At 67.2% G+C, this 46,130-nt stretch carries 33 protein-coding genes and 2 pseudogenes; 22 read left to right on the top strand and 13 right to left on the bottom strand.

Annotation, left to right across the window (positions count from 1 at the left end; all coding sequences use genetic code 11):
- From bcpA to ACTJLD_RS39040, 3 genes and pseudogenes are all read right to left on the bottom strand, one after another.
- Window positions 1-3,590: pseudogene (gene bcpA / locus ACTJLD_RS39050) on the bottom strand (contact-dependent inhibition toxin BcpA); the annotation flags it as partial.
- A 302-nt stretch (window positions 3,591-3,892) separates the two neighbouring features.
- Window positions 3,893-4,165: pseudogene (locus tag ACTJLD_RS39045) on the bottom strand (glutathione S-transferase N-terminal domain-containing protein); the annotation flags it as partial.
- A gap of 28 nt (window positions 4,166-4,193) precedes the next feature.
- On the bottom strand, window positions 4,194-4,670 hold the full coding sequence (locus ACTJLD_RS39040; protein ID WP_027790236.1) for an OsmC family protein: 477 nt from the start codon (window positions 4,668-4,670) through the stop codon (window positions 4,194-4,196).
- 131 nt (window positions 4,671-4,801) lie between these two features.
- Here ACTJLD_RS39040 and ACTJLD_RS39035 point away from each other — a divergent pair, with 131 nt between their 5' ends.
- Window positions 4,802-5,443: a GntR family transcriptional regulator gene (locus ACTJLD_RS39035; RefSeq protein ID WP_059693209.1), complete on the top strand. Its 642-nt coding sequence runs from the start codon at window positions 4,802-4,804 to the stop codon at window positions 5,441-5,443.
- 121 nt (window positions 5,444-5,564) lie between these two features.
- On the opposite strand, the gene ACTJLD_RS39030 is transcribed toward ACTJLD_RS39035, so the two are convergent.
- Window positions 5,565-6,605 (bottom strand): LacI family DNA-binding transcriptional regulator, encoded by a 1,041-nt coding sequence (locus ACTJLD_RS39030; RefSeq protein ID WP_322076183.1) that lies wholly within the window; start codon window positions 6,603-6,605, stop codon window positions 5,565-5,567.
- 189 nt (window positions 6,606-6,794) lie between these two features.
- On the opposite strand from ACTJLD_RS39030, the gene ACTJLD_RS39025 reads away from it, so the two are divergent.
- The 5 genes from ACTJLD_RS39025 to ACTJLD_RS39005 all read left to right on the top strand — a co-directional run bounded on the left by ACTJLD_RS39025 (window position 6,795) and on the right by ACTJLD_RS39005 (window position 13,187).
- Entirely contained in the window at window positions 6,795-7,943 is a 1,149-nt protein-coding gene (locus ACTJLD_RS39025; RefSeq protein WP_440661450.1) for an ABC transporter ATP-binding protein, read from the top strand.
- A gap of 9 nt (window positions 7,944-7,952) precedes the next feature.
- Entirely contained in the window at window positions 7,953-9,944 is a 1,992-nt protein-coding gene (locus ACTJLD_RS39020; RefSeq protein WP_440661449.1) for a beta-galactosidase, read from the top strand.
- A gap of 66 nt (window positions 9,945-10,010) precedes the next feature.
- Window positions 10,011-11,270, top strand: a complete 1,260-nt coding sequence (locus ACTJLD_RS39015; RefSeq protein ID WP_091920844.1) for an ABC transporter substrate-binding protein — start codon at window positions 10,011-10,013, stop codon at window positions 11,268-11,270.
- A gap of 70 nt (window positions 11,271-11,340) precedes the next feature.
- On the top strand, window positions 11,341-12,309 hold the full coding sequence (locus ACTJLD_RS39010) for a carbohydrate ABC transporter permease (RefSeq protein WP_136470104.1): 969 nt from the start codon (window positions 11,341-11,343) through the stop codon (window positions 12,307-12,309).
- A 26-nt stretch (window positions 12,310-12,335) separates the two neighbouring features.
- Complete coding sequence (locus tag ACTJLD_RS39005; protein WP_027790229.1) at window positions 12,336-13,187, top strand: carbohydrate ABC transporter permease; 852 nt, start codon at window positions 12,336-12,338, stop codon at window positions 13,185-13,187.
- A gap of 212 nt (window positions 13,188-13,399) precedes the next feature.
- Here ACTJLD_RS39005 and ACTJLD_RS39000 read toward each other — a convergent pair whose 3' ends face one another.
- Both ACTJLD_RS39000 and glcC read right to left on the bottom strand, forming a co-directional pair.
- Window positions 13,400-14,674: a tetratricopeptide repeat protein gene (locus tag ACTJLD_RS39000; protein ID WP_222212989.1), complete on the bottom strand. Its 1,275-nt coding sequence runs from the start codon at window positions 14,672-14,674 to the stop codon at window positions 13,400-13,402.
- 414 nt (window positions 14,675-15,088) lie between these two features.
- The gene (gene glcC / locus ACTJLD_RS38995) at window positions 15,089-15,859 is read right to left on the bottom strand and encodes a transcriptional regulator GlcC (protein WP_027790226.1); all 771 of its coding nucleotides are present in this window, start codon (window positions 15,857-15,859) and stop codon (window positions 15,089-15,091) included.
- 232 nt (window positions 15,860-16,091) lie between these two features.
- Between glcC and glcD the strand changes: the two genes are divergently transcribed.
- The 8 genes from glcD (at window position 16,092) to ACTJLD_RS38955 (ending at window position 26,904) form a co-directional block, all read left to right on the top strand.
- Entirely contained in the window at window positions 16,092-17,591 is a 1,500-nt protein-coding gene (gene glcD / locus ACTJLD_RS38990; RefSeq protein ID WP_440661445.1) for a glycolate oxidase subunit GlcD, read from the top strand.
- Window positions 17,591-18,667, top strand: coding sequence for a glycolate oxidase subunit GlcE (glcE, locus tag ACTJLD_RS38985; protein WP_321916311.1), 1,077 nt, complete (start codon window positions 17,591-17,593; stop codon window positions 18,665-18,667). Before glcD ends, glcE begins: the two co-directional genes overlap by 1 nt.
- Window positions 18,668-18,691: 24 nt before the next feature.
- Complete coding sequence (glcF, locus tag ACTJLD_RS38980) at window positions 18,692-19,912, top strand: glycolate oxidase subunit GlcF (protein WP_060194163.1); 1,221 nt, start codon at window positions 18,692-18,694, stop codon at window positions 19,910-19,912.
- A gap of 20 nt (window positions 19,913-19,932) precedes the next feature.
- The gene (locus tag ACTJLD_RS38975; protein ID WP_027790222.1) at window positions 19,933-20,337 is read left to right on the top strand and encodes a GlcG/HbpS family heme-binding protein; all 405 of its coding nucleotides are present in this window, start codon (window positions 19,933-19,935) and stop codon (window positions 20,335-20,337) included.
- 41 nt (window positions 20,338-20,378) lie between these two features.
- Window positions 20,379-22,553: a malate synthase G gene (locus ACTJLD_RS38970; RefSeq protein WP_440661444.1), complete on the top strand. Its 2,175-nt coding sequence runs from the start codon at window positions 20,379-20,381 to the stop codon at window positions 22,551-22,553.
- Window positions 22,554-23,133: 580 nt separating this feature from the next.
- Entirely contained in the window at window positions 23,134-24,696 is a 1,563-nt protein-coding gene (locus ACTJLD_RS38965; RefSeq protein WP_059693233.1) for a sensor domain-containing diguanylate cyclase, read from the top strand.
- 148 nt (window positions 24,697-24,844) lie between these two features.
- On the top strand, window positions 24,845-26,230 hold the full coding sequence (locus tag ACTJLD_RS38960; RefSeq protein WP_027790219.1) for a cache domain-containing protein: 1,386 nt from the start codon (window positions 24,845-24,847) through the stop codon (window positions 26,228-26,230).
- A 29-nt stretch (window positions 26,231-26,259) separates the two neighbouring features.
- A complete protein-coding gene (locus tag ACTJLD_RS38955; RefSeq protein WP_027790218.1) occupies window positions 26,260-26,904 on the top strand; it encodes a response regulator in 645 nt (214 codons plus the stop codon).
- A 49-nt stretch (window positions 26,905-26,953) separates the two neighbouring features.
- On the opposite strand, the gene ACTJLD_RS38950 is transcribed toward ACTJLD_RS38955, so the two are convergent.
- Window positions 26,954-28,477 carry an MFS transporter gene (locus tag ACTJLD_RS38950; protein WP_440661441.1) on the bottom strand — a complete coding sequence of 508 codons (1,524 nt, stop codon included), beginning with the start codon at window positions 28,475-28,477 and terminating at the stop codon, window positions 26,954-26,956.
- 144 nt (window positions 28,478-28,621) lie between these two features.
- Between ACTJLD_RS38950 and ACTJLD_RS38945 the strand changes: the two genes are divergently transcribed.
- The 5 genes from ACTJLD_RS38945 (at window position 28,622) to ACTJLD_RS38925 (ending at window position 34,818) form a co-directional block, all read left to right on the top strand.
- Window positions 28,622-29,263 carry a TetR/AcrR family transcriptional regulator gene (locus tag ACTJLD_RS38945; RefSeq protein WP_060083896.1) on the top strand — a complete coding sequence of 214 codons (642 nt, stop codon included), beginning with the start codon at window positions 28,622-28,624 and terminating at the stop codon, window positions 29,261-29,263.
- A 274-nt stretch (window positions 29,264-29,537) separates the two neighbouring features.
- Window positions 29,538-30,086: a fimbrial protein gene (locus tag ACTJLD_RS38940; protein ID WP_027790215.1), complete on the top strand. Its 549-nt coding sequence runs from the start codon at window positions 29,538-29,540 to the stop codon at window positions 30,084-30,086.
- Window positions 30,087-30,175: 89 nt separating this feature from the next.
- On the top strand, window positions 30,176-30,949 hold the full coding sequence (locus ACTJLD_RS38935; RefSeq protein WP_060174092.1) for a fimbria/pilus periplasmic chaperone: 774 nt from the start codon (window positions 30,176-30,178) through the stop codon (window positions 30,947-30,949).
- 72 nt (window positions 30,950-31,021) lie between these two features.
- Window positions 31,022-33,649, top strand: a complete 2,628-nt coding sequence (locus ACTJLD_RS38930) for a fimbria/pilus outer membrane usher protein (RefSeq protein WP_440661439.1) — start codon at window positions 31,022-31,024, stop codon at window positions 33,647-33,649.
- 32 nt (window positions 33,650-33,681) lie between these two features.
- Window positions 33,682-34,818, top strand: coding sequence for a fimbrial protein (locus tag ACTJLD_RS38925; protein WP_230952120.1), 1,137 nt, complete (start codon window positions 33,682-33,684; stop codon window positions 34,816-34,818).
- A gap of 170 nt (window positions 34,819-34,988) precedes the next feature.
- Here the strand turns inward: ACTJLD_RS38925 and ACTJLD_RS38920 are convergent, their stop codons facing one another.
- A complete protein-coding gene (locus ACTJLD_RS38920; RefSeq protein ID WP_027790211.1) occupies window positions 34,989-35,585 on the bottom strand; it encodes an MlaC/ttg2D family ABC transporter substrate-binding protein in 597 nt (198 codons plus the stop codon).
- A 323-nt stretch (window positions 35,586-35,908) separates the two neighbouring features.
- Between ACTJLD_RS38920 and ACTJLD_RS38915 the strand changes: the two genes are divergently transcribed.
- Both ACTJLD_RS38915 and ACTJLD_RS38910 read left to right on the top strand, forming a co-directional pair.
- Window positions 35,909-38,542 carry an MMPL family transporter gene (locus ACTJLD_RS38915; RefSeq protein WP_027790210.1) on the top strand — a complete coding sequence of 878 codons (2,634 nt, stop codon included), beginning with the start codon at window positions 35,909-35,911 and terminating at the stop codon, window positions 38,540-38,542.
- Window positions 38,535-39,494 (top strand): MlaA family lipoprotein, encoded by a 960-nt coding sequence (locus tag ACTJLD_RS38910; RefSeq protein WP_059693247.1) that lies wholly within the window; start codon window positions 38,535-38,537, stop codon window positions 39,492-39,494. Before ACTJLD_RS38915 ends, ACTJLD_RS38910 begins: the two co-directional genes overlap by 8 nt.
- 137 nt (window positions 39,495-39,631) lie before the next feature.
- Here ACTJLD_RS38910 and ACTJLD_RS38905 read toward each other — a convergent pair whose 3' ends face one another.
- The 5 genes from ACTJLD_RS38905 to ACTJLD_RS38885 all read right to left on the bottom strand — a co-directional run bounded on the left by ACTJLD_RS38905 (window position 39,632) and on the right by ACTJLD_RS38885 (window position 45,036).
- On the bottom strand, window positions 39,632-40,315 hold the full coding sequence (locus tag ACTJLD_RS38905; RefSeq protein ID WP_119337568.1) for a phosphorylase: 684 nt from the start codon (window positions 40,313-40,315) through the stop codon (window positions 39,632-39,634).
- Window positions 40,316-40,339: 24 nt separating this feature from the next.
- Window positions 40,340-42,313, bottom strand: a complete 1,974-nt coding sequence (gene shc / locus ACTJLD_RS38900) for a squalene--hopene cyclase (protein WP_021161397.1) — start codon at window positions 42,311-42,313, stop codon at window positions 40,340-40,342.
- Window positions 42,314-42,328: 15 nt separating this feature from the next.
- Window positions 42,329-43,582, bottom strand: coding sequence for a hydroxysqualene dehydroxylase HpnE (gene hpnE, locus ACTJLD_RS38895; RefSeq protein ID WP_060083902.1), 1,254 nt, complete (start codon window positions 43,580-43,582; stop codon window positions 42,329-42,331).
- 13 nt (window positions 43,583-43,595) lie between these two features.
- The gene (gene hpnD, locus ACTJLD_RS38890; protein WP_027790206.1) at window positions 43,596-44,444 is read right to left on the bottom strand and encodes a presqualene diphosphate synthase HpnD; all 849 of its coding nucleotides are present in this window, start codon (window positions 44,442-44,444) and stop codon (window positions 43,596-43,598) included.
- 259 nt (window positions 44,445-44,703) lie between these two features.
- Window positions 44,704-45,036, bottom strand: a complete 333-nt coding sequence (locus ACTJLD_RS38885; protein WP_027790205.1) for a hypothetical protein — start codon at window positions 45,034-45,036, stop codon at window positions 44,704-44,706.
- 175 nt (window positions 45,037-45,211) lie between these two features.
- Here ACTJLD_RS38885 and ACTJLD_RS38880 point away from each other — a divergent pair, with 175 nt between their 5' ends.
- Complete coding sequence (locus ACTJLD_RS38880; protein WP_440661436.1) at window positions 45,212-46,096, top strand: alpha/beta fold hydrolase; 885 nt, start codon at window positions 45,212-45,214, stop codon at window positions 46,094-46,096.
- Window positions 46,097-46,130 lie beyond the last annotated feature (34 nt).

The raw sequence follows: 46,130 nt of genomic DNA, 5'->3' as shown, positions 1-46,130 counted from the left end.
AGGTTCGCGTTGTTCGTGAAGGTGCCGGGCAACGTGAACGCGAGATCGTGACCGACGTTGAACTGCGTATCGGATGCCGCCGTGTAGTCGCCCTGCAGGTTCACGTTGGCGTCGTGCGCTGCGCTGTATGTGCCGCCACCTTGCAACGTGGCCGCTGCGACCGACAGGTCGTGCGTCGAGCCGATCTGGCCGTTCGTGTTCGTGACCGCGCCGGCCGTCGTAACGTTCACGTTGCCGTTCGAATTCGTGACGTTACCGATAAAGCCGCCGCTGTTGTCGAGCGAGTTCCCCTGGACATGCAGCGATGCACCACTGAGCTGACCGCCCTGCGTATTGCTGATCGATGCCGCGCTGACCGTCACGTCGCCGTTACCGGTAATCGCACCCATGCCCGACACACCACCGGCATGACTGTTCGCGATCTGGTTGTCGCCTTGCACCGTCATCTTGCCAGCACCGAGGTCGACAATGGCGCCGTCCGCGTTGTCGATCGAAGCCGATTGAATGTCGAGTGTGCTGGTGTCACCAGCAGTAGATTGTCCGGCCTGGACGTGGCCACCTTGGTTCGACAAGGCACCGCCGCTCTTCAACGACAGCGACGCGTCCGATCGCAGCAGGCCCTGCGCGTTGTTCACATCGCCTGCGATGGTCGCATTGATGCCGCGTTGCGCGGCGAGGAAACCGCTCGCGTTGTTCCAGGCGGCCGCGTTGACGATGGCTTGTCCCTTCGTCACGATGGTGCCCGACGCGTTGTTCAGCGCGCTCGAGCCATTGCCCGGCGCGATCGTCAGCGTGCCCGTGCCGGCATGTGTGATGGTGCCACCTGCGTTGTTCAGCTCGGCGGGCTTGAGCGTCAGATCCGTGCTGTTGGTCTGGATCACGCCAGCGGCCGAGTTGTCGAGCGTGCCGCTGACATTCATGCCCATCGTTGACGACCCATACTGCGTAATCGTGCCGCCGTGGTTGACGAGGTTTTCTGCCGTGAGCGCAATCTGATTGGCCTCGAGCTTGCCGCCGCTGTTGTCGAGCGTCGAGTCGGCCGTGATCGACAGGTTCGGCGCGACGATCGAACCGTTCTGGTTCGTCATCGAGCCTGAGTGGATTGCCGCGTTCGTGCCCGCACCGATCTGGCCGCCATCGTTCGTCAGCATGCCACTGGTGACGCTCAGATCCGTATTCGACAACAGCTTGCCGCTCGCATTGTTCAGCGTGCCGGCAACGGTTGCCGTCAGTCCGCTCTGCGCGTTGATCGAGCCCGCCGCGTTGTTTAGCGCGCCGGTTTGGGCGGCGACGCGTCCGTTGCTCGCGATCGAACCGCCTACGTTCGATATCGAGCCCGAGCCGCCTCCGAGCGTCAGTGTGCCGTTGCCGGCATGCGTGATCGTGCCGCCGTCATTCACGAGTGCGGTGGGGGTAAGCGCCAGGTCAGTGCTGTTGGTTTGCAGCGTGCCGGCATTCGAGTTGTCGAACGTGCCCGACACGTTCACGGCCATCGCGCCGGCGCCCGTCTGCGTGATCGTGCCGCCATGGTTCACGAGGTCGGTCGCGTTCAACGACACCTGGTTAGCCTGTACGGCACCCACGCTATTGTCGAGGGTCGTGCCCGTCAGCGCGGCCGTCAGACCGACGATCGAGCCGCCGTTGTTGACCAGGCGCACGCCTGCGTCGACAACCACCTTTTGCGCGGCCTGCAGCGTGCCGCTGCCGTTGTCGACCGACTGGCCCGATACCCGCAGATTCGTATTGGAGGTAATCACGCCGCGATTGACAACGTTTGCGCCTTGGACCGACACATCGCCGTTGCCGCCGATAACGCCGCCGTGCGCGCCGTTCGCGGTCGTGCCCGCCGCATTGGTCAGTTGACCGGTGGTCATCACCGACAGGCCGTCGCCGTTAAGCGACGTGATCCGGCCAGCCGTGTTGTCCAGCGACGCGCCGGCCACCGTCATGCCGGCCGCGCTTTGAACGGTGCCCTGGTTGTTTGCGATGGCACCACCACGCACGTCCGCCGTACTTTCGGATACCAGTCCACCGGACTGGTTGGCGATCTGGCCGGCGACATTCACCGACAACGGGCCTTGCGACGAGACCTTGCCGCCTTGGTTCGACAGGTTGCCGCCGGTCAGCGTCGTGCTGCCGCCGCTCGACAGGTTGCCGTGGTCGTTGATCACGGTGCCCGATGCGTTCGCCTGAATGGCGCCTTGCGCGCTCGTCGTCGCGTTCGAGAGGTTCACGTCGCCGGCCGTCGCGCTCAGCGACAGATTGCCGTTCGTCGCCGTCTGGCTACCGGTGAGATTCACGCTGCCGCCCGTCAGCGATGCGTTACCGCCCGCCACATTCTGGCCGGTCGCGGTCAACTGGCCCGACGCCGTCAGGTTCAGGTCGCCGCTGTGCGTGACGGAACCGTCGTTGTTCACGCCGGCGCCGAGCGTGCCGGCCGAGTTGACGCTGCCAGCGTTGACCGTTGTATTTTGCTGCGCTGCGAGCGTGCCGCTGTTCGTGAGATCGGCACTTGTGCTGGCCGACAACGACTGCTGCGCATACGTCGTGCCGCTGTTCTGGATGCCGTCCGCGGCCGACAGCGCCATATTGCCGCTTGCCGTAGTCTTGCCCGTGAGCACGAGCCGGCCGTTCGACTGCAGCGTCAGGTCGCCTGCCTGCGCGGCGATCGTACCGGCGCTGGCCACCCCCACGCCGAATTCGTTCGATGCGAGGACGATCCGATCGCTATACATGCCCCCCAATTGGCTTACGTCGATAGCGACCGACGGAGCAGGACCATCACCGGCGATCGCCGTCGCGGCAAGCGTGTCGTGATTGACCTGGGCCGCGCCGGCGATCACGTTCAGGTTCTTCGCATAGATGGCGGAATTGACCTGTACAGCGCGGGCGATAAGGTCCACCTGATCGGTACCGGTTGCGTTCAGGCCAGCGCCCGAGACGGTCACGAGCCCGCGGTTGACGTTGTATCCGGCGATTGAACCATCGGCGCCGTAGTACGGCACGCCGGTCGTCAAGGTCGCGCGACTGGTATTCAGGAAGGTGCCGCCGTCCACGAAAATCCCGGACGGGTTAGCCAGGACGAGTTCCGCGCGGGCGCCTGCGATCTCCACGGCGCCGCGAATTTGAGAGGGATTCGGGCTGTTGACCTGGTTGACGATGATCCGCGCGGCTTGTCCGGCGCCGTAATTCGGGTTGCCGTTGATCCAGCCCGCCTGCTGGGTCTGAACCATCGTGGCCGAGTTGTTCAGGATCGCGCCGGCCTTCTGTACGTCGAACTGGTTGTAGGTGTTGACCGATACGCCCGCGCTCGAGGGACGCGCCACGTTGACTTGCGGCAAGCCGTTCGGCGTCTGGATCACCTGCGTGCTGGTGCCGGGCGTCGGGACGATCTGCGCACCGGAGAGGGTGGGCAGCATGCCGAGCGCGGCGACGCCCGCCACCAGGACGCGAGCGCCGGACGTCGACGACCGCCGCCGCGCGCGAGCTTCGCCTGTTGCGGATTTCCCTTCAGCTGTCGCTGTCTCCGCGACGGCCACCACCATACCCCGAAGCCTGGAAAACACCAGGCGGTGCGCATTCTTATTCATTCTGGTCGACGCGGCCCGCGTCCGTTCGTTTGGTTATTGAACGCGAGCTTACTGAAACATCGAAGAATGACTGTCAAATATTGCCAAGTTGTTGACGGAGAAACACAAATTTCGAATTTCAGTCTCGTCTGATTGACGTGGAATCGGACATCCCCAATCGGTTTCTCAAGGAATCCGTCGGCCAGACCAGATCGATTTCAAGCGGACCTTTCGTTTATCCGCCTGTACGCACTCCGGAACAACGGTGAATCGAATTTCATCGCGAGCTGGATCGCCGGGCGCACGAGTCGCTGCGGTAACTACTGAGCCCGTTCTAGCGTGCAGAGGTCGGGCGCAAGACGCTGCTCCGGATGCGTATCGGCGAGAGGCAGGCAGATCGCGGAGGTTTCATACAGCACCAGGTCGCCGTCGATCAGTACCGGAATGAGCCCGTTCGGATTGAGCGCGAGGTAGTCCGGCGACTTGTGTCGATCGTGCGTGCGGTCGACGTATTCAAGCTCGAACGGCTGGCCGACTTCCTCGAGCACGAAGTGCGGCGCCATGCTGGCGTTGCCGGGGTAGTAGAAAAGCTTCATCGTCGATTTCGTCCGGCGGGTGTCGGCGTCACGCTGCGGCAAATTCGATCGTGGGTTCGCAGCGGATCGGAAAATTGACCGAGTTCGCGATATAGCACTTCGCGTGCGCATCATGATGCAGATGTTCCGCCCGCTCGCGATCGTCGCCGGCCTGGATCGTCACGTGCGGGCGCAGCACGATTTCCGTGAAGCGGCCCGGCTCGTCACGGTCGACCATCGTGCCTTCCGCATCGTCGACATAAGCGAGCACGCGAATGCCCGCTTCGGAGCACAGGTGCAGGTACCAGAGCTTGTGGCACGCCGATGCCGACGCCAGCAACAGGTCCTCGGGGTTCCAGCGCGACGCGTCGCCCCGAAACGCCGGGTCCGATGAACCGGGAATATCCGGCTTGGAACCGGCCCGGATCACGTGATCGCGGCCGTACTCGCGATACCCCGACGTGCCGGTGCCGCGATTGCCCGTCCACGCGACTGCGACGCGATACTTGTGTTCACCAGATGCCATCTCGCTCTCCATTGATGTGGGTTGCTTCGACCGGGCAGGATTTCGTCGTACGGAGCCCGCCTGCGTTCGTCATTTTGGCACCGGATTTTCGTTTGGTATACCATTATTCCAAATTGACGGAACACACAGGCATGGAAGCCAAACTCGATTCCACGGCGGACGCGGTCGCCGCCTCGTTGCGCGACATGATCATCAACGGCGAGTTCGAAGCGGGCGAACGGCTCGTCGAGCGCGACCTCGCCGACCGGTTCGGCATCAGCCGGATTCCGATGCGCGAGGCGATCCAGCGCCTGGAGCGCGAAGGGTTGCTGGACATCTTCAGGAATCGCGGCGCCGTCGTGCGCATGCTGGGCGCATCGGACGTGCAGGAAATCTACGACCTGCGCGTGCTGCTCGAAGGCGACGCGATCTACCGAAGCGTGAAGCGGCTCGACGACGAGACGCTCGCGCGTGCCGAACTCGTCCATCGCCTGCTCGGCGATACGGCCGTGCCGCGCCGGCAGGGCGAACTGAACCGCGAATTCCATGCGTTGCTGTATTCGTGCTGCGGCAACGCACGGCAATTGCAGACGATCGCGGAGCTGCGCAGCCAGGTCGAACGATACGAGCGCCTGCAGGCCACGCTGCTCGCCGATACGCCGTCGTTCCAGGTCGAGCACGAGGAGATCCTGCAGGCGTGCCGCGAGCGCAATGCGCGTGCCGCTCGGTCGATGACGGTCGCGCATCTCGAATCGGCCAGGCGCATCGTGATGGGGCTCGTCGAAGGCGACTGAAACCGGCGCTGCGTGTGCCGCCTGCTGCGCCGCGCGCGGGCCGGGCCGGTCTTGTCGGGCCTTGTCGGGTCGCGCCGATCGCGGCGGCTACCTCCGTCGCGACATTCAATACATCGATACATCAAATCGACCGCGTCGCGCCCCCGCCGGGCGCGCAGCCGGTCGTCCCGCGCACCACCAGTTTCGGCAGCGACGCGATCCGCACGCGCGACGCAGCGCTGCTGCGCTCGCCCGCGTCGCGTAGCGCATTGAGCAATTCGACCGCGAGCCCGGCGGCCTCGGCAGTCGGGATCGCAACGGTCGTCAGCGTGGGGCGCGTGTCGCTGGCCAGGTGAATGTCGGTGATCCCGACGATCGACAGATCGTCCGGCACACGCCGGCCGCGATCGGCCGCCGCATGCATCGCCCCGATCGCCGGCAGGTCGTTGGTCGCGACCAGCGCGGTCAGCCGCGGATGCGCGTCGAGCAGCCGACCCGCCGCGCGCACGCCGCCTTCGATCGAATCGGGTTCCGCCGCGACGATCGACGCATCGAGCCCGGCTTCACGCATCACGTCGACGAAGCCGTCGTAGCGCGCCGCCTGCACGCCGCTCGCCGACCCGCCGACGATCACGCCGATCCGCTCGTGGCCCAGCTCGAGCAAGTGCCGCGTCGCGATCCGCCCCGCCTCCCGAAAATCGATCGCCACGCACGGCAATCCGTCGGGCGGCGCCTCCGGCCGCTCCCACAGGCACAGCACGACCGGCACACCGCGCGCCGCCACGTCGAGCAGATCGGGCAGATGCAGGTTCGCGTTGGTCACGAGAATCCCTTCGGAGATCGTGCCGGCAATCTGGTCGAGATACGCACGCCCCTGCAGCGGATCTTCATTCGTATTGCAGACGATCAGGAACTGTCCGTTGCGGCGCACCGCGCGCTCGACCGCCAGCGCGAACTCCGGGTAGAACGGGTTCGCGATGCTCGACACCATCAGCGCGACCGTCGGCGCGCGCCCTTCCGCCAGCGCACGCGCCGCGAGATGCGGCCGATACCCGAGCGCCTCCACGGCTTCCAGCACCCGAGCACGCGTCGCCTCGCCGACCCGGCCGCGCTCGCGCAGCACGTTCGACACGGTCGCGGCCGTCACGCCGGCGCGGCGGGCCACTTCATCCAGGGTTGCCATCGCTTGCTCACTATATGAGACGTCTATCCAGTATTTGCTTCGCTCACCGAAGCGGCGCACTATCGCCGCACACCCTGCCGCCCGACCGACGGGCGCGACTCGGCCGCGATCGCATCGCCTCTTTTTTTGATCGCGATGATTAAGCGCTTAATCAACGACGATGGCGCATTAAAACATGGAGCGGAGACAATGGCGAGCATCTCGATGCGGCGCGTGCAGAAAGCCTACGGCGATCACGCACCGGTCATTCGCGACGTCGATCTGGAGATCGGCGCGCACGAGTTCTGCGTGTTCCTCGGGCCGTCCGGATGCGGCAAGTCGACGTTGCTGCGGATGATCGCCGGGCTCGAGGACTTGAGCGCGGGCGAGCTGTCGATCGACGGCCGCCGCGTCGACGACGTGCCGGCCGCCGAGCGCGGCGTCGCGATGGTGTTCCAGAGCTACGCGCTGTTTCCGCACATGACGGTCTACGAGAACATGGCGTTCGGGCTGAAGCTCGCGCGCGTGCCGAAAGCCGAGATCGACCGGAAAGTGCGCGATGCCGCGCGCATCCTGCAGCTCGACACGCTGCTCGAGCGCAAGCCGAAGGCGCTGTCGGGCGGCCAGCGGCAGCGCGTCGCGATCGGCCGCGCGATCGTGCGCGAGCCCGGCGTGTTCCTGTTCGACGAGCCGCTGTCGAATCTCGACGCCGCGCTGCGCGGCCAGACCCGCATCGAGATAGCGCGGCTGCACCGCCAGTTCGAACGCGCGAGCGTCGTCTACGTGACGCACGACCAGACCGAAGCGATGACGCTCGCCGACAAGATCGTGCTGCTGCACGCCGGCGCCGACACCGCGCAGCACGGCAGCATCGCGCAGGTCGGGGCGCCGCTCGACCTCTACCACCACCCGGCCAGCCGCTTCGTCGCGGGTTTCATCGGCTCGCCGCGGATGAACTTCCTGCCGGCCGTCGTCACGGCGTGCGATGCCCGTCGCACGGCCGTCACGCTCACGCCGTCCGGCGAAACCTTCACGCTGCCGCGCGACGGCTCGGCGCTCGGCGCCGGCGCCACCGTGACGCTCGGCATTCGCCCCGAACACCTGACGCTCGGCGCCGCGCACGACGCCACGACACTCGCACGCGACGTCGCGCTCGTCGAACGCCTGGGCGAACAGACCTACGTGCACCTCGACCAGCCCGGCGGCCACTCGCTGATCGCGAAGGTGCCCGGCGATGCGCAGGTACGCAGCGGCGAACGCGTACTCGTGCATGCGCCGGCCGCGGCCTGCCATCTCTTCACCGAAGACGGCCGCGCGGTGCCCGCGTGCGCCGACGTCCACGTTCACCACTACGCATAAGGATCGGGCATGCGCCTCGGAGTCTGTTACTACCCGGAACACTGGCCGGAATCGATGTGGGCCGACGATGCCCGCAGGATGAAAGCGCTCGGCATCGAGCAGGTGCGGATCGCCGAATTCGCGTGGAGCCGTATCGAGCCGTCGCCGGGCGAATACGACTGGGGCTGGCTCGATCGGGCGGTCGACGTGCTCGGCGCGGCCGGTCTCGAGATCGTGATGTGCACGCCGACCGCGACGCCACCGAAATGGCTGGTCGACCGCCATCCGGACATCCTCGCGATCGGCGCCGACGGCCGGCCGCGCGCGTTCGGCTCGCGCCGCCACTACGACTTCTCGTCGCCGACCTATCTCGAGGCGTCGCGCCAGATCTGCACGGCGGTCGCCGAGCGCTACGGCCGGCACCCGGCCGTGCGCTACTGGCAGACCGACAACGAGCTGGGCTGCCACCAGACCGTCGTCAGCTATTCGCCGGCCGCGCTCGTGCGATTCCGTGCGTGGCTGAAGGCGCGCTACGGCACGATCGACGCGCTGAACCGCGCGTGGGGAACCGTGTTCTGGAGCATGGAGTATCGCCATTTCGACGAGGTCGATGCCCCCGTCGGCACCGTGACCGAAGCGCACCCGTCGCATCGCCTCGACTACCGGCGCTTCGCGTCGGACGAAGTCGCGCGCTATCACCGGATGCAGGTCGACGTGATCCGCGCGCACTCGCCGGGCCGGCCCGTCGCGCACAACTTCATGCAGCTGTTCACCGAGTTCGACCATTACGAAGTGGCGCGCGACCTCGACGTCGCGACGTGGGACAGCTATCCGCTCGGCGCGCTCGAGGAGCAATGGTTCACGCCCGACGTGAAGGCGCGCTGGCTACGCACCGGCCATCCCGATTTCGCGTCGTTCAATCACGACCTCTATCGCGGCATGTCGAAGCTGCCGTTCTGGGTGATGGAGCAGCAGCCGGGCCCCGTGAACTGGGCGCAGTGGAACCCCGCGCCGCTGCCGGGCATGGTGCGCCTGTGGAGCTGGGAGGCGTTCGCGCACGGCGCCGGTTGCGTGTCGTACTTCCGCTGGCGTCAGGCGCCGTTCGCGCAGGAGCAGATGCATGCGGGTCTCAATACGCCGGACAACCGGCTCGACGAAGGCGGCCGCGAGGCGCAGCGCGTCGCGCGCGAGATCGCGGCCGTACGCGACGCAGGTGCCGATGCCGACCCGAACGGCGCGGTGCGTGCCCCCGTCGCGCTCGTGTTCGACTACGAAGCGAAGTGGCTGTTCGAAGTGCAGCCGCAAGGCGCCGATTTCCACTACCCGCGCTTCGCGTTCGAGTACTACGCGGCGCTGCGTTCGCTCGGCCTCGACGTCGACATCGTTTCCGCGCATGCGCCGCTCGACGGCTACCGGCTCGTCGTCGTGCCGCCGCTGCCGGTCGTCCCGGACGATTTCGCCGCACGCGTCGCGGCCTCGGGCGCGCACGCCGTGTTCGGGCCGCGCACCGGCTCGAAGACCGTCGACCTGCAGATTCCGCCGACGCTGCCGCCCGGCCCGCTCGCATCGATCCTGCCGGTGCGCGTATGGCGCGTCGAATCGCTGCGGCCGAACGTGACCGAGCCGATCGACGGCACGCTGTGCGACAGTGCGCCGCTCGCGGGCCATGCGCGCCACTGGCGCGACTTCGTCGAGCTTCACGACGACACGCTCGGCGTCGTGCGCGCGCGCTTCGCCGACGGTCACCCGGCCTGCGTGTCACACGGCACGCTGCACTACTGGGCCGCGCTGTTCGACGACGCGACCACCGCCCGGCTGTTCGCCGATGTCGCGGCCGAAGCCGGCCTCACGCCGACGCCGCTCGGCGACGGCGTGCGCGTGAGCCGGCGCGGCGGCCTGACCTACGTTTTCAACTATGGCGACACGCCGCACACGATCGACGCGGTACCGCCGTCGGCGTTCGTGCTCGGCACCGCGCAAGTCGGGCCGCAAGACGTGGCCGTGTATCGAAGCCGTTCGTAGCACCCCGACACCGGCGCCGCGATGCGCCGGTCACGCACAAGACGACACACAGGAATGGAGACACGCATGACACATCGCCCCCTTCGCCTCGCCGCCCGGCTCGCCACGGCCGCCGCCGTCGCACTGGCATCGCTCGGCACGACGGCGCCCGCCGATGCCGGCACGCTGACGATCAACATCGCGTTCAAGGGCGCCAGCCAGCGCGCGGTCTGGCAGTCGACGCTCGACGCGTTCCACAAGGCGCATCCCGACATCGACGTGAAGGCCACCTTCGTCGACGAGGAAGCGTACAAGGTGCAGCTCCCCGCCTGGCTCACGACCGTCGCGCCGGACGTCGTGAACTGGCACGCCGGCGAGCGGATGGCGTACTACGCGAAGCGCGGGCTGTTCGAGGACCTGAGCGGCGACTGGGCGAAGAACGGCTGGGGCGCGATGTATGCATCGACGCGCGACGCATCGTCGTACAACGGCAAGCAGTACGCGGCACCGACCGTCTACTACTCGTGGGGGCTGTTCTACCGCAAGGACCTGTTCCGCAAGGTCGGCATCGCCGACGAGCCGAAGACGTGGGACCAGTTTCTCGACGCATGCAAGAAGCTGAAGGCGGCCGGCATCACGCCGGTCGCGCTCGGCGGCCGCGACGCGTGGACGCTCGCCGGCTGGTTCGACTATCTCGACCTGCGCCTGAACGGCAACGCGTTCCACCAGCAACTGATGGCGGGCGACGTGCCGTACACCGACCCGCGCGTGAAGAAGGTCTACACGACGTGGAAGTCGCTGATCGACGCGGGCTACTTCATCGACAACGCGCTGTCCTACGATCTCGACGGCGCCCAGCCGTTCCTGTTCCAGGGCAAGGCCGCGATGATGCTGATGGGCACCTTCATCGCGGCGGGTTTTCCGCCGAACGTGAAACAGGAAATGGGCTACTACCGCTTCCCGATCATCGACCCGAAGGTGCCGACCGCCGAGGATGGCCCGGTCGAATCGCTGCATATCCCGACGAAGGCGAAGAACAAGGCCGACGCGCACACGTTCCTCGCGTTCGTCGAAACACCCGAGATGGGCGCGAAGCTCGCGGAAGGCCTCGGTTCGCTGTCGGCCAACAGCAAGTCGCCCGAGCCGGCCGACCCGGTCTCGCGCATCGGCTTCCGGATCCTTGCCGACACGAAGGGCGGCGTCGCGCAGTTCTACGACCGCGACATGACGAAGGAAATGGCCGACGAGGGGATGAAGGGCATGCAGCAGTTCCTCGCGAATCCGGCGCAGCTCGATACGGTGCTCGCGCAGCTCGAACAGACCCGCAAGCGGATCTACAAGAAGTAACGCCGTGACCCGCGCGGCGGTGCTCCGCCGCTGCGGCTGTCCCATCGTTCGCTCGTTCAGGAGCCCTGCCGTGTCCAGTCCGATTTCGTCCCGACACCTCGAGCCGCCCGCCGCGCCGCCGGAACCGTCGAACCCTCGCGCGCCCGCCGCGGTTGCCGCGGTTGCATCACCCGCGCGCCGCCCGTCGCCCGCCGTGCGGCGGCAACGGCGTGCCGCGTGGCTGTTTCTCGCGCCGGCCTGCGCGATGGTTGCCGTCTATGTGATCTGGCCGATCCTGTCGACGCTGTGGCTGAGCCTGTACAACTGGGACGGGATGACCGAGCGTACGTTCGTCGGTCTCGCGAACTATGCGGAGCTGCTGCAGGCGCCGACGTTCTACACGGCGCTGCGCAACAACGTGATCTGGCTCGCGCTCTTCATGCTCGCGCCGCCGCTCGGCCTCGCGCTCGCGCTGTACCTGAACCAGGCGGTCGCCGGCATCCGGCTCGTGAAGTCGCTGTTCTTCGCGCCGTTCGTGCTGTCGGGTGTGGTCGTCGGCCTGATCTTCTCGTGGTTCTACGATCCGACGTTCGGGCTGCTCGCGCTGATCGCCGGACACGGCATCCCGGTGCTCGGCGACGCGCGCTACGCGACGTTCGGCATCGTGTTCGCCGCGCTGTGGCCGCAAACCGCGTACTGCATGATCCTGTACCTCACCGGCCTCACGTCGCTCAATCCGGAACAGATCGAAGCCGCTCGCATGGAAGGCGCGCGCGGCTTCGCGCTGCTGTGGCACGTGGTGCTGCCGCAACTGCGGCCGACCACCTTCATGGCGATCGTCGTCACGGTGATCGGTGCGCTGCGCAGCTTCGACCTGATCTCGGTGATGACGAGCGGCGGCCCGTTCGAGAGTTCGACCGTGCTTGCGTATTACATGTACGACCAGGCGATCAAGTACTACCGGCTCGGCTATTCCGCGTCGATCGCGGTCGTGCTGTTCGCGATCATGCTCGTCTACATCGTGTTCCAGTTGCGCCGCCTGCTGCGCAACGAGCAGTGACCTGACCTTCCGGGGATGCCTTCATCATGTTTCCGACACCCGTTGCCCAATGGAAGCCGGTATCGCGCCGGCTGTACAAGCTGTCGCTGCCCGTCGCGCTCGTGATCTGGCTGCTGCCGATGATCGCGGTGTTCGTCACGTCGGTGCGCTCGACCGAGGAACTCGTCGAAGGCCACTACTGGGGCTGGCCGCGGCACTTCTCGATGATCGAGAACTATCGCGATGCGCTGACCACGTCGCCGATGCTGCATTACTTCTGGAACAGCGTGCAGATCACGGTGCCGTCCGTGCTTGGCTCGATCGCGCTCGCGGCGATGGCGGGCTTTGCGCTTGCGACCTACAAGTTTCGCGGGAGCACGGCGCTGTTCGGCACGTTCGTCGCGGGTAATTTCGTGCCGGTGCAGGTGCTGATGATTCCGGTGCGGGATTTGTCGCTGCGGCTCGGTGTGTTCAATACGGTCGAGGCGCTGATTCTGTTTCATGTCGCGTTCCAGACGGGGTTCTGCACGCTGTTCCTGCGCAACTTCATCAAGCAGCTGCCGTTCGAGCTGATCGAGGCGGCGCGGATCGAAGGGGCGGGGGAATGGACGGTGTTCTGGCGGATCGTGTTGCCGTTGATCCGGCCGGCGCTGGCTGCGCTGGCGATTCTCGTGTTTACGTTCGTGTGGAATGACTACTTCTGGGCGCTGTGTCTCACGCAAGGGGATGAGGCTGCGCCGATCACGGCAGGGGTTGCCGCGTTGAAGGGGCAATGGACGACGTCGTGGAACCTCGTGTCGGCCGGGTCGATCCTGGCGGCGTTGCCGTCCGTCGCGATGTTCTTCGCGATGCAGAAGCATTTTGTGGCGGGGCTGACGTTCGGGGCGACCAAAGGCTGAACGCGCGCAGCCCTGCGTATTCGTATCTCCCCCCTCCGCATCGAGAGGTTGCCCGCTTCGGCGGGCTTTTTTTTATCTTCGCGGATCGGGATGGATGTCGCCAAACGATCTGCAAGCGACCGCCAGATTTCACGACGACGGTCACCTGGTGACTGCGCAAGCGCCCAACAGCAAATGCGGCCTTCGGTGACTCACCCCCATCCCGGCTTTAATTACGGCGACGCGATGAAATTCTTTATCGATTGTATTTCGAATTTCGCCAAATCATATTCAGCCCACGAAACCGGACATAGCGAAACAGCCGTTTCGAAATTTCTCGTTGCATCCTCCATCTTGCCGGCCATCATATTCGCTTCCCCGATATAAGTCTCGGCTTCACATTGACGCGTCCCAGGAGGCCCGTCATCACCCTTGGCCGCTGCCACCCTGAGTTGGTCGGCATCTATTTTCGACAGGAAGTAATCGATGATCGGGCGAGGCCAGGATTCCTGATTCCGCAAGCTCGAAGATTCGCCGTCCAGGCTCACCCGATCATCCACGCCGTGCCGTTGCGATGCCAGATGCTTCCAGATCAGCATGTATGCAACATCTTCGGAACTGCTGTTTTCCCTGTTGTTGTCCAGCCATGCATTGGCTTCACGCAATGCGGCCGCATAATTCTTTGTATAGAAATTCAGCTTCACGTCTTTCAAGACAGCATCCCAATCTCGCGGATCGAGTTGCAGCGCCTTGTTCAAATTTCGGCGGGAGTCGTCATACCTTCCCATCGACATATACACCTGGCCGAGATTCACGTAGGTCGTCGACACATTTTTATCCGCGGCCAGCGACTCGTTCAATTTGTCGATGGCGACCTGATACAACCCCATATCCGCGAAAGCCATTGCATAACTGTCTTTTGCGTCGATTCTGCCAGGGTCGAGCTCCAACGCCTTTTTCAGGTCCAGGAGAGCATGATCGAAATCCAGCATTAATTTATAAGAACCCGCCCTGTGTACATAGGCGCCCGGATCCGATGGATCAATATTAATTGCCCCCGTAAAGGCGACTACGGATTTTTCATACTTGTTCGACAAGGAGTATCCAAGACCCGCGAACCTGTAAAGATAGGACGCAAGCCTATAATTTTTTCCCTCGTCGCTTATTATTTTCGCCGCAGCCAAGGCATCATCCGCGGAATTTTCCCGCTCGTGGATCTTGTCGTATGCAAGACTTCTCCCTACCAGCGCGTCAAGAAGAAGCGGATGCAAGTTGAGTGCTGCGGTGTAATAGCTGATGGCTAGCGGGTAATTTCGGGCCTTTTCTGCTGCCTGCCCACGTTGAGCGAGCGTGACAGCTGTCTGTTGCGCGCTTGTTGAATCGACCGTCGCCGATACGAGCGAGGGGTCGGTGGTTGCCGTTTTGCCGGGCTCGCTAGCCAATACCTCGGTCATCGGGACCGAAATCAACAACATTGCCGAGACAACGGATAGAAGCGATCGATTCATGGGTCGGTTGTAATTATTCAGCGCGTGGGTCAAGCAGCGTACGTGGCATCCGGCGGCGGCGATGATCGACAGAGAATGCCGCTACCCGCCGGATAGTATCGATTATTACGCGATGGCCGCGAATGGGCGGGCCCAGCCCGTCTCGGTACAAGCACCGTTGCCGCGCAATCGCAGTCGGAGCCCGCTTCTTCGAGGCCCTTGCCGTACTCATGCGTCGGCATCGACATGCAGCATCCTCCTGTCAGGATCGATGGCGTAATACGTGCGACGGTACACGGCGCGTGTTGCACGAACGTGCAAATCAGGGCGTGCCTCGTGCCAGATACGTCGCATCATGATGCAATAACCATTCAAACCGCATCGTCGACGCACTTCGCTTGATGGACGTCATGGCACGAACACACCGGCGCCTGCTCACGTCCACCCTTCAAGCCGCAACGTCGACCGCACGAGCCGCTGTTCCTCCTGCTCGATCTCCCTCAGATATTCGACGCACTGGCGGATATGCTCGCTCGCCGCCTTGCGCGCCTGCTCGGGCAGCCGCCCGGTCACCGCGTTATAGAGCCGCGCATGCTGGCGATCGATCTGCTTCTTCAACGGCTCGCGGTGATAGAGGTTGTTCACCGACGCAAACACCGAGCTCAGCAGCAGATCCGTCAGCGACTGCAACGTATTCACGAGCACCGGGTTATGCGACGCCTCGCAAATCGCGAGATGAAACGCGTGATCGAGCTTCGCGCGCGCGGCCGGGTCGAGATCCTGCGCATCGGCCGCGGTCATCTCGTCGTAGCGACGCTTGATCAGGATGAAATCGGCAGACGTTCCGCGCAGCGCCGCCAGTCGCGCGGCCTCCGTCTCGAGCATCCCGCGCACTTCGAACAGGTCGTACAGCGTGCGCGGCTGCGAGCCGAGCAGGTGCATCATGGGCGAGACTTCGCGCTGCGGGGTCAGGCTCGCGACGAACGAGCCCTTGCCGTGCGTCGTCTCGATGATTCCGCGCGCACGCAGCAACTTCATCCCTTCGCGCACGGCCGTGCGCGACACGCCGAGCTTCTCGGTCAGCCGCCGTTCGGACGGCAACGCCTGCCCGGCCTTCAGCACGCCGTCGACGATCAATTGCTCGATCCGCTCGGCGACGACATCGGCGACATTGCGCGCCGGCGCTTGTCGATCCTGCATTTCCATACTGGTATGACCACTTTGGACGGATGTCGCCGATTTTCTCATAAACCCTTGTCATGATTGGCTTTTACGTCAAGACCCACCCCGGCTTCACGGCGCGCCTCGAAAAACTGGTATGACCACGCCCGCGACGTATGGACACGCACCGGCCGGCCGCCAAGAATGCCGTCCATCCGGCGCGTCGCGCATCCCGCGGCCGCCCGCACGGTGAAGAGAGTGGAGACGGAGACACACGATGAGTTTCACCTACGACGAACGGATCGACGGCCCGCTGGCGACCGTCGGCCGCGACACACTCGTCGCCGCGCTGCACGCGGCGGCGCCCGGCCTCGACGTGCTGCACGAGCGCGAAGCGCTCAAGCCGTTCGAATGCGACGGCCTCGCCGCCTATCGCACGGTACCGCTCGCGGTCGTGCTGCCCGACACGGTCGAGCAGGTGCGCGCGGTGCTGCGCGTCGCCGCCGCGCTCGGCGTGCCGGTGGTCGCGCGCGGCGCGGGAACCGGGCTGTCGGGCGGCGCGATGCCGCTCGAAAAGGGCCTCCTGCTCGTGATGGCGAAGTTCAACCGGATTCTCGACATCGACCCCGATGCCGGCGTCGCGCGCGTGCAGCCCGGCGTGCGCAACCTCGCGATCTCGCAGGCAACCGCGCCGCACGGCCTCTACTACGCGCCCGATCCGTCGTCGCAGATCGCGTGCTCGATCGGCGGCAACGTCGCCGAAAACGCGGGCGGCGTGCACTGCCTGAAATACGGGCTCACGGTGCACAACATCCTGAAGGTCGAGATCCTGACGATCGACGGCGATACGCTCACGCTCGGCACCGACGCGCTCGACGCACCCGGCTTCGACCTGCTCGCATTGTTCACCGGCTCGGAAGGGATGCTCGGCATCGTCACCGAAGTGACCGTGAAGCTGCTGCCGAAGCCGCCGAGCGTGAAGGTGCTGATGGCGAGCTTCGACGACGTCGCCGAAGCCGGTGCCGCCGTCGCGCGGATCATCGGCGCGGGCGTGATCCCCGGCGGCCTTGAGATGATGGACAACCTCGCGATCCGCGCGGCCGAGGATTTCATCCACGCGGGCTATCCGGTCGACGCGCAGGCGATCCTGCTGTGCGAACTCGACGGCTCGCCCACCGACGTCGACGAAGATGCCGAACGCGTCGCCACGCTGCTGCGCGATGCCGGCGCATCGGAGATCCGTGTCGCGCGCGACGAGGCGGAGCGCCAACGCTTCTGGGCCGGTCGCAAGAACGCGTTCCCCGCGGTCGGCCGCATGTCGCCCGACTACTACTGCATGGACGGCACGATCCCGCGCCGCGAGCTGCCGCGCGTTCTCGAAGGAATCGCCGCGCTGTCCGCCGAATACGGGCTGCCGGTCGCGAACGTGTTCCACGCGGGCGACGGCAACATGCACCCGCTGATCCTGTTCGACGCGAACCGCCCCGGCGAACTCGACCGCGCGGAAGCGCTGGGTGGAAAGATCCTCGAGCTGTGCGTCGCGGCGGGCGGCAGCATCACCGGCGAGCACGGCGTCGGGCGCGAGAAGATCAACCAGATGTGCGTGCAGTTCAACGCCGACGAAATCACGTTCTTCCACGCGGTGAAGGCCGCGTTCGATCCGCAGGGCCTGCTCAATCCCGGCAAGAACATCCCGACGCTGCACCGCTGCGCCGAATTCGGCGCGATGCACGTCCATCACGGCAAGCTGCCGTTTCCCGAACTGGAGCGTTTCTGATGCGACGCGAAATCGAATCGATCGACGACAGCGCGGCACTCGTCGCCCAGGTCGACGCGGCGATCCACGACCGTCAGCCGCTGCACATTCGCGGCGCCGGCACCAAGGCGTTCCTCGGGCGCCCAGTCGAAGGCCGCACGCTCGACGTGCGCACGCATCGCGGCGTCGTGTCCTATGACCCGACCGAACTCGTCGTCACCGCGCGCGCGGGCACGCCGCTCGCCGACCTCGAAGCGATGCTCGATTCGGCCGGCCAGATGCTGCCGTGCGAGCCGCCGTCGTTCGGCGGCGCGGCCACGGTCGGCGGCATGGTCGCGGCGGCGCTGTCGGGCCCGCGCCGCCCGTGGGCCGGCGCGGTACGCGACTTCGTGCTCGGCTGCCGCGTGATCACCGGCCACGCGAAACACCTGCGCTTCGGCGGCGAGGTGATGAAGAACGTCGCGGGTTACGACGTGTCGCGGTTGCTCGCGGGCAGCTTCGGCTGTCTCGGCGTCGTGACCGAGGTGTCGCTGAAGGTGCTGCCGAAGCCCCGTGCGACGTGCGATCTCGCGTTGCCGCTCGCGGTGGACGAAGCCGTGCAGCGCGTCGCCGCGTGGCGGCGCGCGGGGCTGCCGCTCGCGGGCGCCTGCCACGCGGACGGCGTGCTGCGCGTGCGGATCGAAGGCGGCGAGGGCTCGGTGAAGGCCGCGCGCGACACGATCGGCGGCGACTGCATGGACGACCATGACGATGCGTTCTGGGCACGGCTGCGCGACCTTGCGCTGCCGTTCTTCGACGACCCGCGCCCGCTGTGGCGCGTGTCGGTGCCGGCCGCCGCGCCGCTCGACGCCCTGCCCGGCGCGCTGCTGGCCGACTGGGGCGGCGCACAGCGCTGGCTGAAGAGCGACGCCGCACCGGCCGACGTGCAGCGGCTCGCCGCGCAATGGGGCGGGCACGCGACCTGCTTCACGCCGGGCGCGACGTGCGAGCCGTTCCAGCCGCTGCCGCCCGCGCTGCTGCGCGTGCACCGCCAGCTCAAGGCACAGCTCGACCCGCATGCGATTTTCAATCCCGGCCGCCTGTACGCCGATTTCTGACGCGAACCCGATCCCGACCCGCCGATGCAAACCAATCTCAGCGAAGCAAGCAAGGCCCTCGCCCGGGCCGACGAAGCGGAAGCGATCCTGCGCGCGTGCGTGCACTGCGGCTTCTGCAATGCGACCTGCCCGACCTACCAGGTGCTCGGCAACGAGCTCGACGGGCCGCGCGGGCGCATCTACCTGATCAAGCAGCTGCTCGAAGGCGAGCCGTGCGGCGAACGCACGCAGCGGCATCTCGACCGCTGCCTGACGTGCCGCAACTGCGAGACGACCTGCCCGTCCGGCGTGCGCTATCACACGCTGCTCGACATCGGCCGCGCGGAAGCCGAAAAGCGTGCGCAGCGGCCCGCGCGCGAGCGCCTGCTGCGCGCGGGGCTGCGGCACGTCGTGCCGCGCCCGGCGACGTTCGCCGCGTTGCTGAAGGCCGGCCGCGCGCTGCGCCCGCTGCTGCCCGGCACGCTGCGGGACAAGATCCCGGCCGCCGTGCCCGCGGCCGCGCCGCGCCCGCCCGTGCGCCACGCGCGGCGCGTGCTGATGCTCGAGGGCTGCGTGCAGCCGTCGCTGTCGCCGAACACCAATGCGGCCGCCGCGCGCGTGCTCGACCGGCTCGGCATCAGCGTGAGCCCGGCGCGCGAGGCCGGCTGCTGCGGCGCGACCGAATATCACCTGAACGCGCAGGATGCCGGCCTCGCCCGCGCACGCCGCAACATCGACGCATGGTGGCCCGCGATCGAAGCGGGCGCGGAAGCGATCGTGCTGACGGCAAGCGGCTGCGGCGCGTTCGTGAAGGAATACGGCGACCTGCTGCGCTCCGACCCCGTCTACGCGGAGAAAGCGCGGCGCGTCAGCGCGCTCGCGCGCGACCTCGCGGAAGTGATCGCGGCCGAGCCGCTCGACGCGCTGGCCGAGTCGACGCCGCGCCGCGTCGCGGTTCACTGCCCGTGCACGCTGCAGCACGCGCAGCGGCTCGGCGGCGCGGTGGAAAGCATCCTGACGCGGCTCGGCTTCGATCTGACGAATGTCGCCGACGGCCATCTGTGCTGCGGCTCGGCCGGCACGTATTCGCTGACGCAGCCCGAACTCGCGACGACGCTGCGCGACAACAAGCTCGATGCGCTCGAAGCCGCGCGCCCGGACCTGATTGTCACGGCCAACGTAGGCTGCCAGACTCACCTGAACGGCGCGGGCCGCACGCCCGTGCGCCACTGGATCGAGCTCGTCGACAACCGACTCGTCAACTGACCTGATTCCGGAGGATCTCCATGCAGACGAAACCCGAACTCGAACTGGCCGATGCCGACCGCATGCTCGCCGCCGCCCGCGCGGAAGCGGAACGCCACGGCTGGGCCGTGTCGATCGCCGTCGTCGACGACGGCGGCCACCTGCTCGCGTTTGCACGCCTGGACGGCGCATCGCCGGCCAGCGCCTGTATCGCGCAGGACAAGGCGCGCGCGGCGGCGCTCGGCCGGCGCGAGACGAAGGCGTATGAGGATATGATCAACGGCGGCCGCACCGCGTTTCTCAGCGCGCCGCTGACGGGGTTGCTCGAAGGCGGCGTGCCGGTCACGGTCGGCGGCCGGATCGCGGGCGCGATCGGCGTGTCTGGCGTAAAGTCCGAACAGGACGCGCAGATTGCCCGCGCCGGCACACAAAGCGTCGCGGTGTGACCAGCCAAGCCGCGCGCGATTTTTCCCCGGGAGGATTAACGATGATCGACCAAGCAGGACTGCAAGTCGCGCCAGCGCTGAGCCAGTTCATTGAAAACGAAGCGTTGCCGGGCACCGGCATCGACAAGGCTGCGTTCTGGAGCGGTTTCTCGGCCCTGGTGCACGACCTGGCGCCGCGCAACCGCGAGCTGCTCGCGGAACGCGACCGCCTGCAGCAGGAACTCGACACCTGGCACCGCGCGCACCCCGGCCCGGTGCGCGACCACGCCGCGTATCGCGCATTCCTCGAACAAATCGGCTACCTCGTGCCGGTCCCGTCGAACGTCGCGGCAGCCACCGCGAACGTCGACAGCGAGATCGCGACGCAGGCCGGCCCGCAGCTCGTCGTGCCGCTGTCGAACGCGCGTTATGCGCTGAACGCCGCGAACGCCCGCTGGGGCAGCCTGTACGACGCGCTGTACGGCACCGACGCGCTGCCTGAAGACGGCGGCGCCGAACGCACCACGGCCTACAACCCGACGCGCGGCCAGCGCGTGATCGACTACGCGCGCAACGTGCTCGACAACGCGGCGCCGCTCGCGAGCGGCTCGCACCGCGACGCGCTGCGCTACCGCGTGCAGGACGGCCAGCTCGCCGTCGAAACCGCCAAGGGGATCGTGGGCCTCGCGCAGCCGGCGCAGTTCGTCGGCTACCAGGGCGCGGCCGACGCGCCGTCCGCGATCCTGCTGAAGCACAACGGCCTGCACCTCGAGATCCAGATCGACGCATCGACGCCGATCGGCCGCGCCGATCTCGCGAACGTGAAGGACGTCGTGCTCGAAGCCGCGGTCAGCACGATCATCGACTGCGAGGATTCGGTCGCGGCGGTGGACGCCGACGACAAGGTCCAGCTCTACCGCAACTGGCTCGGCCTGATGCAGGGCACGCTGGTCGAGGAAGTCGCGAAGGGCGGCAAGACCTTCACGCGCCGCCTGAACGCCGACCGCGAGTACACGACGCCCGACGGCGGCACGCTGTCGCTGCACGGCCGCTCGCTGCTGTTCGTGCGCAACGTCGGTCACCTGATGACCAACGGCGCGGTGCTCGACCGCGACGGCAACGAGATTCCGGAAGGGATCCTCGACGGCGTCGTCACGGTGCTGTGCTCGCTGCACGACCTGAAGGCGAAGCGCAACTCGCGCACCGGCTCGATCTACATCGTGAAGCCGAAGATGCACGGCCCGGTCGAAGTCGCATTCGCCGATACGCTGTTCGCGCGCATCGAGGATCTGTACAACCTGCCGCGCAACACGCTGAAGATGGGCATCATGGACGAGGAGCGCCGCACCAGCGTGAACCTCGCTGCGTGTATCGCCGCCGCCGCCGCACGCGTCGCGTTCATCAACACCGGCTTCCTCGACCGCACCGGCGACGAGATGCACACCGCGATGGAAGCGGGCCCGATGATCCGCAAGGGCGACATGAAATCGTCGGCGTGGATCCAGTCGTACGAGCGCAACAACGTGCTCGCGGGCCTGTCGGCCGGCCTGCGCGGCCGCGCGCAGATCGGCAAGGGCATGTGGGCGATGCCCGACCTGATGCACGCGATGCTCGAGCAGAAGATCGCGCATCCGCGCGCGGGCGCGAACACCGCGTGGGTGCCGTCGCCGACCGCCGCGACGCTGCACGCGCTGCACTACCACCTCGTCGACGTGCAGGCCGTCCAGCAGGAACTCGAGAAGACACCGTACGCGAGCGAACGCGACACGCTGCTCGAAGGGCTGCTGACCGTGCCGGTCGTCGAACGCGCCGCGTGGAGCGAAGCCGAGATCCTGAGCGAAGTCGAGAACAACGCGCAGGGCATCCTCGGCTACGTCGTGCGCTGGGTCGAACAGGGCGTCGGCTGCTCGAAGGTGCCCGACATCCACGACGTCGGCCTGATGGAAGACCGCGCGACGCTGCGCATTTCGAGCCAGCACATCGCGAACTGGCTGCGCCACGGCGTGATCACCGAGGCATTCGTGCTCGACGTGTTCAAGCGGATGGCGCGCGTCGTCGACCAGCAGAACGCCGGCGCCCCGAACTATCGCCCGATGGCGCCCGGCTACGACCAGTCGACCGCGTTCAAGGCCGCGTGCGCGCTCGCGCTGCAGGGCACGTCGCAGCCGAGCGGTTATACCGAGCCGCTGCTGCACCGGTTCCGGCTCGCGTTCAAGGCGCAACAGCACGGCGGATAAGCACGGCCGTGCCGCGGGTTTCCGGCGTGCCGGAAGCCCGTATGCCGGAAGCTCGTACGCCGGGCTTCATGAAACGGGCGGCCGCAACGGCCGCCCGTTTTCATTTTCACGTTCGCCCGGCTGTTGAAACGAATAATCGGCGCACATATCGACACCTTCATTTTTTTCGCTCGCCTGCCGTTAACCCGATGGGAATCGGCGGCCGCGCGCCGCGGTTTCGCCGCTCATGCCGTACAGCCTTGCGCTGGAACGCTTTGCCGGATATTCGCAAGCCCGGGAATTCACTGAAATTTGATCCGGATCAACGGCCCGCAACATTTTCCGCGCGCGCGAACGCGCGCGTTATACTCCGTTGAATTCGCACTGCCCGATTCCTCGGATCGTTGAATCGGCGTAGATGTCACCAGTAAATGCTCGATTTACCGGTATATCTGGCCGCGATTCCCGGTAATCAGTGTCCATTTTCTCGCCGGCCGGCAAGAAGGCGTCGAATGGACGCGTGGCGGATCGCCGCCGCCACGTCATACGAACAATCGCATCGGCCCGCCGCCCGGCGGCAATGCCCATCGATCCACGGACCATGGCAGAAACCGATTACGCAGTGCCCAGCGAATCCGGCCTGACGAGCCGTGTCGCCGCACATCTGCGCCGGTTCCTGCTGCCGCACCTGATCTTCTATACCGGGCTGCTGATCGCGCTGCTCCTGCTGTCCCTGTGCGGGATCGTGCTGTACGAAGGCCGCATCGACGCGCGCGACCGCTCGATCTCGATGCAGCAGAATCTCGCGCTGATGGCGTCGTGGGACATCGAGCGCAACATCGAGATCTATTCGCTGTCGCTGCAGGCCGTCGTCGAAGGCGAGAACGACCCGGATGTCGTCAAGCTGCCGATGCCGCTGCGCCGCCAGGTGCTGTTCGACCGTGCGACGACGGCCAAGTACCTCGGCGGCATCTATGTGCTCGACGCGAAGGGCGACATCGCGGTCGACGGCAAGAGCGACGTGCCGCGCAAGGCCAATTTCGGCAACGAGCCGTACTTCACGATGCACCGCGACCACCCCGACGTCGGCCTGTACGTCAGCCCCCCGTATCATTCGCGCTTGCGCGGCGGCTCGCCGAGCATCGCGCTCAGCCGGCGGATCACGGAGCCCGACGGCTCGTTCGGCGGCGTCGCCGTGATGTCGATCCGGCTCGAATATTTCCAGAACCTGTTCTCGCGGCTGTCGCTCGGCGATCGCGGCTCGATCGCGCTGATCAACACCGACGGCAAGATGGTCGCGCGCGAGCCGTACGACCCGAAGATCGTCGGCCGCGACATCAGCCACGCCAGCACGTTCCGGCGGTTCATGACCGCCAACGAAGGCAGCTTCGCCGATACCGCGTCGATCGACGGCGTGCGCCGCCTGTACGTGTTCCGGCATCTCGAGCACCTGCCGCTCATCATCATGGTCGCGCGCTCGGAAGCGGATACCTACGCCGCGTGGTACGACCGTGCGATTCCGATCGGCTCGGCGATGGTCGCGCTCGCGATCGGCTTCGTCGGCCTGTCGCTGCTGCTCGACGTGCAGCTGCGCAAGCGCCACCGCGCGGAAACCGAACTGCAGGCGCTCGCGCGCACCGACGGCCTCACGGGCCTCGACAACCGCCGCATGCTCGACGTCACGCTCGCACGCGAATGGCGCCGGGCCGCGCGCTCGCAGCACGCGCTGTCGCTGCTGTTCATCGACGTCGACTACTTCAAGCGCTACAACGACACCCAAGGGCACCAGGCCGGCGACGACGCGCTCGCCGCGGTCGGCCACTGCATCGCCGGCTGCCTGCGCCGCCCGGCCGATTACGCGGCGCGCTACGGCGGCGAGGAGTTCGTCGTCGTGCTGCCCGACGTCGATACGGACGGCGCGGCGTCGATCGCCGAGACGATCCGCACCGGCATCCTCGATCTCGGCATCCGGCACGACGCCGGGGCGACCGGCCGCCTGACGGTGAGCATCGGCGTGACGACGAGCTATCCGGAACACGACGACGACATGCAGGCCGCGCTGAAGCTGGCCGACGACGCGCTGTATCGCGCGAAGGAAGGCGGGCGCAACCGCATCGTCGTGCACGCGGCCCCCTCCGGCGGCCTCGCGGCGCGGCGGGCCTGAACGGGCCGCCGCCGGGCGCCGGCACGGCGGCCGGCCGGCCACTGTCGCCGCCCGCGCGCAAAATCGCCGACAATGTCGCCTCGACACGCCGCCGCGCGGCTGCCTGGCCCGGCCGGCCCGCGCGGGTGCGCGGCCGCTTCGCACCACCATGAGACTCAAGGCAAAGATCTTCCTTCTGGCCATCGTGCCGTTCCTGCTCGCGATCGCCGGCATCGGTTTCGGCGTGCGCCAGCAGGCGACGTCCCTCGCGCGCACGCAGCACGCGACGATCCAGGCCGCGTACATGTCGAGCAAGGAGGTCGAGCTCAAGCACTACGTCGAGCTCGCGACGAGCGCAATCATGCCGCTCTACGACGCGAGCGGCCGCAACGCGCGCGACGACGCGCTGCTGCGTACGCAGGCGCTCGCGATGCTGCAGAAGATGGATTTCGGCCCGGACGGTTACTTCTTCGTGTACGACCTGCACGGCAATTCCCTGATGCATCCGCGCGAGCCCGAGCGTGTCGGCCACAACTACTGGTCGATGCGCGACCCGCAGGGCGCGCTGACGATCCAGAAGCTGATCGGCGCGGCGTCGAGCGGCGGCGGCTACGTGCGCTACGCGTGGCAACGGCCGTCGACGGGCCGCGTCGCGCCGAAGCTGGGCTACGTCATCGCGCTCGAACGCTGGGGCTGGATGGTCGGCACCGGCATCTATCTCGACGATGTCGACACCGCGCTGCAGCGCATCGACGCGCGCGCGTCCGCGAACATCGAGCGCACGATGAGCTGGCTCACCGCAATCGCGCTCACGGGGGCGGCCGCGATCGCCGTGTGCGCGCTGGTGCTGAACGTCAGCGAGTCGCGCAGCGCCGACGCGAAGCTCAAGCTGCTCGCGCAGCGCGTCGTCGAATCGCAGGAACAGGAGCGGGCGCGGCTGTCACGCGAGCTGCATGACGGGATCAGCCAGATGATGGTATCGGCGAAGCTGATGCTCGAATCCGCGCTCGCGCGCTTCGAACGCGGCACCGCGCGCATGCCCGAGGCCGAGCAGGCGCTGACATCGGGCGTCGTGCGGCTCGGCGACACGCTGCGTGAAGTGCGGCGCATCTCGCATGCGCTGCGCCCCGCGATGCTCGACGATCTCGGCCTCGCGGCGGCGCTCGAGCAGCTGGTGCGCGAGCTCGGCGCCGAAAGCGGCATCGACATCGGTTACACGCAGGTCGCGCACAGCGGCGCGCGGCCGCTGCCCGCGGCGGTCAACACCGCGCTGTTCCGGATCGCGCAGGAAGCGTTGAGCAACATCGTGCATCATGCGCGGGCGTCGCGCGCGGCCGTCACGCTCGACGTCGGTGCGCAATCCGTCACGCTGACCATCGCCGACAACGGCTGCGGCTTCGACGCCGAGCGCTCGCAGGCCGACGTGCGCCACGGCATCGGCCTGCGCAACATGCGCGAGCGCCTCGACGCGCTTGGCGGCACGCTGACGATCACGTCGCAGGTCGGCCATACGATCGTCGCCGCGCGCGTGCCGCTGCCCGGCGCCGCGTCATGACGCGCCCCATCACAGGAGACCTTTCACGCATGAGCGCCCCCGACACCGCCCGGCCCGTCGCCCGACTGCTGCTCGTCGACGATCACCCGCTCGTGCGCGACGGCTTGCGGATGCGGCTCGAAGCGGCCGACCTGTCCGTGGTCGGCGAAGCCGGCAACGCCGACGAGGCGCTCGCGCTCGCCGCGTCGCTCGAACCCGATCTCGCGCTGATGGACATCGGCATGAACGGCATGAACGGCATCACGCTCGCGGGCGTGTTTCACGAACGCTTTCCGGGCATCCGCGTGCTGATGCTGTCGATGCACGACAACGTCGAATACGTGACGCAGGCCGTGCGTGCCGGCGCGAGCGGCTACCTGCTGAAGGATTCGCCCGCGAGCGAGATCGTGCGCGCGATCGGCACGGTGCTGGCGGGCCAGACGTTCTTCAGCGAAGGGCTCGCCGCACGGATGATCCACGCGAGCACGACCGCGTCGCCGCTCGACCGGCTCACGCCGCGCGAACGCGACATCCTCGACGCGCTGGCTGAAGGGCTGTCGAGCAAGCAGATCGCGCAGCAGACGGGGCTGTCGGTGCGCACGGTCGAGACGCACCGGCTCAACCTGAAGCGCAAGCTGGAGATCGAGGGGCAGGCCGAGCTGATCAAGTTCGCGGTCGAGCATCGGCGAAGGTAGGTCGGCGCCGCGGTCTGCCGCAAAAGGCTCGGCCGGCCGGCAAGGCATATCAATCCGGCCGTGAAGACGTCATACACGCCGCCGCCGCGCGCCCCGATTGCTTCTTCGTTTCACGCCGCATCGTCAGCATCACCGCTACACCCACACTGAGGATTCCGGAACACAGGACCGCGATCGAAAACCCGTGCGCCATCGCATCCCGATACGCGCCAAGCAGCGCCGGCTGTCCCGCCGCAAACACATGCTCCATCACTGCCTGCCGCGCCAGCGTATCCGCTTGCGCGCTGCCGGCCGCTTGCATCGCGGCCGTCATCCGGTGCAGCGCACCGACGCTCATCATGCTGCCGAGCACCGCGATGCCCATGCTCATCCCCGTCTGGCGCAACGCGTTCATCGTCGCCGACGCCATGCCCGCACGCTCGGCCGGCGCGAGTTCCATTACGGTCATGCCGGTCGCGGGCACCGCGAGCCCCATGCCGACCCCGAGCACCGCCAGCGCGATGCCGACCGGCACATACGGCGTTCCCGCACCGAAGCCCGCCATGACCGCGAGCATCGCGCCGACCAGACCGTACCCGGCCACCATCAGCCCGTGCAACGGAATGCGCGCCGCGATGCGCCCGAACAGCATCGACGTGACCGCCGTCATCACGAACTGCGGCATCAGTTGCCAGCCGGCGGCGGCGGGCGTGCGCCCCTGCGCCTGCTGCAGGAACAGCGACAGGAAGAACAGGCTGCTGTACCCCGAGAACCCGAGCACGAACGACGCGAGATTGGCGCGCACCAGCCGCCGGTCGCGAAACAGCCAGACCGGCAGCAGCGGCCGCTCGACGCGCGTTTCGACACGCACGAACACGACGAACGCCACCGCGGCGCCCGCGAGCGGGACGAGCACCTTCACGTGCGACGCGCCGGCTTCGCCGATGCCGATCAGCCCGTAGGTGAGCAACCCGAGCCAGGCCACGCTCAGCGCCTGGCCGAGCGGATCGAACGCCGCGTGCTGCGGATGCCGGCGCTCCGGAATGCCCCACGCGCCGAGCAGCACGGTCACGATGCCGATCGGCACGTTGACGAGGAAGATGTCCTGCCATCCGCCATGCTCGACGAGCAGGCCCCCTACCAGCGGCCCGAGGATCAGCGCGAGCGCGCTGAACGCGGACCATCCGCCGATCGCGCGGGCGCGCTCGCGCGCATCGGGAAACGCATGCGTGAGGATCGGCATCGCGCCCGGTATCAGCAACGCGCCGGCGAGCCCCTGGATCGCGCGCCCGATCAGCAGCGGCTCGAGCCGGCTCGCGCATGCGCAGACCACCGACCCGGCCGTGAACAGGACCACGCTGGCGAGCCACACGCGCTTGTGTCCGTAGCGATCGCCGAGCGGGCCGGCCGACAGCATGAACGCCGACAGCGCGAGCGCGTACGCGTTGACGACCCACTGAAGGCCGCCGATGTCGGTATCAAGCGCCGTCTGCAGCGTCGGCAACGCGACGTTGACGATGCTGATGTCGAGCGTGGCGAGAAAGGTGCCGAGACAGGCGGCCAGGACGAGTGCGGCGCGACGGTAGCGAGGCATGGCGGTCGGCCCTTCACGGGCACGAAGATGAGAATGATTCGCATCATATATACCGACTGACCGTCGGTCAATGGATTGCGTTGGCCGTGAACGGGGCGCTGGCCTAAACTGCGGGCTTTGCACGAACGGGCGTCGAGCCGCGCGATGACGGACAGGACAAAGGCAGGAACCACGACAGGAAAGGACGACGCGCCGGCGGGCAAGCTGCCGCGCACGAAGCCGGCGGAAGTGCGCCTCGAGGAGCTGATGGCCGCGGCCGAAAGGCTGTTCCTCGCGCAGGGCGTGGAAGCGACGACCATCAGCGAGATCGTCGAGCACGCGCAGGTGGCGAAGGGCACGTTCTACCACTACTTCGAATCGAAATCCGACATGCTCGCCGCGCTCGCGCAGCGCTACACGGCGTCGTTCCTCGACCGTTTGCAGCACGCCGTGGACGCGTGCGACGCCGACGACTGGCTCGCGCGCCTGCGCGCGTGGATCCGCACCAACATCGAAACCTACGCGGCGACCTACCGCACGCACGACATCGTCTACGCGAATCACCATCACCACGATCGCGCGAATGCCGACAAGAACGCGATCCTCGAACAGCTCGGCGAGATTCTCGACGGCGGCGCACGGGCCGGCACCTGGCGGCTCGCGCACCCGCAGGTCACCGCGCTGCTGATCTATGCGGGCGTGCACGGCGCGACCGACCACATCATCGCGGCGCCGGAAACGGATCGCACCGCGTTCGTCGACGCGGTGGTCGACGATTGCCTGCGGATGCTCGGCGCCGGCACCTGACGCACGGCAACGAACCAGGCACCCGAGGGCGAATGCCGTTCAGTCACGCTGAACGGCATTTTTCATTGGTGCCACCGCGAAGTGACAATTGTTCATCTTACGAATTGTTGACGCCAGTAGGATTCGTTCTGTCCAAGTGTAACCAAGCCGAAAACATAATATTCGGCCGTGTGATGCCTTTTCGGGTCGCCGTTGGATGTCGCGTCGCGCTGTCAACGGATATCGCGTCGGCGTCGTATCACCATCCAGATCGATTCTTTCTGAAACCAAAAACATGCAAACCAAACTCATTACCGCCGTGTTGTTCGTGGCTGCAGCCACTGCGTCGCAAATCGCATCCGCAGCCGACGGCACAATCACGTTCAACGGCAGCGTTACCGCGCAAACCTGCACGATCAACGGCAACGGCAGCGGCTCGAACAACTTCAATGTGCCGCTGCAATCGGTGGCGACCAGCGCGCTGGCCGCCGCAGGCCAGTGGGCCAACCGCACGCCCTTCAACATCGCGCTGACGGCCTGCACGCCGGCGTCGGGCAACGTCCACACCTACTTCGAACCGGGCCCGACGGTCGACACCGCCACCGGCAACCTGATCCTGGCCGCCGGCGGCGCGACCAACGTCGAGATCCAGCTGCTGAACGGCGACGGCACCTATTCGCCTATCAAGATCGGCGCAGCTGACGCCTCGCAAAACTCGAAGTCAGTCGCAATCAGCTCGACCGGCACCGCCACGCTGAACTACTACGCGCAGTACTTCGCAACCGGCGCTGCAACGGCAGGCGCGGCGACGTCGAGCGTGATGTACTCGCTCGTTTATCAGTAACCAATCACTTAGTTATACATAGCAAGAGCGGGCGGAGCGGCACGACGTCGCTCCGCCCCTCGTGCTCGCTACCTGCATCGATCTCCATCATGAAGCTTCGAAACACCCTCCGGCGCGCGATCGCCACCGCATGCGCCGCATGGCTCGGCTACCTGGCAACGCCCGCCGATGCATCGGTGGTGATCGGTGGCACGCGCGTAATCTATGCCGCGAGCGAATCCGAGGTCACGCTCAAGCTGTCGAACGCCGGCCAGTCGCCCGCGCTCGTGCAGTCGTGGGTCGATACAGGTGACGTGCGCGGCGCGCCGTCCACGACCAAGGTGCCCTTCACCGTCACGCCGCCGATCTCGCGGATCGATCCGTCCAAATCGCAGACGCTGCGCATCGTCTACACCGGCGAACCCATGCCGCAGGATCACGAGTCGGTGTTCTGGCTCAACGTGCTCGAGGTGCCGCCCAAGCCGAGCGCGGCGGACGCGGACATGAACCGTATCCAGCTCGCATTCCGTTCGCGCATCAAGCTGTTCTATCGTCCGGAAAAACTCGCGGGTTCATCGGCCGATGCGCCGGCGCAGCTCACCTGGCGGCTCACACAGGCCGACGGCAAGCCGGCCATCGAGGCGCACAACCCGACGCCGTTCCATGTGTCGCTGACCACGATCAGCGTGCAGTCGGGCGGACGCAGCGCAATCTTCGACGATGGCGGCATGGTCGGGCCGGGCGAGACGCGCGCCTTCCCGCTGAAAGGCGATGTGCCCGGCTCGGCCGGCGCCAGCGTGCGTTACACGACGCTGAACGACTACGGCGGCTCGGTCATCGGCGAGACGCCATTGCGGTCAGACACCGCCGCACCGTCGCGATGATGCGCGACTGACTCTCTTCCATTGCGCGAGGCGCGGGTAGCGCGCCACGTCCTTTCCACAGCAAGACCAAGCATGCCCGCCCGGGCAGGGCGGAGGCTTGCTCACGCTCAGGTGCCTATCGTGATCCAACGTCTTTCGAGTTTGCCGCCATTCGTGCGCTGGCGCCCGCGCCCGTGCTTCCTGCTCGCGCTGTCGGTGTTCGCGTCGACGGGCGCGATGGCGCAGACCACAAGCGCCACACAGGTGGCGGAAGTCCAGTTCGACGACCTGTTCCTGCAGCGCCCGGGCGGCACGCGGGTGGACGTCAGTCGCTTCGAAAAAGGCAATGCCGCGGCGCCGGGTTCGTATCGCGCCGACCTGTACGTCAACACGAACTGGATCGGTCGTACCGCGATCACGCTGCGCCAGGTGGGCGACAGCCGAAACAACGTCCAGCCCTGCTTCGATCGCGAGCTGCTGCAGCAGGTCGGGGTGGATCTCGCGAAGCTGTCGCCCGAAGCGACGCTCATGTTGACGGACTCGAACCATGCCTGCGCGACGATCGGCATGCTGGTGCCGGACGCCGTCGCCACTTTCGACAATGGCGAGCAGCGGCTCGACGTCAGCATCCCGCAGGCCTCGTTGAGCCGCGCGGCGCGCGGCTACGTGGATCCGCGCTACTGGGACGAGGGCGTGCCGGCTGCGCTGCTGTCGTACAACGGCAACATCTACCGCGCCGACAACCAGGGCGCCTCGTCGACCCAAGCCTACCTGGGCCTGACCGCCGGCCTGAACGTCGGGCCCTGGCGCTTCCGCCACAACGGCAACACCACCTACGACACGCACGGCGGCACGCACTACCAGAGCGTGCAGACCAGCCTGCAGCGCTCGATCGCGCGCCTGAAGGCGCAGCTCGTGATCGGCGACGCGTTCACCGACGGCACGATGTTCGACAGCGTGGGCTTTCGCGGCGTGCGGATCGCCAGCGACGAGCGCATGTATCCGGAATCGCAACGCGGCTATGCGCCGACCATCCACGGCATCGCCAACAGCAATGCGCTGGTGCAGGTGCGCCAGAACGGCAACATCATCTACAGCGCCACCGTCGCGACCGGCCCGTTCGAGATCGACGATCTCTATGCGACCGGTTATGGCGGCGACCTCGACGTCATCGTGACCGAAGCCGACGGCAGCATCCACACCTTCAAGGTGCCGTATGCGTCGGCCGTCAGTTCGCTGCGGCCCGGCATCACGCGTTTCAGCGTGACGGCCGGCCAGTACCGCAGTCCGCTGCTGTCGAGCAAGCCCGCGCTGTTCCAGGCGACCGTACAGCACGGTTTCACCAACCTGATCACCGGCTACGGCGGCATGACGGCCGCGCCCGGCTACCTGGCAGGCCTGGCCGGCGTCGCGCTCAACACCGGGCTGGGCTCGTTCGCGCTGGACATCACGCAGGCCAACACCGATCTGCCCGGCCTGGGCACGCGCCACGGCCAGAGCGTGAAGCTCTCGTACAGCAAGCTGATCAGTCCGACCAATACCAATATCGCGGTGGCCGCCTATCGTTATTCGAGCAGCGGTTACCTGGGCCTGCAGGACGCCATGCAGTTGCGCAGCCAGCAGACCGGCGGCGTGAACGGCCTGCTGTCGGGCGGCGTGCGTCGCGGTCAGTTCCAGGTCATGCTGAACCAGGGCCTGCCGGAAGGCTGGGGCTCGTTCTACCTGTCCGGCTCGACCGTCAATTACTGGAATCGCAGCGGCAACGACACGCAGTTCCAGGCCGGCTACAGCAACAATTTCCGGCGCATCAACTACGGCGTGTCGGTCGCGCGCCAATTCGACGCGACGCAAAACCGCTGGGACAACCGCTTCATGCTGAACGTGTCGATCCCGCTGAACCTCGGCTCGCGCACGTTGTACTCGTCGACCAGCCTGCAACACGACAGCCATGGCGCAACCCTGGTCCAGCAGTCGCTGACCGGCTCGCTCGGCATCGACAACGCGCTCAGCTATGGCGTGAACGTCGGCCATACCCGCGGCAGCGGCACCGGGGCGACCGCCAACGTCGGCGGCAACGTGTCCTACATGTCGCCGTATGCGACCTTGTCGGGCAACGCTTCGAAGGGCACCGGCTTTACGCAGTACGGCGGCGGCATCTCGGGCGGTATGGTGGCCTATGCCGGCGGCGTGGCCTTCACGCCGACCATGGGCGAGACGATGGCGATCGTCGAGGCCAAGGACGCAAACGGCGCACGCGTGACGGCCGGCAGCGGCCTGCGCATCGATCGGTTCGGTCATGCACTGGTGTCGACCCTGACGCCGTTCTCGACCAACGAGGTGGAAATCGATCCGAAGGGCGTGCCGATGAGCGTCGAGCTGAAATCCAGCGCGCAGCACGTCGCGCCGACCGCGGGTGCGGTGGTGCGGCTGAAGTACGAGACCGAGGGCGGCGGACGCGCGGTAATCATGCGCGCGCGCATGGCCGATGGTGAGCCGGTTCCGTTCGGCGCGGAGGTGAGCGATACGGCGGGGCAGAACGTCGGCACCGTCGCGCAGGATGGCCGCGTCGTGCTGCGCGGCGTGAAGACGGATACCGGCACGCTGAAGGTGAAGTGGGGCGACACGGATGGCGATCACTGTTCGCTCTCCTACACGCTGCCAACGGAAAACAAGACGAGCAAGCAACGCTGGATCGACGCGGAGGCGGTATGCACGAAATAAGCGCAGCGGATGCGATGAACCTGGGAAAGAAGATGAACAAGAACGAAAAACCGGCCGCGACGCGCCGGCAGGCGAAATCGGCACGCGGCTGGGGCCGCGTGGTGTTCTGGCTGCTCGCGCTGGTAGCGTTGATGCCTGGTCTGGGTTCGCGTGCCGCGTTTGCGCAGAGCGCCAGTTGCACGGGCACGGCACAGACGGTGACGATCTCGATGCCGGCTTCGGTGACGATCCCGCGCGACGCAGCGATCGGTACGGTGCTGACGACCTGGGCCAGTACTCCGGCCACCACCAACTTCTATAGTTGCCTCGTGTCGGGTTCTGCATTCTCGGGTATGGCCTTCGAAGCGCTGTCGATGACCAAGGCCGGCATGACGGTGGCCGGGCCGAATGGTGTGGCCTATACGGTCTGGAATACCAATGTGCCGGGCGTCGGTGTCGCGATCGGCGTGCGTTCCTATGCGAACGGTTGTGGATGGCAGCCATGGGACGATCTCGGCACGCCGAGGCCGCCGCTACCCAGCCCTTGGGCTGGGTGGGCCTGTAACCAAAACGGTACGAACAGTTTGGTCACCAACGGCGGCCAGGTTCAGGTGGCGCTGGTCAAGACCGGCGCCATCACGGCGGGCACGGTGACGGGCGGCGTGCTGTTCGAGGGAGCGCCCTCGACGGGGGGAGCAAACATCAACGGCCCGTTTGCGGTCTCCGCTTCGAGCCACGTGTCGTATTCGCTGACCTCGACCATCGTCAATGTCGCGGCGTGCACCACGCCGAACGTGACGGTCAACATGGGCTCGCCCATGCAGTCGGAATTCACGGGCATCGGCTCGACCAACAAACAGGCCGTCTCGCTCAACGTGGCGGTCAACGCCTGCCCGACAGGCCTGAACTCGATCCAGTACCAGTTCATCCCGGTCAATGCCGTCCTCGACAGCACCAACGGCGTGCTGGCGCTGTCGAGCGGTTCGACGGCCACCGGTATCGGCCTGCAACTGAAGGACGGCAACGGCAACGCGCTGAAATACAACACGCAGTACACGCTGACGAGCTACAGCAAATCGACCGGCGGCTCCTACACGATCCCGCTCACGGCCAGGTACTACCAGACGGCCGCGAAGGTCACAGCCGGCAGCGCAAACGCCGTGCTGACCTTCACCATGACGTATCAGTAGGCCGCGCACAGCGAGCCTCGATGTGTGCGAAGGCGGTGTGGACTTGCGCGGTCACGCCCGGACGTGCGGACGCGTCGGTCGTTCGACTGCCCACCACGCCCCAGGGTAAATAAACAAGGGCGCCCGAGGGCGCCCTTCATGCATCCGGATTCCGAACCGCGCGGCGGCGGTCAGTTCGTCCGCGAATTGTGTTTCTGCAGATACGCGATCAGGCCGTCGATCCCGCCCGATGCGAGCTGGCTCTTGAACTGGCCCTGGTAGACCTGGATCAGCCACGCGCCCGACATGTCGATGTCGTAGATCTTCCAGTCGTTGCCGACCTTGCCGAGACGATAGCCGACCGACTGGCTGTCGCCCGGCGTCGTGACCGTCGACTGCACGAGCGCGTCGGCGCCCGACGCGCCGCCGGCCTTGAACGAGAACTTCGCGTCCTGGCTGCCGAGCTGCGCGAGCGACGCGGCGTAGGTGCGCGTCATCAGCAGCTTGAACTGCTTGTAAAGCTCCTGCTGCTGTTGCGGCGTGGCCTGCTTCCACGCGTCGCCGACCGCGATGCGGGTCGTGCGCTCGAAGTTGGTCGCGGGCAGGAAGCGCTGCTCGACGACCGCCGAGACCTTCGCCATGTCCCCGCCGCGCGCGGCCGGATCGGCCTTCATCGCGTTGACGGTACCTTCGACCGCATTGCGGACGATATCGACCGGCGCGCTCTGCGCAAAAGCGGAAACCGACACGGCGGCCGCCGCGACGAAAGCAAACAGATGACGTTTCATACGAATATCGCTCGATGAGAAAAAACGACCGGTTCATTGCACCGGCCGACGAAGCAAAGTATACCGGGCCCGACGCCTCGGTGCGCCGCCGTGACCGACTGTTACCTTTCAGGTTCCTTTGTCACAGGCGCGCGGCGGCGCGACGACGCAGCGCGGCGCCGATTATGTAAATATCCCCTTACAAACCGGCGAGCCATCGGCATCGATTCCGCCGTCGCGAACAAATCTCCTTCCCGCCCCGAAACCCCCAACGTCACGACCGCCGCCACGCCGCGCCGGTATACTTGGCTACTTTGCCCTTGCCAGCCGCTCCCCACCGCCACATGGTGACATCTCTCATCGTCCGACTCGTTGCATGGTCGGTGCGCCGCCCCGTCTGGGTCGTCGTCCTGTCGCTCGTCATCGCCGCGCTCAGCGGCGTCTATGTCGCGCAGCATTTCAAGATCAACACCGACATCAGCAAGCTCGTCGATGCCGAGCCGCAATGGGCCGCCCTCGGCCAGGCCGTCGACAAGGCGTTCCCGCAACGCAACGGCACGATCCTCGCCGTCGTCGAGGCGCCGGCGCCCGAATTCGCGAACGCCGCCGCGCATGCGCTGACCGAAGCGCTGCGCAAGGATGCCGACGCCGGCCGCATCGGCCAGGTCGCCGAGCCCGGCGGCGGGCCGTTCTTCGAGCACAACGGGCTGCTGTTCCTGTCGCCGCAGGAGGTCACGGATACCACCTCGCAGCTCGCGAGCGCGCGCCCGCTCGTCAACGAACTCGCGAAGAACCCGAGCCTGACCGGGCTCGCGACCACACTCTCCACCACGCTCGGCCAGCCGCTCCTGACCGGCCAGGTGAAACTGCCCGCGATGGCGAAGCTGCTCGCACGCAGCGCCGCGACGGTCGACGACGTGCTGGCCGGCAAGCCGGCCGCGTTCTCGTGGCGCGCGCTGGTCGACAACGATGCCGCGCGGCAGCCCGCGCGCGCGTTCGTCACCGTGCAGCCGGTGGTCAACTACGGCGCGCTGAAGGCCGGCGCGGAAACCAGCCAGGTGATCCGCGACGCGGCCCGTTCGCTCGACCTCGAGAAGCGCTACGGCGCCGCCGTGCGCCTGACCGGCGAACAGCCGCTCGCCGACGACGAATTCGCGTCCGTCGAAGATGGCGCGGCGCTCAACGGCGCGCTCACGCTGCTCGCCGTGCTCGTCATCCTGTGGCTGGCGCTGCGCTCGAAGCGAATGATCGGCTCGGTGCTCGTCACGCTGTTCGTCGGCCTCGTCGTGACCGCCGCGCTCGGCCTCGCGATGGTCGGCTCGCTGAACATGATCTCGGTCGCGTTCATGGTGCTGTTCGTCGGCCTCGGCGTCGACTTCTCGATCCAGTACGGCGTGAAATACCGCGAGGAGCGCTTCCGCGATCCGCGCATCGATCACGCGCTGATCGGCGCCGCGCACTCGATGGGCATGCCGCTCGCGCTGGCCACCGCGGCCGTCGCGGCGAGCTTCTTCTCGTTCATTCCCACCGCCTATCGCGGCGTGTCCGAACTCGGCCTGATCGCGGGCGTCGGGATGTTCGTCGCGCTGCTGACCACGATCACGCTGCTGCCGGCGCTGCTGCGCCTGTTCGCGCCGCCGGGCGAATCGAAGACGCCGGGCTTCCCGTGGCTCGCGCCGGTCGACGACTACCTCGATCGCCATCGCAAGCCGATCCTGATCGGCACGCTCGTGGTCGTGATCGGCGCGCTGCCGCTGCTCGCGTTCCTCCACTTCGACTTCAACCCGCTGCACCTGAAGGATCCGCACAGCGAATCGATGGCGACACTGCTTGCGCTGAAGGATTCGCCGGAAGCCGCCGTCAACGACGTCACGCTGCTCGCGCCGTCGCTCGCCGATGCCGACGCGGCCGCGAAGCGCCTCGACGCACTGCCTGAAGTGGGCCGCACGACCACGCTGTCGACCTTCATCCCCGCCGACCAGCCGGCCAAGCGCGCGGCGATCGCCGCGGCCGCGAGCGACCTGCTGCCCGCGCTGACGCAGCCGGCCGCGCCGCCCGCGACCGACGCGCAGCGCGTCGCCGCGCTCAAGCGCGTGTCGGACCTGCTGAGCTACGCGGCCGAAGATCATCCGGGCCCGGGCGCGGCCGCCGCGCAGCACCTGTCGGCCTCGCTCGCGAAACTCGCCGCCGCCGACGCCGCGACGCGCGACCGCGCCGAGCGTGCGTTCTCCGACACGCTGCGCATCGCGCTCAACCAGCTCGCCTCGCTGCTGCAGCCGCAGGACATCACGCGCGAATCGCTGCCGCCGCAGCTCGTGCGCGACTGGGTCGCACCGGACGGCCACGCACTCGTGCAGATTTCGCCGAAGGTGCCGAAGGGCGTCGACCCGAACGACGACACGATGCTGCGCCGCTTCGCGAAGACCGTGAAGGCCGCGGAGCCGGGCGCGACCGGCGGGCCGATCTCGATCCTGCATTCGGCCGACACGATCATCAACGCGTTCCTGCATGCGGCACTGTGGTCGATCATCTCGATCACGATCCTGCTGTGGGTCACGCTGCGCCGCTTCGGCGACGTGCTGCGCACGCTGGTGCCGCTGCTCGTGTCGGGCATCGTGACGCTCGAACTGTGCGTCGTGCTCGGCATGTCGCTCAACTTCGCGAACATCATCGCGCTGCCGCTGATGCTCGGCGTCGGCGTCGCGTTCAAGGTGTATTTCGTGATGGCGTGGCGCGGGGGGCAAACCGGGCTGCTGCACTCGAGCCTCACGCACGCCGTCCTGTTCAGCGCCGCGACGACGGCGACCGCATTCGGCAGCCTGTGGCTGTCGCACCACCCGGGCACGTCGAGCATGGGCAAGCTGCTCGCGCTGGCCCTGACCTGCACGCTGATCGGCGCCGTGGTGTTCCAGCCCGTCCTGATGGGCAAACCGCGCGTCAAACGCGCCAAGAACCAATCGCAAGGAATCAATGAATAAGGTGCGAATCATTGCGGCGACCGTTGCCGCCAGCGCAGTGCTGACCGGCTGCGCGACGGGACCGAACCGCAACCCCAACGACCCGCTCGAGCCGATGAACCGGGCGATGTACAAGTTCAACGACACCGTCGACACGAACATCGCCCAGCCGATCGCGAAGGGTTACCAGAAGGTCACGCCGACGCCCGTGCGCACCGCGATCAGCAACTTCTTCTCGAACCTCGGCGACCTCGGCAACATCGCGAACAACCTGCTGCAGTTGCGCATCACCGACGCGACGCAGGACTTGATGCGCGTCGCGATGAACTCGCTGTTCGGCGTCGCCGGCCTGATCGACATCGCGACGCCGGCCGGGCTGCCGAAGCATCACCAGGATTTCGGCCTGACGATGGCGCGCTGGGGCGTGCCGTCGGGCCCGTACCTCGTGCTGCCCGTGTTCGGGCCGAGCACGTTCCGCGACGGCGTCGGCCGCGCGGTGGACGTGCGCTTCAACCTGCTCAACTACATCGAGCCGGCCGCGCGCAACCCGATGTACATCGCGCAGTTCATCAGCGCGCGCTCGGACCTGCTCGGCGCGACCGACCTGCTGAAGCAGGCCGCGCTCGATCCGTATTCGTTCGTGCGCGACGCGTACCTGCAGCAGCGCAAGTCGCTGACGTATCGCAGCCAGTCGTCGTCCGCGACGCTGCCGACCTACAACGAACCGGGTGAATCGGGCGCCGTGCCGGCCGCGACGCCTGCCGTGCCGGGGTTGCCGAACTACGAGGATCCGGGCGAGTCGGGCGGTACACCGGGCGCTGCGCCGAACAATGCACCGGCCGCGCCGGGGCTGCCGCAGTACGACGATCCGGGTGCGGACGGTGCGATGCCGGCGAGCACGCCGGCTGCTGCGCCTGCCGCGGCATCGGCAACCGCGCCGGCAACGCCTGCGAGCAGTCCGGCCGCGCAGTAACGCTGCAACGGCTACCGCCGCAAGGAAAAAGAGCGCTGCAGTTCAAATCTGCAGCGCTCTTTTTTTGTCCGCTATTTGTCCGCGAGAAACGGAAGGAAAGCCGGGAAGGGAAGGGTGAGAAGAGCGGCGAACGCCGCTCAGACAATCCGCATCGCGCCCGCACGCTCGAATGCGTGCCGCGCCTGGATCAGCGTCGTGCGCGCCGCGCGCGCGTCGCTGGCCACCTGCAGCAGCGGGCCGAGCTGCGACGGCTGCTTCAGCAGCTCACGCAGGATCGGCAGAATCGCCGTGCTGCCGTCGTCGCGCAGGCCGGCCGTCGCCGCGCTGGGCAACGTGCGCCACGCCGGATCGACGATCGCGCGGCACACCGCGAACGGCACACCGCGCGCCGCCGCGAAGGCCGCCGCGATATGCGACTCCATGTCGACGGCGAGCGCGCCCTTCGCGCGATGCAGCGACGTCTTTTCCTGTTCGCTGACGACCGGTGCGCTCACGGCTGCGATCGTGCCGCGCGTGACGCGCGCCCACACCGGCGTGTCGTGCAGCGCGGCGACGAGCCGCGTGCTCCAGCGCGTATCGGTCTCGACGCGGCCGAACGGCCCGTCGATCGCGTTCGCGATCACGAGCGCACCGGGCGCCAGGTCGGGCGCGAGCCCGCCCGCGGTGCCGAAGCTCACGATGCCCGCGCAACCGCGCGCGGTCGCCTCGGTCAGCGCGCGTTCGAGCCGGTCGGCGCGCGCGGCGAAGACCGCTTCGACGCCGTCGCCGCGCGCAATGCGCGCCTCGAACGCCATCCCCGTCACGGCGATGACGGGCAGCATGCCGGTGGATTGCGTCGCCACGCGTTACAGCCCGAACGTGACGCGCGTCGTGTTGTCGCGCTTCAGGTTGCGATAGCGCGCGAGCGCCCACAGCGGGAAGAACTTGCGATAGCCGTGGTAGCGCAGGTAGAACACGCGCGGGAAGCCCGTCGCCGTGAAGCGCGCTTCGTCCCACAGGCCTTCTTCGTTCTGGTTGGCGATCAGGTAGTCGACACCGCGCGCCACCGCCGGGTTGTTCACCTCGCCGGCCGCCATCAGGCCGAGCAGCGCCCAGGCCGTCTGCGACGCCGTGCTCGGCGCCTGTTCGAAGCCGCGATAGTTCAGCTTGTAGCTGTCGCCGTCCTCGCCCCAGCCGCCGTCCTTGTTCTGGATCGACAGCAGCCACTGCGCGCCGCGCTTCATGCGCGGATCGTCCGGCGTCAGGCCGGCCGCGTTCAGCGAGCACAGTGCCGTCCACGTGCCGTACACGTAGTTCATCCCCCAGCGGCCGTACCAGCTGCCGTCCGGTTCCTGCTCCTTGAGCATGTAGTCGAGCGCGCGGCGCGCCGGCTCGCTGTTCAGCGGCGTCTCGCCGAGCTGCGCCAGCATCGACAGGCAGCGGCCCGACACGTCGGCCGTCGGCGGATCGAGCAGCGCGCCGTGATCCGAGAACGGGATGTTGTTCAGGTAGTACTGCGTGTTTTCCGGTTCGAACGCGCCCCAGCCGCCGTCGCTGCTCTGCATCCCGACGACCCACTCGCGCGCGCGTGCGATCGAATCGCGATACGCGTCGTTCTGCCGGAGTTTCTGCGCGCGATCCATCGCCACCGCGACCACCGCCGTATCGTCGACGTCCGGGTAGTGCGCGTTCGCGTACTGGAAAGCCCAGCCGCCGGGCCGCACGTGCGGGCGGCGCGAGATCCAGTCGCCGCGCACGTCGAGGATCTGCAGCGGACGCAGCCATTCGAGGCCGCGCAGCACGGCTTCCTCGGCCCGCGCGTCGCCCGTCTCGAGCAGCGCATGTGCGGCGAGCGACGTGTCCCACACCGGCGACAGGCACGGCTGGCAATACGCTTCGTCGTCGTGCACGACGAGCAGCTTCTCGATCGACTTGCGTGCGATCGCGCGGTTCGGATGATCTTCCGCGTAGCCGAGCACGTCGTACATCATCACCGCGTTGGCCATCGCCGGATAGATCGCGCCGAGGCCGTCCTCGCCGTTCAGGCGCTCGTCGACGAACGAGACGGCCTGGCGGATCGCGCGTTCGCGCGTGTAGTTCGGGAACAGGCCGTCAGCCGCGCGCAGCGCATGGTCGACCACGCGGAAGAACGCGAACCAGCCGGGGCTCTGGTGACCCTGGCGCGGCAGCAGCCCGGCGTTGACGGGCGGATCGATGAACAGCTCGTCGATGCGCACGCCGCGCGGGTTCTTCGCGAGCGGGCGCTTCGCGTTCAGCACGAGCAGCGGCACGATCACGGTGCGCGCCCAGTACGACACCTTCGACAGGTGGAACGGGAACCACTGCGGCAGCAGCATGATCTCGACCGGCATCATCGGCACCGCGCGCCACGGAATCGCGCCGTACAGCGCGAGCTGGATGCGCGTGAACACGTTCGACATCTCGGCGCCGCCCATCGCGTGGATCGCGCGGCGCGCACGCTGCATGTGCTCGGCGTTCTCGTCGTCGCCGATCACCTTCAGCGCGAAATACGCCTTCACGCTCGCGCTGATGTTCGGCGCGCCGTCGGTGAACAGCGGCCAGCCGCCGTCGGCCTGCTGGATGCGGCGCAGATACTTGCCGATCTTCTGTTCGAGCTCGACGTTCGGCGTCTCGCCGAGATAGTGGACGAGCAGCACGTATTCGGCGGGAATCGTCGAATCGGCTTCGAGTTCGTAGACCCAGTGGCCGTCCGCGTTCTGCGCGGCCAGCAGCGCGTCGGTCGCACGCGCGACGGCCGCATCGACGCCGGCCGGCACGGTGCCGGCGGACAAGGTAGCCATTTCGGTGAGATCGTTCATCGGTCCCTCTGTTGCTTACTGTGTCTGGAGCACGTCCGCGGCCAGCTGGCCGGAGCGAATCGCGCCCTCGATCGTGGCGGGCAAGCCGGTGGCAATCCAGTCGCCCGCCAGCACGAGATTGGTCCAGCGCGTACGCACGGCCGGACGTTTCATTTCCTGCGACGGCACCGCCGCAAAGCCCGCGCGCGGCTCGACGACGAGCTGCCACGCGGGGATGGTTTCCGGGTTCGCGCCCGTCACGCGCGCGACGTCTTCCCAGATGCGCCGCGCAAGCGTGTCGCGCGGCGTGTCGAGCCAGCGGCCGGCGTCGCGGATCGTCGCCGCGAGCTGGCCGCCGCCGGTGCGCACCGCATCGACGACACCGTTCACGACTGCCGTCTGCAACGGCGTGCCGGCCGGCGCCTCGATCGCGAAATACGCGGTCACGACCGCGCTGAACGTGTCGGGCGCGGTGAGCTCGGGCACGAGCGGCTGCGCGACCTCGGGCGGCACGGCCAGCACGACGGCGTCGCCCGGTGCGAGATCGATCCGCTCGCCGCCGACCGAGATCGCATCGACCGCATTGCCGTGCGCGCCGAATTCGAGCGCGTCGAGCCGCGAGTTCAGCCGGATCTGCGCGCCGCCGTGCTGCAGCATCCGCAGCGCCGGTTCGACGAATGCGCTGCCGAGACCATCGCGCGCGACGAGCGGACGGCAGCCGGGGCCGCCCGCGGCAAACGTGCCGCACAGCGCCGCACGCGCGAGTTCGGCGCTCGCGTGGCGCGGCTCGACGTTCAGCACACCGAGGAAATACGGCCGCAGCCAACGTTCCCACAGCATGCCGTCGCATCGCATCGTCTGTGCGAGTGAGCGGCCCATGCGCGCGAACGCGAGCGGGGCGAGCGCGAGGTAGTCGAGCGGCGTCGTGCCCGGCGCACGCGATGCGGCATCGAACAGCCACGACGGCCAGCGCCCGTCGCCGAAGCGCAGCGTCCAGCGCTGCTGCGACGCGACGTCGACGACCGGGAATTCAGGCAGCGCGGGCCCCGCGAGCCGGTCGGCCGCGCCGATCGCACGCAGGTAGCGCTGCGTCGCGGGCTGTCCCGCGAACACCGTGTGCAGCCCGCTGTCGAGCGTCGTGTTCAGCGTCCCGTCGAACCATGAGCGGCAGCGGCCGCCCGCATGCGCGTGCGCGTCGTGCAGCACGATGCGCCGCCCGCGGCGTTGCAGCTCGACCGCGGCCGACAGGCCGGCAAGGCCGGCGCCGATCACGTGGACGGTCCTGGGCATCGACTCGGTCGACTCAGAACAGCGCGTAGCGCGCGGCGATCATCAGCATGCGCGCCTTCGGCTTGCGCAGCGGCGCGCGCGGGAAGGCGAAGCCGCGTGCGATCGCGGCTTCGAGAATGCAGCGATACGCCCCCGACATGATGCGCGGCGCCTTCACCTGCGCACGCGGGCACGTATCCATCACCGCGTCGGCCTGGCGGAAATGCTCGAGCGCGCGCTCGACGAGCGTCGCGCACACGCGCGGCAGCGCCGGATCGCGCACGATCGTCGCCGGGTCGGTAATCGCGATGCCTTCGCGCGCGAGCAGCTCGCGCGGCAGGTAGCAGCGGTTGATCGCCGCATCGTCGTCGATGTCGCGCAGGATGTTGGTCAGTTGCAGCGCGCGGCCGAGGTGATGCGACAGCTTGATCCCTTCGGCTTCAGGCATCCCGAAAATCCTCACCGACAGACGGCCGGCCGCGCTCGCCACGCGATCGCAGAAGAGGTCGAGCGTCGGCTCGTCGGGCGCGCAGATGTCTTCGACCGCGTCCATCGCCATCCCGTCGATCATCGCGTGGAAATCGTCGCGCTGCAGGTTGAATGCACGGATCTCGCGGTCGAGCGCGGCCAGGTGGCGCGGCGGCCGGCCGGCGTAGCATGCGTCGATGTCGGCGCGCCAGCGATCGAGGCCCGCATTGCGCTCGGCGCGCGGCAGGTCGCTGTCGGCGATGTCGTCGACCGCGCGGCAAAACGCATAGACCTGGAACATCGCATCGCGCTGCACGGCCGGCAGGATGCGCATCGCAAGATAGAAAGAACTGCCCGATGTGACGGCAGCGGCGTCGGTTTCTTGTTCGTCCACGACGGAATTGGAAACGGCCAAGACAAGCTCCACGGAGACACCCACGCGGGGCGATTGAAGAAGCCATGCCCGGCTGGGATGGTCAGGGCGTCAAATGCGTGCGAGATATGCGAACGATCGACGCAGACAGGCACAAATTACCGGCCGGAAGCCGGAATTGGGCGAAAGTATAGCAATCTTTGAAGTTCGATGGCGGACACTCGCCGCATGCGGCGGCATGCCGGAGGCCGTTGGCCGGCAAGGGCGCCCGGCCCGGGCGGGAACCTGCGCCGGCGCTGCGTCAGCCGTAGACGATGTCGCGCTGCAGGTCGAGCGCAATGAGCCCCATCTCGCGCGTGAGCTGCAACATCGAGCGACGCTCCAGGCGCGAGCCCATGAAGCTCGTCACGTGGCCGTCGGGCTCCGCGGTGAACTGGAACACCGCGCCGCCCGTGCCGAACCACGCACCCGGCACGTCGGGCGATTCCTGCCAGTCGATCTGCGCGAAAACACGCGCGATGCCCGCGCGTATCAGGTCGCCCGGACCGATCGGCGGCGCGATGTCGCCCAGGTCGTCGAGCGAATAGGGGCCGGGTTTGTTCGGCTTCCGATAGAAGAGATAGTCGACGTTCATGGGGCGCAATCGCAGGCAAAGCAACAAATTAGCGCGCTTCGGGATAAATTCATATCGGATACGGACGAAATGTGGCCTGTACGAGACAAGAGGGACAGATCGAAAGCGGCCCGTCTGGGTGCGCGCGGGTTCGTCTAAGATGACACCTTTCTCAAAATCTGAAGACCCGGACACCATGGAGACGAACGCAAGCGCCACCCCGCAGTCCGATCATCCCGTTTTCGTGCTCGTGCACGGCGCCTGGCACGGCGCCTGGTGCTATGCGCACGTTGCGGCCGCACTGGCCGAGCGCGGCCACCTGTCGATCGCGCGCGACCTGCCCGCGCACGGCATCAACGCCCGCTTTCCGGCTTCCTACTTCACCCGCCCGCTCGACAAGGATGCGTTCGGCGCCGAGCCGTCGCCGGTCGCGAACACGACGCTCGACGATTACGCGACGCAGGTCATGCAGGCGGTCGACGACGCGTACGCGCTCGGCCACGGCAAGGTCGTGCTCGTCGGGCACAGCATGGGCGGCCTCGCGATCACGGCGGCTGCCGAACGCGCGCCCGGGAAAATCGCGAAGATCGTCTATCTCTCGGCCTTCATGCCCGCGTCGGGCGTGCCGGGCCTCGACTACGTGCGCGCGCCCGAGAACAAGGGTGAGATGCTCGGCCCGCTGATGCTGGCGAGCCCGCGCGTCGCCGGTGCGCTGCGCATCGATCCGCGCAGCGGTGACGCCGCGTATCGCGAGCTCGCGAAGCGCGCGCTGTACGACGACGTGCCGCAAGCCGACTTCGAAGCCGTCGCGAACCTGATGACCTGCGACGTGCCGGCCGCGCCGTTCGCGACCGCGATCCCGACGACGGCCGCGCGCTGGGGCGCGATCGACCGCCACTACATCAAGTGCCTGCAGGATCGCGTGATCCTGCCCGCGCTGCAGCAGCGCTTCATCGACGAAGCCGACGCGTTCGCGCCCGGCAACCCGACCCACGTGCACCAGCTCGACAGCAGCCATTCGCCGTTCATGTCGCAGCCGGCCGTCCTGGCCGGCGTGCTGGCCGACATCGCGAAAGGCTGAGCACGGCACGCGCGGAGCGCATCCGCTCCGCGCG

It is taken from the genome of Burkholderia sp. 22088, assembly GCF_052045915.1.
Lineage (GTDB): Bacteria > Pseudomonadota > Gammaproteobacteria > Burkholderiales > Burkholderiaceae > Burkholderia > Burkholderia cepacia.
Note: the sequence above shows the minus strand (reverse complement) of the source record. Positions and strands in the feature narration are given on the sequence as shown.

Coding starts and splice junctions, on each gene's coding strand:
- ACTJLD_RS39030 (WP_322076183.1), bottom strand. CDS start 6,605: ATGGCAACCCTGGATGAAGTGGCCCGCCGCGCCGGCGTGACGGCCGCG.
- ACTJLD_RS38925 (WP_230952120.1), top strand. CDS start 33,682: ATGAACAAGAACGAAAAACCGGCCGCGACGCGCCGGCAGGCGAAATCG.
- ACTJLD_RS39005 (WP_027790229.1), top strand. CDS start 12,336: ATGTTTCCGACACCCGTTGCCCAATGGAAGCCGGTATCGCGCCGGCTG.
- ACTJLD_RS38880 (WP_440661436.1), top strand. CDS start 45,212: ATGGAGACGAACGCAAGCGCCACCCCGCAGTCCGATCATCCCGTTTTC.
- ACTJLD_RS38965 (WP_059693233.1), top strand. CDS start 23,134: ATGGCAGAAACCGATTACGCAGTGCCCAGCGAATCCGGCCTGACGAGC.
- glcF (WP_060194163.1), top strand. CDS start 18,692: ATGCAAACCAATCTCAGCGAAGCAAGCAAGGCCCTCGCCCGGGCCGAC.
- ACTJLD_RS39020 (WP_440661449.1), top strand. CDS start 7,953: ATGCGCCTCGGAGTCTGTTACTACCCGGAACACTGGCCGGAATCGATG.
- ACTJLD_RS38975 (WP_027790222.1), top strand. CDS start 19,933: ATGCAGACGAAACCCGAACTCGAACTGGCCGATGCCGACCGCATGCTC.
- glcE (WP_321916311.1), top strand. CDS start 17,591: ATGCGACGCGAAATCGAATCGATCGACGACAGCGCGGCACTCGTCGCC.
- ACTJLD_RS38885 (WP_027790205.1), bottom strand. CDS start 45,036: ATGAACGTCGACTATCTCTTCTATCGGAAGCCGAACAAACCCGGCCCC.
- ACTJLD_RS38935 (WP_060174092.1), top strand. CDS start 30,176: ATGAAGCTTCGAAACACCCTCCGGCGCGCGATCGCCACCGCATGCGCC.
- ACTJLD_RS39025 (WP_440661450.1), top strand. CDS start 6,795: ATGGCGAGCATCTCGATGCGGCGCGTGCAGAAAGCCTACGGCGATCAC.
- hpnE (WP_060083902.1), bottom strand. CDS start 43,582: ATGCCCAGGACCGTCCACGTGATCGGCGCCGGCCTTGCCGGCCTGTCG.
- ACTJLD_RS38905 (WP_119337568.1), bottom strand. CDS start 40,315: ATGCTGCCCGTCATCGCCGTGACGGGGATGGCGTTCGAGGCGCGCATT.
- ACTJLD_RS38940 (WP_027790215.1), top strand. CDS start 29,538: ATGCAAACCAAACTCATTACCGCCGTGTTGTTCGTGGCTGCAGCCACT.
- ACTJLD_RS38915 (WP_027790210.1), top strand. CDS start 35,909: ATGGTGACATCTCTCATCGTCCGACTCGTTGCATGGTCGGTGCGCCGC.
- ACTJLD_RS38960 (WP_027790219.1), top strand. CDS start 24,845: ATGAGACTCAAGGCAAAGATCTTCCTTCTGGCCATCGTGCCGTTCCTG.
- ACTJLD_RS39035 (WP_059693209.1), top strand. CDS start 4,802: ATGGAAGCCAAACTCGATTCCACGGCGGACGCGGTCGCCGCCTCGTTG.
- ACTJLD_RS38945 (WP_060083896.1), top strand. CDS start 28,622: ATGACGGACAGGACAAAGGCAGGAACCACGACAGGAAAGGACGACGCG.
- ACTJLD_RS38920 (WP_027790211.1), bottom strand. CDS start 35,585: ATGAAACGTCATCTGTTTGCTTTCGTCGCGGCGGCCGCCGTGTCGGTT.
- ACTJLD_RS38950 (WP_440661441.1), bottom strand. CDS start 28,477: ATGCCTCGCTACCGTCGCGCCGCACTCGTCCTGGCCGCCTGTCTCGGC.
- ACTJLD_RS38955 (WP_027790218.1), top strand. CDS start 26,260: ATGAGCGCCCCCGACACCGCCCGGCCCGTCGCCCGACTGCTGCTCGTC.
- shc (WP_021161397.1), bottom strand. CDS start 42,313: ATGAACGATCTCACCGAAATGGCTACCTTGTCCGCCGGCACCGTGCCG.
- ACTJLD_RS39040 (WP_027790236.1), bottom strand. CDS start 4,670: ATGGCATCTGGTGAACACAAGTATCGCGTCGCAGTCGCGTGGACGGGC.
- glcC (WP_027790226.1), bottom strand. CDS start 15,859: ATGGAAATGCAGGATCGACAAGCGCCGGCGCGCAATGTCGCCGATGTC.
- ACTJLD_RS39000 (WP_222212989.1), bottom strand. CDS start 14,674: ATGAATCGATCGCTTCTATCCGTTGTCTCGGCAATGTTGTTGATTTCG.
- ACTJLD_RS39015 (WP_091920844.1), top strand. CDS start 10,011: ATGACACATCGCCCCCTTCGCCTCGCCGCCCGGCTCGCCACGGCCGCC.
- glcD (WP_440661445.1), top strand. CDS start 16,092: ATGAGTTTCACCTACGACGAACGGATCGACGGCCCGCTGGCGACCGTC.
- ACTJLD_RS38910 (WP_059693247.1), top strand. CDS start 38,535: ATGAATAAGGTGCGAATCATTGCGGCGACCGTTGCCGCCAGCGCAGTG.
- ACTJLD_RS38970 (WP_440661444.1), top strand. CDS start 20,379: ATGATCGACCAAGCAGGACTGCAAGTCGCGCCAGCGCTGAGCCAGTTC.
- ACTJLD_RS38930 (WP_440661439.1), top strand. CDS start 31,022: ATGCCCGCCCGGGCAGGGCGGAGGCTTGCTCACGCTCAGGTGCCTATC.